57 protein-coding genes and 1 riboswitch (2 of these 58 only partly in view) are annotated in these 57,130 nt (G+C 34.3%); of the genes, 25 read left to right on the top strand and 32 right to left on the bottom strand.

What is annotated here, in order from left to right; genetic code table 11:
- From ABJ955_RS10755 to ABJ955_RS10775, 5 genes are all read right to left on the bottom strand, one after another.
- Positions 1–187: the 5' portion of a YqgE/AlgH family protein gene (locus ABJ955_RS10755; protein ID WP_347374626.1), read on the bottom strand. The gene continues 374 nt to the left of window position 1, outside the view; only the first 187 of its 561 coding nucleotides appear in the window; the start codon lies at positions 185–187; its stop codon lies off the left edge, out of view.
- Positions 188–390: 203 nt separating this feature from the next.
- Positions 391–663 (bottom strand): HU family DNA-binding protein, encoded by a 273-nt coding sequence (locus ABJ955_RS10760; RefSeq protein ID WP_347374627.1) that lies wholly within the window; start codon positions 661–663, stop codon positions 391–393.
- A gap of 180 nt (positions 664–843) precedes the next feature.
- The gene (fmt, locus tag ABJ955_RS10765; protein WP_347374628.1) at positions 844–1,791 is read right to left on the bottom strand and encodes a methionyl-tRNA formyltransferase; all 948 of its coding nucleotides are present in this window, start codon (positions 1,789–1,791) and stop codon (positions 844–846) included.
- 6 nt (positions 1,792–1,797) lie between these two features.
- The gene (locus ABJ955_RS10770; protein ID WP_347374629.1) at positions 1,798–3,696 is read right to left on the bottom strand and encodes a RecQ family ATP-dependent DNA helicase; all 1,899 of its coding nucleotides are present in this window, start codon (positions 3,694–3,696) and stop codon (positions 1,798–1,800) included.
- Position 3,697: 1 nt separating this feature from the next.
- A complete protein-coding gene (locus ABJ955_RS10775) occupies positions 3,698–4,237 on the bottom strand; it encodes an ATP-binding protein (RefSeq protein ID WP_347374630.1) in 540 nt (179 codons plus the stop codon).
- 81 nt (positions 4,238–4,318) lie between these two features.
- On the opposite strand from ABJ955_RS10775, the gene ABJ955_RS10780 reads away from it, so the two are divergent.
- The 3 genes from ABJ955_RS10780 to murA all read left to right on the top strand — a co-directional run bounded on the left by ABJ955_RS10780 (position 4,319) and on the right by murA (position 6,677).
- Positions 4,319–4,609, top strand: a complete 291-nt coding sequence (locus tag ABJ955_RS10780) for a DUF493 family protein (protein WP_347374631.1) — start codon at positions 4,319–4,321, stop codon at positions 4,607–4,609.
- A gap of 73 nt (positions 4,610–4,682) precedes the next feature.
- Positions 4,683–5,342 carry a DUF4290 domain-containing protein gene (locus ABJ955_RS10785; RefSeq protein WP_347374632.1) on the top strand — a complete coding sequence of 220 codons (660 nt, stop codon included), beginning with the start codon at positions 4,683–4,685 and terminating at the stop codon, positions 5,340–5,342.
- Positions 5,343–5,363: 21 nt separating this feature from the next.
- A complete protein-coding gene (murA, locus tag ABJ955_RS10790; RefSeq protein ID WP_347374633.1) occupies positions 5,364–6,677 on the top strand; it encodes a UDP-N-acetylglucosamine 1-carboxyvinyltransferase in 1,314 nt (437 codons plus the stop codon).
- A 5-nt stretch (positions 6,678–6,682) separates the two neighbouring features.
- Here murA and ABJ955_RS10795 read toward each other — a convergent pair whose 3' ends face one another.
- Positions 6,683–7,270: a tRNA (guanine-N1)-methyltransferase gene (locus tag ABJ955_RS10795; RefSeq protein ID WP_347374634.1), complete on the bottom strand. Its 588-nt coding sequence runs from the start codon at positions 7,268–7,270 to the stop codon at positions 6,683–6,685.
- 122 nt (positions 7,271–7,392) lie between these two features.
- A complete protein-coding gene (locus ABJ955_RS10800; RefSeq protein ID WP_347374635.1) occupies positions 7,393–8,697 on the bottom strand; it encodes a deoxyribodipyrimidine photo-lyase in 1,305 nt (434 codons plus the stop codon).
- Between the two features lie 336 nt (positions 8,698–9,033).
- On the opposite strand from ABJ955_RS10800, the gene ABJ955_RS10805 reads away from it, so the two are divergent.
- Entirely contained in the window at positions 9,034–9,879 is an 846-nt protein-coding gene (locus ABJ955_RS10805) for a DUF2911 domain-containing protein (RefSeq protein WP_347374636.1), read from the top strand.
- 46 nt (positions 9,880–9,925) lie between these two features.
- Here ABJ955_RS10805 and ABJ955_RS10810 read toward each other — a convergent pair whose 3' ends face one another.
- The 7 genes from ABJ955_RS10810 to ABJ955_RS10840 form a co-directional block, all read right to left on the bottom strand.
- Complete coding sequence (locus ABJ955_RS10810) at positions 9,926–10,369, bottom strand: sensor of ECF-type sigma factor (protein ID WP_347374637.1); 444 nt, start codon at positions 10,367–10,369, stop codon at positions 9,926–9,928.
- Positions 10,369–10,869, bottom strand: coding sequence for a hypothetical protein (locus ABJ955_RS10815; protein ID WP_347374638.1), 501 nt, complete (start codon positions 10,867–10,869; stop codon positions 10,369–10,371). Before ABJ955_RS10815 ends, ABJ955_RS10810 begins: the two co-directional genes overlap by 1 nt.
- Before the next feature lie 24 nt (positions 10,870–10,893).
- Positions 10,894–11,448 (bottom strand): sigma-70 family RNA polymerase sigma factor, encoded by a 555-nt coding sequence (locus tag ABJ955_RS10820; protein WP_347374639.1) that lies wholly within the window; start codon positions 11,446–11,448, stop codon positions 10,894–10,896.
- Positions 11,449–11,513: 65 nt separating this feature from the next.
- Positions 11,514–13,340: an ABC transporter ATP-binding protein gene (locus ABJ955_RS10825; protein ID WP_347374640.1), complete on the bottom strand. Its 1,827-nt coding sequence runs from the start codon at positions 13,338–13,340 to the stop codon at positions 11,514–11,516.
- Positions 13,340–15,055 (bottom strand): phospho-sugar mutase, encoded by a 1,716-nt coding sequence (locus ABJ955_RS10830; protein ID WP_347374641.1) that lies wholly within the window; start codon positions 15,053–15,055, stop codon positions 13,340–13,342. The genes ABJ955_RS10825 and ABJ955_RS10830 overlap by 1 nt, the downstream gene beginning before the upstream one ends.
- A 135-nt stretch (positions 15,056–15,190) precedes the next feature.
- Entirely contained in the window at positions 15,191–16,132 is a 942-nt protein-coding gene (locus ABJ955_RS10835) for a glycosyltransferase family 2 protein (RefSeq protein ID WP_347374642.1), read from the bottom strand.
- A 6-nt stretch (positions 16,133–16,138) separates the two neighbouring features.
- Positions 16,139–16,669 (bottom strand): DUF4199 domain-containing protein, encoded by a 531-nt coding sequence (locus ABJ955_RS10840; protein WP_347374643.1) that lies wholly within the window; start codon positions 16,667–16,669, stop codon positions 16,139–16,141.
- Positions 16,670–16,863: 194 nt separating this feature from the next.
- Between ABJ955_RS10840 and ABJ955_RS10845 the strand changes: the two genes are divergently transcribed.
- Both ABJ955_RS10845 and ABJ955_RS10850 read left to right on the top strand, forming a co-directional pair.
- A complete protein-coding gene (locus ABJ955_RS10845; protein ID WP_272855576.1) occupies positions 16,864–17,145 on the top strand; it encodes a type B 50S ribosomal protein L31 in 282 nt (93 codons plus the stop codon).
- Between the two features lie 181 nt (positions 17,146–17,326).
- On the top strand, positions 17,327–18,502 hold the full coding sequence (locus tag ABJ955_RS10850; RefSeq protein WP_347374644.1) for a GlmU family protein: 1,176 nt from the start codon (positions 17,327–17,329) through the stop codon (positions 18,500–18,502).
- Here ABJ955_RS10850 and ABJ955_RS10855 read toward each other — a convergent pair.
- Both ABJ955_RS10855 and ABJ955_RS10860 read right to left on the bottom strand, forming a co-directional pair.
- Positions 18,499–18,774 carry a hypothetical protein gene (locus ABJ955_RS10855; RefSeq protein WP_347374645.1) on the bottom strand — a complete coding sequence of 92 codons (276 nt, stop codon included), beginning with the start codon at positions 18,772–18,774 and terminating at the stop codon, positions 18,499–18,501. The genes ABJ955_RS10850 and ABJ955_RS10855 overlap by 4 nt on opposite strands.
- 40 nt (positions 18,775–18,814) lie before the next feature.
- Complete coding sequence (locus tag ABJ955_RS10860; protein ID WP_347374646.1) at positions 18,815–20,413, bottom strand: ABC transporter substrate-binding protein; 1,599 nt, start codon at positions 20,411–20,413, stop codon at positions 18,815–18,817.
- Between the two features lie 143 nt (positions 20,414–20,556).
- Here ABJ955_RS10860 and mtaB point away from each other — a divergent pair, with 143 nt between their 5' ends.
- The gene (mtaB, locus tag ABJ955_RS10865; RefSeq protein ID WP_347374647.1) at positions 20,557–21,903 is read left to right on the top strand and encodes a tRNA (N(6)-L-threonylcarbamoyladenosine(37)-C(2))-methylthiotransferase MtaB; all 1,347 of its coding nucleotides are present in this window, start codon (positions 20,557–20,559) and stop codon (positions 21,901–21,903) included.
- Here mtaB and ABJ955_RS10870 read toward each other — a convergent pair.
- Positions 21,900–22,199 carry an N-acetyltransferase gene (locus ABJ955_RS10870; RefSeq protein ID WP_347374648.1) on the bottom strand — a complete coding sequence of 100 codons (300 nt, stop codon included), beginning with the start codon at positions 22,197–22,199 and terminating at the stop codon, positions 21,900–21,902. The two genes, mtaB and ABJ955_RS10870, sit on opposite strands and share 4 nt — an antisense overlap.
- Positions 22,200–22,454: 255 nt before the next feature.
- Between ABJ955_RS10870 and ABJ955_RS10875 the strand changes: the two genes are divergently transcribed.
- Both ABJ955_RS10875 and ABJ955_RS10880 read left to right on the top strand, forming a co-directional pair.
- The gene (locus ABJ955_RS10875; RefSeq protein ID WP_347374649.1) at positions 22,455–23,114 is read left to right on the top strand and encodes an alpha/beta hydrolase; all 660 of its coding nucleotides are present in this window, start codon (positions 22,455–22,457) and stop codon (positions 23,112–23,114) included.
- Positions 23,115–23,171: 57 nt separating this feature from the next.
- On the top strand, positions 23,172–24,092 hold the full coding sequence (locus ABJ955_RS10880; RefSeq protein WP_347374650.1) for a lytic transglycosylase domain-containing protein: 921 nt from the start codon (positions 23,172–23,174) through the stop codon (positions 24,090–24,092).
- A gap of 50 nt (positions 24,093–24,142) precedes the next feature.
- Here the strand turns inward: ABJ955_RS10880 and ABJ955_RS10885 are convergent, their stop codons facing one another.
- Positions 24,143–24,844 (bottom strand): TlpA disulfide reductase family protein, encoded by a 702-nt coding sequence (locus ABJ955_RS10885; protein WP_347374651.1) that lies wholly within the window; start codon positions 24,842–24,844, stop codon positions 24,143–24,145.
- A 107-nt stretch (positions 24,845–24,951) separates the two neighbouring features.
- Entirely contained in the window at positions 24,952–25,524 is a 573-nt protein-coding gene (locus ABJ955_RS10890) for a DUF2892 domain-containing protein (protein ID WP_347374652.1), read from the bottom strand.
- Between the two features lie 267 nt (positions 25,525–25,791).
- On the opposite strand from ABJ955_RS10890, the gene rpmH reads away from it, so the two are divergent.
- From rpmH to ABJ955_RS10905, 3 genes are all read left to right on the top strand, one after another.
- The gene (rpmH, locus tag ABJ955_RS10895) at positions 25,792–25,953 is read left to right on the top strand and encodes a 50S ribosomal protein L34 (RefSeq protein WP_347374653.1); all 162 of its coding nucleotides are present in this window, start codon (positions 25,792–25,794) and stop codon (positions 25,951–25,953) included.
- Positions 25,954–26,053: 100 nt separating this feature from the next.
- A complete protein-coding gene (carB, locus tag ABJ955_RS10900) occupies positions 26,054–28,906 on the top strand; it encodes a carbamoyl-phosphate synthase large subunit (protein WP_347374654.1) in 2,853 nt (950 codons plus the stop codon).
- An 81-nt stretch (positions 28,907–28,987) separates the two neighbouring features.
- Positions 28,988–29,563 (top strand): T9SS type A sorting domain-containing protein, encoded by a 576-nt coding sequence (locus ABJ955_RS10905; RefSeq protein WP_347374655.1) that lies wholly within the window; start codon positions 28,988–28,990, stop codon positions 29,561–29,563.
- Between the two features lie 5 nt (positions 29,564–29,568).
- Here the strand turns inward: ABJ955_RS10905 and ABJ955_RS10910 are convergent, their stop codons facing one another.
- From ABJ955_RS10910 to ABJ955_RS10935, 6 genes are read right to left on the bottom strand one after another with little or no spacing between them, the layout of a single operon-like run.
- Complete coding sequence (locus ABJ955_RS10910) at positions 29,569–30,120, bottom strand: acyl-CoA thioesterase (protein ID WP_347374656.1); 552 nt, start codon at positions 30,118–30,120, stop codon at positions 29,569–29,571.
- Positions 30,121–30,489, bottom strand: coding sequence for a 6-phosphogluconate dehydrogenase (locus ABJ955_RS10915; protein WP_347374657.1), 369 nt, complete (start codon positions 30,487–30,489; stop codon positions 30,121–30,123).
- A gap of 17 nt (positions 30,490–30,506) precedes the next feature.
- Entirely contained in the window at positions 30,507–31,832 is a 1,326-nt protein-coding gene (rmuC, locus tag ABJ955_RS10920) for a DNA recombination protein RmuC (protein ID WP_347374658.1), read from the bottom strand.
- A gap of 25 nt (positions 31,833–31,857) precedes the next feature.
- A complete protein-coding gene (locus ABJ955_RS10925) occupies positions 31,858–32,652 on the bottom strand; it encodes an ABC transporter ATP-binding protein (RefSeq protein WP_347374659.1) in 795 nt (264 codons plus the stop codon).
- The gene (locus ABJ955_RS10930; protein WP_347374660.1) at positions 32,652–33,683 is read right to left on the bottom strand and encodes an iron ABC transporter permease; all 1,032 of its coding nucleotides are present in this window, start codon (positions 33,681–33,683) and stop codon (positions 32,652–32,654) included. Before ABJ955_RS10930 ends, ABJ955_RS10925 begins: the two co-directional genes overlap by 1 nt.
- Entirely contained in the window at positions 33,683–34,828 is a 1,146-nt protein-coding gene (locus ABJ955_RS10935) for an ABC transporter substrate-binding protein (RefSeq protein WP_347374661.1), read from the bottom strand. The genes ABJ955_RS10930 and ABJ955_RS10935 overlap by 1 nt, the downstream gene beginning before the upstream one ends.
- Positions 34,829–34,874: 46 nt before the next feature.
- Positions 34,875–35,149: riboswitch (cobalamin riboswitch) on the top strand.
- Positions 35,150–35,178: 29 nt separating this feature from the next.
- Between ABJ955_RS10935 and ABJ955_RS10940 the strand changes: the two genes are divergently transcribed.
- From ABJ955_RS10940 to ABJ955_RS10960, 5 genes are all read left to right on the top strand, one after another.
- The gene (locus tag ABJ955_RS10940) at positions 35,179–37,011 is read left to right on the top strand and encodes a TonB-dependent receptor (protein ID WP_347374662.1); all 1,833 of its coding nucleotides are present in this window, start codon (positions 35,179–35,181) and stop codon (positions 37,009–37,011) included.
- 16 nt (positions 37,012–37,027) lie between these two features.
- Positions 37,028–38,074 (top strand): DUF5074 domain-containing protein, encoded by a 1,047-nt coding sequence (locus ABJ955_RS10945; protein ID WP_347374663.1) that lies wholly within the window; start codon positions 37,028–37,030, stop codon positions 38,072–38,074.
- A gap of 103 nt (positions 38,075–38,177) precedes the next feature.
- Positions 38,178–39,470: a DUF5074 domain-containing protein gene (locus ABJ955_RS10950; RefSeq protein WP_347374664.1), complete on the top strand. Its 1,293-nt coding sequence runs from the start codon at positions 38,178–38,180 to the stop codon at positions 39,468–39,470.
- On the top strand, positions 39,467–40,441 hold the full coding sequence (locus ABJ955_RS10955; protein WP_347374665.1) for a T9SS type A sorting domain-containing protein: 975 nt from the start codon (positions 39,467–39,469) through the stop codon (positions 40,439–40,441). Before ABJ955_RS10950 ends, ABJ955_RS10955 begins: the two co-directional genes overlap by 4 nt.
- 24 nt (positions 40,442–40,465) lie before the next feature.
- Positions 40,466–40,852: an acyl-CoA thioesterase gene (locus tag ABJ955_RS10960; RefSeq protein WP_347374666.1), complete on the top strand. Its 387-nt coding sequence runs from the start codon at positions 40,466–40,468 to the stop codon at positions 40,850–40,852.
- A gap of 42 nt (positions 40,853–40,894) precedes the next feature.
- Here ABJ955_RS10960 and ABJ955_RS10965 read toward each other — a convergent pair whose 3' ends face one another.
- Positions 40,895–42,289 (bottom strand): S41 family peptidase, encoded by a 1,395-nt coding sequence (locus tag ABJ955_RS10965; RefSeq protein ID WP_347374667.1) that lies wholly within the window; start codon positions 42,287–42,289, stop codon positions 40,895–40,897.
- A 209-nt stretch (positions 42,290–42,498) separates the two neighbouring features.
- On the opposite strand from ABJ955_RS10965, the gene ABJ955_RS10970 reads away from it, so the two are divergent.
- The 4 genes from ABJ955_RS10970 to ABJ955_RS10985 are packed head-to-tail and all read left to right on the top strand — an operon-like array spanning position 42,499 to position 44,553.
- Complete coding sequence (locus tag ABJ955_RS10970; RefSeq protein ID WP_347374668.1) at positions 42,499–43,005, top strand: RNA polymerase sigma factor; 507 nt, start codon at positions 42,499–42,501, stop codon at positions 43,003–43,005.
- Entirely contained in the window at positions 42,992–43,429 is a 438-nt protein-coding gene (locus ABJ955_RS10975; RefSeq protein ID WP_347374669.1) for a hypothetical protein, read from the top strand. Before ABJ955_RS10970 ends, ABJ955_RS10975 begins: the two co-directional genes overlap by 14 nt.
- Positions 43,430–43,475: 46 nt before the next feature.
- Positions 43,476–44,015 (top strand): DUF4252 domain-containing protein, encoded by a 540-nt coding sequence (locus tag ABJ955_RS10980; protein WP_347374670.1) that lies wholly within the window; start codon positions 43,476–43,478, stop codon positions 44,013–44,015.
- Between the two features lies 1 nt (position 44,016).
- Positions 44,017–44,553, top strand: coding sequence for a DUF4252 domain-containing protein (locus tag ABJ955_RS10985; protein WP_347374671.1), 537 nt, complete (start codon positions 44,017–44,019; stop codon positions 44,551–44,553).
- A gap of 87 nt (positions 44,554–44,640) precedes the next feature.
- On the opposite strand, the gene purB is transcribed toward ABJ955_RS10985, so the two are convergent.
- Together purB and acs are read right to left on the bottom strand one after the other, a co-directional pair.
- A complete protein-coding gene (purB, locus tag ABJ955_RS10990; RefSeq protein ID WP_347374672.1) occupies positions 44,641–45,984 on the bottom strand; it encodes an adenylosuccinate lyase in 1,344 nt (447 codons plus the stop codon).
- Positions 45,985–46,090: 106 nt separating this feature from the next.
- Entirely contained in the window at positions 46,091–47,998 is a 1,908-nt protein-coding gene (gene acs, locus ABJ955_RS10995) for an acetate--CoA ligase (RefSeq protein ID WP_347374673.1), read from the bottom strand.
- A gap of 498 nt (positions 47,999–48,496) precedes the next feature.
- Between acs and ABJ955_RS11000 the strand changes: the two genes are divergently transcribed.
- Positions 48,497–49,357: a YitT family protein gene (locus ABJ955_RS11000; RefSeq protein ID WP_347374674.1), complete on the top strand. Its 861-nt coding sequence runs from the start codon at positions 48,497–48,499 to the stop codon at positions 49,355–49,357.
- A 76-nt stretch (positions 49,358–49,433) separates the two neighbouring features.
- Here the strand turns inward: ABJ955_RS11000 and ABJ955_RS11005 are convergent, their stop codons facing one another.
- The gene (locus tag ABJ955_RS11005) at positions 49,434–49,868 is read right to left on the bottom strand and encodes a hypothetical protein (RefSeq protein WP_347374675.1); all 435 of its coding nucleotides are present in this window, start codon (positions 49,866–49,868) and stop codon (positions 49,434–49,436) included.
- A gap of 74 nt (positions 49,869–49,942) precedes the next feature.
- Here ABJ955_RS11005 and ABJ955_RS11010 point away from each other — a divergent pair, with 74 nt between their 5' ends.
- On the top strand, positions 49,943–50,629 hold the full coding sequence (locus ABJ955_RS11010) for a DUF2461 domain-containing protein (protein ID WP_347374676.1): 687 nt from the start codon (positions 49,943–49,945) through the stop codon (positions 50,627–50,629).
- A 53-nt stretch (positions 50,630–50,682) separates the two neighbouring features.
- On the opposite strand, the gene ABJ955_RS11015 is transcribed toward ABJ955_RS11010, so the two are convergent.
- Positions 50,683–51,972, bottom strand: a complete 1,290-nt coding sequence (locus ABJ955_RS11015) for an OmpA family protein (RefSeq protein WP_347374677.1) — start codon at positions 51,970–51,972, stop codon at positions 50,683–50,685.
- Positions 51,973–52,087: 115 nt separating this feature from the next.
- Positions 52,088–52,504, bottom strand: coding sequence for a glyoxalase (locus tag ABJ955_RS11020; protein ID WP_347374678.1), 417 nt, complete (start codon positions 52,502–52,504; stop codon positions 52,088–52,090).
- A gap of 170 nt (positions 52,505–52,674) precedes the next feature.
- Between ABJ955_RS11020 and ABJ955_RS11025 the strand changes: the two genes are divergently transcribed.
- A complete protein-coding gene (locus ABJ955_RS11025) occupies positions 52,675–54,222 on the top strand; it encodes an NAD(P)H-hydrate dehydratase (RefSeq protein ID WP_347374679.1) in 1,548 nt (515 codons plus the stop codon).
- A 54-nt stretch (positions 54,223–54,276) separates the two neighbouring features.
- On the opposite strand, the gene ABJ955_RS11030 is transcribed toward ABJ955_RS11025, so the two are convergent.
- Positions 54,277–55,644: a TlpA disulfide reductase family protein gene (locus ABJ955_RS11030; protein WP_347374680.1), complete on the bottom strand. Its 1,368-nt coding sequence runs from the start codon at positions 55,642–55,644 to the stop codon at positions 54,277–54,279.
- 181 nt (positions 55,645–55,825) lie between these two features.
- Here ABJ955_RS11030 and hutH point away from each other — a divergent pair, with 181 nt between their 5' ends.
- Positions 55,826–57,130: the 5' portion of a histidine ammonia-lyase gene (gene hutH, locus ABJ955_RS11035; RefSeq protein WP_347374681.1), read on the top strand. 207 nt of this gene lie beyond the right edge of the window; only the first 1,305 of its 1,512 coding nucleotides appear in the window; its start codon is at positions 55,826–55,828; the stop codon falls past the right edge of the window.

A 57,130-nucleotide genomic window follows, 5' to 3' on the forward strand; every position in this document is an offset into this window, starting at 1 on the left:
GTTTTGAATTTACTTCTGGCACAAAATCCCGAAGTCTATATTCTAGGGGTTTGTTGAGGATAAAGCCAACGAAACCGTTTGTGTTATACTCTGCTAAAAGTACAACGGATCTATTAAAAGAAATATCTCCAATAATGGAAGGTTCCGCGACTAATAATAGGCCTTTGGCTGGTTTTAAGGTAGTCATAGAGGTTCTTTAGGTATAGAGGATTTTTAAATATATACAATATTCTTAAAAATACCAAAAAATAGCGAAATACCTATTGAAATTGAATTAAATGCAGCTAAAAAGCTAAAATATTATATATTTTGAAGTTTTAGGGAATAAAAAATCCTTCTTTCCAAATAAATGATAAGAAGGACTTTAATGTTGTAAAATATTGTTTACAATTAGTTTACGCTGTTTTGTAAATCTGAACCTGCTTTGAACTTTACTACATTTTTAGCAGCAATTTTAATAGTTTTCCCAGTTTGTGGGTTTCTACCTTCTCTTGCAGCTCTTTTAGATACTGACCAAGATCCGAAACCTACTAGAGATACTCTGTTGCCTTTTTTAAGGGATTTTTCAACGTTGCCTAAGAATGACTCTAAAGATTTCTTAGCAGCAGCTTTTGTAATTCCGGCATCAGCTGCCATTGCATCGATTAAATCTGATTTGTTCATAATTTTTTAAATTAAATTGTTGGTTAAACTTCGATTAATTGCTCTACAAATTTAACAGGAATATCCGTTCAGGCAAGTAACCACGCAGTAAATCACTGATTTTGTTAATAACTTAGACTGTTTGTTAATAAACTGGAGCGAAATTAATGGAATTTTAGCGAAATCAATGCTGACAGGGGTTTACGATAGTTTAGAATCTTCACTAAATGTATAACCGTTTAAAAGTGAAGCAACCTCCATTTTTCTTTTCCCAGGAAGTTGAATTTCTTCAAGTAGTATATAACCATCTAAACAAGCGACTTTTAGTTCTTTTTTTGAAGTTTGAATCGTTCCAGGTTTAAAATCATGCTCCATTTTTTCAAAAGTAGCTGTATAAACCTTAGTTTTTAATTCTTCATTAGCATTGTAGAGCATAGACCATGCAGCAGGGTAAGGAGAGAGGCCGCGAATAAAAGCATCAATAGTTTCTCCACTTTTTTTCCAATCGATACGTGTGTTTTCAGGAGTTAATTTTGGGGCTTCCTTTAAGGTATTGTTTATTGGCTGTGGTTTTGGAGTAACATTTCCTGTTTCAATTAATTTCAATGTATCTACTACAAGCTGGCTTCCAGTATCCATTAACGTATCGTGAAGCGTTGCAGCAGTTTCTCGACTTGCAATTAAAACTTCTTTACTACTAATTATTGAACCAGTATCAATTTTTTCATCAATAAAAAAAGTAGTGACCCCCGTTTTTACTTCATTATTTATTATCGCCCAGTTAATTGGAGCGGCTCCACGATAGTGTGGAAGTAATGAGGCATGGAGGTTGAATGTACCGTATTCGGGCATTTGCCAAACTACCTTTGGAAGCATTCTAAAAGCAACAACAACTTGAAGATTAGCATTTAATTTCTTTAACTCTTCTAAAAAAGCTTCGTTTTTTAAATTTGTAGGTTGTAGGATTTTCAAATTTTGAGAAAGGGCGTATTCTTTTACTGCTGAAGCCATTAATTTTCTGCCACGGCCTGCGGGTTTATCGGGTGCCGTAATTACCCCAACAATATTTTTTCCGGCTTCCACCATTTTCTTTAAAACTCCGACTGCAAAGCCAGGGGTTCCCATAAACACTATATTTAGATCTTTCAATTTTTTTTAATTTAAATAATATTGATTTTTTGGATTGCTTTGTATCTTTTCGGCCTCCATTAATAGCCGAATTACCGGCAAAATATTTTCTTCAGCAAAAGTAAGTTTTTCTGAAATTTCTCGTGAGTTTAAATCTTCTCCTTCCAGTAATGCCAGTATTTTCTTTGCAAGTTCTCGAGTTTCTGCTTTTGTAAGTCTAGCAATTTGTGGCTTGCAAACGGAACAAATACCACACTTTGTTGCAGTAGTTTCATCAAAATAAGTAACCAATTGGATGCTTCGGCAAGTCTTGGAATTTTCTATATACTTGAGAACCGAATTAACCTGAACTAATTTTTTTCGGTTTAAAGCTTCCACTTCACGGGAGATTATATTTATCGTTTTATCATCTTCTCTTGGCACAAGAAACGTAAGTGTGGCGTCGGTTGTTTGCAAATTCATTTCAACAACTTGGTCTCGTTCCATTTTTTTTAAAACGTTTATTATGGTTTCGATGGATTGTCCAGTTTTTGCTGCAATTAAATCAAGGTTTATAGAAGTGGGCATTTCAAAAATACCACCATAAATTCTTAAAATGGTTTTTCCAATAACAGAAGTGGCAATATCATTGCCAAAATATGCAAGTATTTTTTCTGATGAAATTAAAAATTGAAGCATGGATTTTCTACCAAATTCCTGCGATAGTTGAATAACACCCAAACGGTCTAAGCTATTGAGAGCATTGTAGGTGAGCATTGCATTGAGCGCATATACTTTGCAAAATTCTGAAAAGCCAAAGTTATGCTTGGTAAATTCGCCTTCCCCATATGAAATTTGAAAATAATTGTTTAGCGTTCTATAAATCTTTTTTAAATCGGAGGTTTTTGGGATTGAATCCACAAATTGTTGTTTTACATATATTTTGTCGTACTCATTATATAAAAGTATAGCAACGGCAGATTCGTCATCACGTCCTGCGCGTCCTGCCTCTTGAAAATAACCTTCAAGACTTTCAGGTATTTGTAGGTGAATTACAAAACGCACATTAGGGTGATCAATGCCCATTCCAAAAGCGTTTGTTGCAACCATGGTAGAAGTTGTGCCGCTTCTCCAAGAGTGTAATTTTTGTGCTTTTTCCTTGGCTGAAATTCCACCGTGATAAAAAGTTGCAGAAATACCTAAGCTATTAAGTTGGTTGCTAATTTCGATTGTACTTTTTCTACTTCTTACATATACAATGGCAGAGCCTGAATTGTTTTTAAGTAATTGTTCGGTTTTATATAGTTTATCATCAACTTTAAAAACCTGATACGATAGGTTTTCACGGACAAAAGAATTTTTAAAAACAGCAGGAAGTTCCATCCGTAATTCAGAAATGGTATCGTCTAATACTTCTGAAGTTGCCGTAGCAGTAAGTGCAATTATTGGAACTAGGGGGTGGATTTCCCGAAGTACTGTAATATTTCTATAAGTAGGACGAAAATCATTTCCCCATTGCGAGATACAGTGTGCTTCATCAACCGCAATCAAATTAACGTTCATCTGTCGAATATAATTTTGAACTATTTCTTGTTGTAACCTTTCGGGAGAGAGGTAGAGAAATTTGTAATTTCCGTAAAGGGCGTTGTCTAAAAGTGTGTTTAATTCATCAAAGCCAATGCCGCCGGTTAATTTTAATGCTTTAATTCCTTTTTCTTTTAAGGCATTTACTTGATCGTCCATCAACGCAACTAATGGGGAAACAACGATGCAAATTCCTTCCATTGTCATAGCGGGAACCTGAAAACACAACGATTTCCCTCCTCCAGTAGGTAAAAGTGCTACGGTATCTTTACCATTTAATACCGATGCGATAATAGCTTCCTGCATTGGTTTGTAGGAAGTATAACCCCAGTATTTGGTTAAGATTTCGTTTGCATTTTTCAAATTATAGCTTGAGTTTGTTTAATATGAAAGCTACACGTTCTGGAATCGATCCAAGTGGTACTTCGTTAATTGTATATCCGAATTTTTCATAGCCGTTTTTTAAGAATTGAAAAATTTCTTTTGCCTGATCAAAGGATTCATAACGTTCATTATCTTGATGGTATATGTCTTCCCACGGAGGAAGCACGAAGATTGCATCGTATTTATTTTCAAAGCAGGTTTTAGAAAAAATATCTGAATACTCCGTTTTTACAAAATCCATATAAGCCGTGACATCTGGCATGCCACGGTCATAAAAAAGAATGGGTTTTTTACAGCTTTCTCCGTCCTGAAATTGTTTTAACCTACCATTTAATAATTTCTCACTAAAAAGGATGGGGTTTTCTAAAAATAATTGTTCAATACCTTCTTTTTGAGCTTCAAGAATCACATCTCTTGATATTTCATGCATCACTTGATAGCCTTTTTTTTCCAGAAAATTTATCAATGCTGTTTTTCCTGAACCTGGCCCGCCGGTGATTACAATTCTTTTTGTGTCCAAAATTATACTTTTGTACAAAGTAAGTAAATAAATATTTGTGGTGAAAGTGTATATTTGTTGCTTAGATGCTAATATTTATTGATGAAGCAAGATAAAAACACCACCGAATTTTACGAACGTTTAAAAAATCAACTAGCAGAGGACACTACATGGCCTTCGCCATACCTGTTTAAGTTTATAGTCCCCGCCAGTCTTGAGAAAATTGCCGAAATAGCTGCTATTTTCGATAAGACTGATGCTGAAATTAACACCCGAGATTCGGCAAAAGGCACTTACACAAGTGTTTCAATAAAAGTTACTATGGAATCTCCAGATGCTGTTGTAAAAAAATATCTTGAAGTTTCCAACATTGAAGGTGTAATTTCACTATAATTTTTAGTATTTTGCGTGTGAAATGATTTTCAATCTTTCCGAATAAAATAAATCTTCCCTTAACAACAACAATTTGATACAAGAAGTAGCCCAGATAGAGTACAATACAGAACGCTCAAAATTAATTATTCCTGAATATGGACGCCATATTCAAAAAATGGTAGATCACGCCATTGCCACTGAAGACAAGCAAGAACGCAACAAAATTGCCAAAGGCATTATAGCTGTTATGGGGAATCTAAATCCCCATCTTCGTGATGTGCCAGATTTTCAACCAATGCTTTGGGATCAACTTTTTATTATTTCAGATTTTAAATTGGACGTAGATTCTCCTTTCCCCATACCTTCCAGAGAAGAGCTTATGGAGCGTCCTGAACCCTTAGAATATCCTCAGAATCATCCAAAATATCGTTTTTACGGAAATAATATTAAAAGAATGATTGATGTTGCCAATAATTGGGAAGAAGGTGATAAAAAAGAGGGGCTTGTCCTTACGATTGCTAACCACATGAAAAAATGCTTCCTTAACTGGAATAAAGATACCGTAGAAGATGATGTGATTTTTGCACATCTTTTTGAGCTTTCAGATGGAAAAATCAATCTTAAAAACAGCGATGAAGATTTAAGTGATGCGTCCAACTTGTTAAAAAGCAAAAAACGTTTTAACACCAATAATTCTTCGAAAAAAAATTACAAATCAAACAACAACCGCAACAACAACCGTAAGCGTTAATAAACTTTTCAACCGTTATTTATGGGAACTTTTCAAATTGAAGGCGGGCATAGACTTAAAGGTGAAATTACACCACAAGGTGCCAAAAACGAAGCCTTGCAAATTCTTTGCGCTGTATTATTGACACCGGAAAAAGTAGTTATAGAAAACATTCCGGATATTCTTGACGTCAATAAATTGATAAAAATATTAGAAAATCTTGGCGTAAAGATTCAAAAATTAGGAAAAGGAAAATTCGCCTTTACAGCGGATGAAATTAACCTAGAATACCTAGAATCAGAACTTTTTAAGCAGGAGGGAAGCTCCCTTCGTGGTTCAATAATGATTGTGGGGCCCTTATTGGCAAGGTTTGGCAAAGGGTATATCCCTAGACCTGGGGGTGATAAAATTGGGAGAAGAAGATTAGATACCCATTTTGAAGGGTTTATAAATCTTGGCGCAAAATTTCGCTACAATAAAGAAGAACGTTTTTATGGAGTGGAAGCACCCAATGGTTTAAAGGGTGCCTATATGCTTTTAGACCAAGCTTCGGTAACTGGAACTGCCAACATCGTAATGGCGGCAGTTTTAGCGAAAGGAACGACTACAATTTATAACGCAGCATGTGAGCCCTATATTCAGCAACTTTGTAAAATGCTAAATGCTATGGGGGCCAATATTAACGGGGTTGGTTCAAATTTATTGGTTATTGAAGGGGTTGCAGATTTAAAAGGATGCACACACCGCATTTTGCCTGATATGATTGAAATTGGTAGCTGGATTGGACTTGCAGCTATGACTAAAAGTGAAATAACAATTAAAAATGTTAGTTGGGAAAACCTTGGTATTATTCCAGATACTTTTAGAAAACTTGGTATTACGCTCAATAAAAAAGGAGACGATATTCATATTCCGTTACAAAAAGAATACGAAATACAAGGCTATATAGACGGATCGATACTTACAGTTGCAGATGCACCTTGGCCTGGTTTTACACCAGACCTTTTAAGTATTGTACTTGTGGTTTGTACTCAAGCAAAAGGAAGTGTACTTATTCATCAAAAAATGTTTGAAAGCCGTTTGTTCTTTGTAGATAAGTTAATTGATATGGGAGCGAAGATTATTCTTTGCGATCCACATAGAGCTACTGTAATTGGGCATAATTTTCAATCAAATTTAAAGGCTACAACGATGGTTTCTCCAGATATTCGCGCAGGAATTTCACTGTTGATTGCAGCACTTTCCGCCCAAGGCGTTAGTACCATTCATAATATAGAACAGATTGATCGTGGTTATGAGAATATAGACGAAAGACTTCGAGCAATAGGCGCAAAAATTACAAGAACAGAACCGTAAGTACTTTACCCTTTTCGGTTTTTATTTATTTCATCTTGAAGTTTTCTACGTAACTTTTGTTCACGCTCCAGGCTATTTCGACGGTAATCTTCTAATTCTATCTCCATCTCAGCCATTTTTAACTGTGCTGCGTTTGTAATTTTATGGCTATTTAAAAAACGGTAGAATAAAAATCCACTAATGGCTAATAAGACAATAATAATACCCCACATTATCGTATTGTAGGTAACCTTTGACACTAAGGTTCCGAAGAAGAGAATACCGTCTTCTTTTTCTTTTGATATAGCAAGATTTTGCTTTGTATCATTTAAGTTTTTTCGAAGTGAATCAATTTCCTTATTTCTTATTCCTAATGCTTCTTCTTGAGAATTAATGTTTTTTTCTAAAGCCGCAACTGTATCTAAAATATTTCTTTTTAAAGTGGCTAATTTTACTTTTTTAATAACCTTATATTCCTGATAACTATTGCTTTTCTCAAAGGTTTCAGTCAGTTGGTCGTTAAGTGAGTTTTTTATAACTTGAATTGAGTCTTGTGCTGTTGCGTTCAACGAAAATAGAAATAGCGGAAAGATCAGTATTAAAATTTTCTTCATAGTGTTGGTTTTATTAGAGTGTGTTCTTTTAACTGTGCAAGAGTAGCAAAATTGTATAGAACAAAATAAAATTACACTTTATTTACATTTTATTTAACAAGGCTATAAAGATCTTTTGATATTTAGGACAAAGCAGCTTTGTAAATATTTAGGCAGCGTTCACGCGCTTCTTTATGAGCTACCATTTTATTTGGATAGGTACTGCTTCCATATTCAGGCACCCATTTTTTTATGTATGTATATTCTTTATCAAACTTTTCAATTTGAATAGTTGGGTTAAAAATACGAAAATAAGGTGCGGCATCAACACCACATCCTGCTGCCCATTGCCAGTTACCAACATTACTAGCCATTTCATAATCGCTTAATTTTTCAGCAAAATAAGCCTCACCCCAACGCCAATCAATCAAAAGGTGCTTACATAAAAAACTTGCCACTAGCATTCGTACTCTATTATGCATAAATCCAGTTTCGTTTAGCTGTCGCATGCCAGCATCAACAAGGGGGTAACCTGTTTTTCCTTCTTTCCAAATTTGAAATTCTTCCTCGTTGTTACGCCATTTTATACGGTCGTACTTTTTTTTAAATGCATTTTTCACTGTCTCGGGGAAATGCCAAAGAATTTGCATAAAAAATTCCCTCCAAATTAATTCTTGCCAAAATAGCTCATTTGTCTCAGAAGTCGCTTTTTTTATCATCTGTCGAATACTCACTGTCCCAAAACGAAGGTGAGTTCCTAGATGTGTTGTAGCATCTTCCGCTGGAAAATTTCTTTTAGCTTCGTAATTTTTAATTGTAGTTAAAGAAACATCAAAACTAGGAACTCTAATTTTTGATTTTTTAAAACCAATATCACTTAAAGAAAGATTAGGAAGTTTTAAATTTTTATAAAGTTTATCAAAATGCGATTTAGTGTTGAATTTTTCTTCTTGATATTCTGAAATAAATTTTTTCTTCCATACTTTCATATAGGGAGTGTAAACAAGGTAAGGGGCACCATTGTCTTTTACAACTTCATTTTTTTCAAAAATCACCTGATCTTTATAGGTTGTGAAACCGATATTTTTTCGTGAAAGAAGCTTTTCAATATTCTTATCCCGTGCTTTTGCATAGGGTTCGTAATCGTGATTTGTTAATACATTTTGAACATTAAATTCAGCTAAAACGTTTTCAAATACTTGTTCAACTTTGCCTTGATACACTGCAATACTACTTCCATACTTCTTTAATTCAGCGCGCATTTTTTGAAGCGTTTCAAAAATGAAAGTAATGCGTAAATCGTCTTTTGGAAGTTCATTTACTATTTCTGTATCGAAAATGAATATAGGAAGCACAGGATGTTTTCCATGAAGCGCATTAAAAAACCCGACATTGTCAGTTAACCTTAAATCTCTTCGAAACCAAAAAATAGTAATTTTTTCTGCCAAATTACTTGCTATTTGCTTTGCTTAATTGAAAGTTTCTTATTCATACGTAAAAGCCTGTAGGTTTTAGCTTCAACAGACTTATTTTCAAGTCTTAACCGGAGTATTTTTCTTAATAAACTTAACATAATGTATCTTTTTTCTTTAAAATTAGTTTGTTTTAGTAAATCAAAAAAAGATTAAACAAAAAATTAACAATTATCGATTGTAATACGTATAGCTTTAGTTTGCAGTACTAGTAAAGGTTAATATAGTTAACATATTTAAGCTTTTCTTAACTATTAAAAATATCGCTTATTGTATTTTCGTAGGATATATACACACCTTAAAACCATTACAATGAAAAAGATTATTTTACTTTTTTCTGCCTTGATGCTAACAGTTAGTATTCAGGCTCAAGTACAAACTCCTCAAGCAAGCCCTTTTCAAAAAATAGAGCAAAAAGTAGGTTTAACAGATGTTACTCTTGAATATTCACGTCCTTCTATGAAGGGTAGAGCTATTTTTGGAGCTTTAGTGCCTTATGATAAAATGTGGCGTACTGGCGCGAATGCAAGTACAAAAATTACATTTAGTGATGGGGTTGAAATTGGGGGTAAGACCCTAAAAGCAGGTACTTATGCGGTTTATACAACACCAAGTGCTTCTAGCTGGGATGTATATTTTTATAGTGATGCATCAAGCTGGGGAACTCCAGAAAATTGGGATGAATCGAAAGTTGCAGCAAAAGTGACTGTTGCTGCATATCCATTACCGATTGATATTGAAACTTTTACAATGTCTCTTGATGATTTAACAAATGATTCTGTTGTATTAGGTATGATGTGGGAGAAATCTTATGTAGGCGTGCCAATTAAGTTTTTTACAGATAAAGCAGTTACAGCTGGAATTGAAAAAACGATGAATGGTCCTAGCGCAGCTGATTACTATGCCTCGGCTGTTTACTATTTAGAGTCTGGCAAAGACATTAATCAGGCTAAAACATGGATTGATAAAGCGATTGATATGAACAAAGAGCCTGCTTTCTGGCAACTACGTCAAAAATCTTTGATTTATGCTAAAGCGGGTGATAAAAAAGGAGCTATTGAGGCTGCGAAAAAATCATTAGAATTAGCTAAAACAGCTGGGAATACAGATTATGTAGCTTTAAATGAGAAGTCGTTAAAAGAATGGGGTGCTAAATAATAGGCATTCTCATATAGATAAAAAAAGCCCCAATTTGGGGCTTTTTTTATCTATTTCCTTTTTCATTTTTGTTTTGCCGATACCGTGCTAAAAGCTCTCTTTTAAAATCATCTTCCGTTTTTTTTAGGATAATTATTTTTTTGGGAGATATAACCTTTCTTAGGGCTTTAATCATTTGCTTACGTAATTCTAATTCTTCTGTTTGTATAGAAAAACTTTTATCAATAAGTGTATTTGCTTCCGCTTCACTTAGATTATCTAGGCCTGCACGTAGTTTAGAAAAAATTTCATTTTTTTCTTTTTTTCGTAACTCATGAAATTTATCGTCAAATTCATTATAAATAGGCCAAAACCTTTCAGCTTCTGAAGATGTTAATGCTAACTTCTCAGTAATATAAGCTGTTTTGAGTGCCTTAATCTTTTCATGCTTTCCATCCTGTGCTTGGGCCGCAACGGTACATACTAAAAGTAAAAAAAGTAATTTTTTCATTATTCGGTTATTAAAGTTTCTTCATCAACATTTTCTAGGAGATAGTCTTTCAATGTAACCTCTGAAAATTGTTGGTTTTTTAAATTTAAATCTGTAATATCTTCATCATCTATATAAGAAGTAAGTTCATAGAGGTCAATATTTAAATTACCTTCTTCAATATAGGTGTCAATAGCTGCCAATTGTAGGGTGTCAAGGTTAGAGTTGGTAGTATTCGTAGCGTTAAAGGTTACAAAGCCAATAACCAAACTAGCTGCAATTGCGGCGGCATAGCCAAAATACTTTTTTGGAAATAATGAAATAACCTTCGTAGGTTTTTCTTCTTCTTTTAAGGTTTTTAAAATATTTTCTTCTAAACCTTCAAAATAATTTTCAGGCGTTTTAAAACCAGTAACTTTAGGAAGATTATTTGCTTTGATTTTTCCTAAAAGTTGTGCGTCAAAATTCTCGAAATAATTTTCGGGAGTAATAAAACCTGTATTTTTTTTCTGTTTTTTCATTTCCAAACTATGACTCTAAATTCCTTAAAGAGTTTCATCTTGTGTTTTTATATATTCTGTAATTTTCTTTACTGCAATGTGATAGCTGCTCTTTAAACCGCCTACAGAAGTTTCCAATATAGCAGACAGCTCTTCGAAAGTATGATCTTCAAAATATTTCATTGTAAAAATTAACCGCTGTCTTTCGGGTAGTGTTGCAATTGCTTTTTGAAATTGAAGCTGAATAGTATTCCCTTCAAAATAAACATCACTCTCTAATTTGCGTACCGCATTATCTTTTACATTGTCTATTGAAATATTGTTGCGTTTTGCTTTTTTGTTGAGAAAAGTAATGGATTCATTTGCTGCAATTCGGTACATCCACGTATGCAGCTTACTTTCACTTTTAAAGGAATTGATGTTTCTAAATATTTTTATAAAGGTATTCTGAAGCACATCATCAGCATCAGCATGATCCAAAACCATATTTCGAATTTGCCAATAAAGGCGTTCCTTGTATTGAGAAACAAGTTCTCTGAAAGCGGATTCCTTTTCCGTTTCAGTCTGTAATGCCGCTACCAATTCTTTTTCTTCAACCATTTTTAAGTGCGCAACTTAATAATAGGACTGCGATATAAGAGAATGGTTTAATGCAACACGTAGCTTTATGCAAGCGATTGCATTTCTACCAAACTGTAATAAACACCTTTTTTCTCTAAAAGTTCTTGGTGTTTGCCTTGTTCCACGATTTTTCCTTTGGAGAGTACCACAATATTGTCTGCATTTTGAATGGTAGAAAGTCTATGTGCAATAACGATGGAAGTTCTGTTTTTCATCATTTTTTCTAAGGCATCTTGCACCAAACGCTCACTTTCAGTATCTAAAGCAGATGTCGCTTCATCCAAAATCATTATTGGAGGGTTTTTAAGTACGGCACGCGCTATACTTAAACGTTGTTTCTGGCCACCACTAAGTTTGTTTCCGCTGTCACCAATATTGGTTTCAAAACCATCAGGCAACTCTTTAATAAACTCGTATGAATTACTTATCTCGGCAGCTTCCAGCAATTCAGAATCTGAAGCTAATGGTTTTCCGAGTTTTAAATTGTTTGCTACGGAATCATTAAAAAGAATAGAATCTTGTGAAACGATGCCCATTAAACCGCGCAATGACCTCTTTGAAATATCTTTTATATCAACACCATCAATTTCAATGCTTCCTTTATTTACATCGTAAAAACGCGTTAATAGGTTTGCAATCGTGCTTTTTCCACTACCGGACTGGCCAACCAATGCTACGGTTTTTCCTTTGGGGATTTCAAGCGAAAAATCTTTCAATACATATTGATCATCGTATTTAAACGAAATATTCTTGATTGAAATAGTGCCGTCAAAACCTTCTTTCTGCACTGGGTTTTCAATATCAGTAATTGTATTTTTTGCTTCCAACAATTCCAAAATTCGATGTGCAGAACCATCTGCGCGTTTCACGGAATAACTAGCTTTCGCAATGGCTTTAGCAGGAGTTAAAATGTTGTATGCTAGCATAATGTAGCCAATAAAGAAGCTGGCTTCCAGGGTTCTGTCAACAAAAACTAAGTACCCACCATACACCAATAGAATCCCAATTGTAATAATTCCTAAAAGCTCACTAACCGGAGATGCTAAGTTTTGTCTGTTTAGTACAGCATTAGAATATTTATAAAACCGCTGGTTGCTATCTTCAAATTTCTTTTGGAAAAGACTTTCAGCATGAAAAGCTTTTATAATCCGTAATCCACCCATAGTTTCTTCGAGAATGGAAAGAAACGTTCCTTGTTCTTGTTGTACTTTTAAAGACCCTTTTTTAAGAGATTTACCTATTTTTGATATTAAAAACCCCGAAATAGGAAGAAATAAAAATACAAAAAGTGTAAGTTTTGGACTTATAAAGAGCATCGTAGCCAAGGAAAAAATGATCGTTAAAGGCTCACGAACAATCATTTCTAATACAGAAAGCACGGAGTTTTTTACTTCATCCACATCACCACTTAATCGTGAAATAGTATCTCCTTTTCTTTTTTCAGAATAGAACGCTAAAGGAAATTGGATTACTTTGCTATAAAGGTCATTTCGTAAATCTTTTAGTACTCCATTTCGCAGAAACGTAGAGTAAAACATAGCTAAATAATTACTCAAATTTTTCAATAAAAAAAGTGAAATTATAATGCCAACCATATACATAAGCACCTTAAATTCACCGTGTTTATTGATGTTGTCAATAATAAAGTAATTAAGGTATTCTTGAGAAAAATCTTTTATTGTAGAAATCCCTTCATAAATAGGTTTAGTTTCAAGGGTACGATTATCACTAAAAATAATTTCTAAAACAGGAATCAATGCTACAAATGAAAGGGTGCCAAATAATGCGTAAAGCACATTAAAAAAGATATTTAAAAAAGCATATCTCTTGTATGGATAGGCGTAACGCAGTATTTTTTTGAAATAATTCATTAACTAATATTTAGTTGTGCGGCAATAGTATCGATTTTCTTCTGAAGTATTTTTTCAAAATTCTCTTTTTCAAAAGTATTTACGCTAATGTAGAACTTTATTTTTGGTTCTGTGCCGCTTGGTCGTGCAGCAATTTTGCTGCCATCTTCGGTATAATAAATTAATACATTGGATTTTGGCAGGTTTAATGACAATTTTTCCTGTTTTACAAAATCTGTTGTTTCATTTTTTGAAACATCGTCCATTCGCACCACTTTGCTTCCAGCAATTTCTTTAAAAGGATTTTCACGAAGGGTTTTCATAATAGATGAAATCTCTTCAGCACCTTGTTTTCCTTTTTTAGTAATTGAAATTAGATGCTCGCGATAGTTCCCAAATTGATTGTAAAGTGTATTCAAGTATTGAAACATACTGCTGTTTTCACTTTTCTTTTGTGCTGCAATTTCACAAGCGAGTAGAGCAGCGGTAACGGCATCTTTATCACGTACAAAATCGCCTACTAAATATCCAAAACTTTCTTCCCCACCACCAATAAAGTCAAGTGCTGGGAAATCATTGATCATTTTGGCAATCCACTTGAAACCTGTGAGTCCTTCAATGTATTTCACATTAAAATGAGTAGCTATTTTTTCAACCATGGGTGTAGAAACAATTGTAGAAGCCACAAATTGGTGTCCGTTAATTTTTCCAGCGTTTTGCCATTGTTCTAGAAGGAAGTGCGTCATCAAAACCATGGTTTGGTTTCCATTTAGCAAAACCATCTTATTGTCCTCATTTCTAACAGCAATCCCTAATCTGTCGCAATCTGGATCGGTACCAATTACTATATCTGCGTTTTCTTTTTCGGCGAGCTCTAAAGCCATTTTTAAGGCAGCAGGTTCTTCCGGATTGGGAGATTTTACTGTTGGAAAATCACCGTTTGGCTCCGCTTGTTCTTTAACGATAGCAACATTTTTATACCCAGCCAGCTCTAAAACTGTAGGTATCATTGTAATTGAAGTTCCGTGAAGTGACGTAAATGCAATCTTTATAGTATCTTTTGCTGTTTGCGAAGTATTAAAGCTTCCGTTTTCAACGGAAGCTTTTGCGAAGGCTTCATCCACTTCTGTAGCTATAATTTGAATCAAATTTTCGTTTGCTTCAAATTTTATATCTTCATATTTAAGTGAATTTATTTCAGCAATTATTTCCCCATCTTGTGGTGGAACTAACTGCCCGCCATCTTCCCAGTATACTTTATAACCGTTGTATTCTGGTGGGTTGTGAGAAGCTGTTAAAACGATTCCGGCTTGACAATTTAAATATTTTACAGCAAAAGAAAGTTCGGGTGTAGGGCGTAATTCAGAAAAAAGAAAAACTTTTATTCCATTTGCAGAAAAAACGTCTGCCACTATTTTTGCAAACTCCTTACTATTATGCCTACAATCGAACGCAATTGCAACCTTAATTTCTTGATTTGGAAATTGTTTAATTAGGTAATTTGAAAGTCCTTGCGTATTTTTTCCTAAGGTATATTTATTAATGCGGTTATCGCCAAGGCCCATTATACCACGCATTCCACCGGTACCAAACTCCAAGTTTTTATAAAAGCTATCTTCCAATCCTTCAGGATCGTTAGCAATCATTTCTTTTATGTTTTGTTGGGTTTTAGTATCGAAAAAGGGGGTGAGCCATTGGTTGACGCGAGCTAAAATTTTTGGATCTACGTAAATCATTCACTTTATTTAAAGGTGCAAAAATAGGAATTTATAAAGTGCTATTGAGCAAAATCCAGTTTATAAATTTGAGAACCCTTATATACTTTATGTATTTAAAGGGAATTTAAGCAAGAACTATAGCAGTCTTAAAGCTTAAAACTGCTCTTTAATTATGTAGTTCCGCGAATCTTTTTTACTTCTGAGAATTAATTCCCCTAAAAACCCTGCAAGGAATAGCTGGGTTCCTAAAACCATAGCCGTAAGTGCGATAAAAAACTCTGTTCGCTCAGCAATAAGTCTTCCAGTTGGATTTATAAAAAGCTTGTCGATACCCAGAAAAAGTGCAAAGCAAAAGCCAATAAAAAGCATTAATGCGCCCCATGCACCAAATAAGTGCATAGGTCGTTTTCCAAATCGAGATAAAAACCAAATGGTTATCAAGTCCAAAAATCCACGTATAAAACGTTCTGCGCCAAATTTTGTGGTGCCATATTTTCTGGCTTGATGCAAAACAGCTTTTTCAGCTATGTTGCTAAAACCTGCATTTTTTGCCAATACAGGAATGTAACGGTGCATTTCACCTGTAACCTCAATACTTTTTACAACGTCTTTTTTATATGCTTTGATCCCGCAATTAAAGTCGTGTAGCTTAACGCCAGAAGTTTTTCGTGCGGCGTAATTAAATAATTTGGAAGGCATATTTTTGCTAAGTACTGAATCGTATCGTTTCTTTTTCCAGCCAGAAACCAGATCGAAACCTTCTTCGGTAATCATTTTATACAATTCAGGTATTTCTTCTGGATTGTCTTGTAAATCGGCATCCATGGTGATTATTACCTCTCCTTTTGCCATGGCGAAACCAGCATGTAGCGCTTGCGATTTTCCGTAGTTTTTCTGAAAACGAATTCCTTTTACGGCTGGATTTTTTTTAGATAGCGATTCAATAATCTTCCAAGAATTATCGTTGCTTCCATCGTCAATAAATATCAGCTCGTATAAAAAACCGTTGGATTGCATCACGGACGCAATCCAACGGTAAAGTTCATTAAGTGATTCTTCTTCGTTTAGAAGAGGTATGACTATGGATAAATTCATTAATAATTAAATTTGTTGTGGTGGATTTTTCTTCATAATTAATCCTGCAAACAAAGAAATAATAAATCCAAAGAATAAAGTTGCTATCAATGCAAATGCTGACATAATTAAAGGAGACATAAACTTAGCAGACATATCCATTGCAACCTTTATTTGTTCTTCAGTCATGTTTGGATTTTGCTCAATCATTTGTTCTCTTGAAAAATCTAATGTATTTTGAACGAAATTTGGATCTATATAATTCATAAATATATAGTTGAAAATAACAGCAATAATTCCTGCAACAATACTGATAGCTAAACCAGTTTTTAATGCCTGACCTAACGTTAAATACCCTGCGTTTGAAGCTTTATAGGCTTTTATTCCATACGAAATTACGCCCACAGAAATTACTAATTGAAGCACAGTTAACCACCATGGGCGATCTATATGTGCGTCCAATACATATGAAATTACTTGCAATACGATAGATAATAATGCCAAAAGCACCCCGTAATTAAGCGCTATTTTTTTAACTGAAGTTGGTTGAGTTTCCATTTTTTTAAATAGTTTTTTTGGTTCAGGTTGTTAGTAAACAAAGATAGCAAAACGTTACATTTGTGAGCAATTTTGCAATGAATTAAAAAAGTGAATAATTTTGTTGCTAATTTCCAATAAATACTTAAATTTGCAAACTCAATTCCGAAAGGTCGGAAATGTGCATTTTTAAAATATAATAATTAGTTAGAGAGATGAAAAAAGGTATCCACCCAGAAAATTATAGATTAGTTGCTTTTAAGGACATGAGTAACGAAGATGTTTTCCTTACAAAGTCAACTGCAGATACAAAAGAAACTATCGAAGTTGATGGTGTTGAGTATCCTTTGGTAAAGATGGAGATTTCACGTTCTTCACATCCTTTTTACACTGGAAAAGCAAAACTTATCGATACTGCAGGACGTATTGACAAATTTAAAAACAAATACGACAAGTTTAAAAAACCTGCTGCTAAAGAAGCTAAAACTGAAGAGTAATCTTCAATTGCAACACTTCGAACTACCCTTAGTGTTTATAACAAAATTAAAGCCTTCGAGAAATCGAAGGCTTTTTGTTTTTAATTTGTCGATTGCTGAATTTTGATTAATATTGAATTTAATTTACAAGCTATAGTTTCGGTTTTTTTTAACAACCGTATATCCTAAATCTAAAATCTAAATGAACTATATCCTTTTTGACGGTACCGTCCGTAACCAACTTTTGCCATTTACATTTACCCGTCCAGTTGCAGATATTCGCGTGGGAATTTTAACCATTCGCGAAAAATGGGAGCATTTTTTAGGCTATACTACCACTACAGTAACCGAAGATTACCTTTCAGATAAATTCCCTTTTTTAGAGCTTGAGAAAAATATTTTGATTAATGCTTCTTTTCTACCTTCAGAAAATTTAGTGAATCTTATTAAAGGTTTAAATGAAAATCAAGCTATATTTTTAGAAGACGAAGCAATTGCCTTTTTTTCCTTAGAAGGGCAGGAGCCTGATTTTGATGCTTTTGATATTATTCAATACGAAGGTGATGATGTTTTTCGAATTAAAAATACTTGGGATATTTTTTCTAAAAATGCTGAAGCAATAAAACGCGATTTTGAAATGCTAACTACAGGAAGAGATTCGCAACCTATTCCTGAAGGAGTTTGGACAAAAAACCCAGAAAATATTTTTATAGAAGAGGGAGCAAACCTTGAGTTTTGTACTCTAAATGCTTCCGAAGGCCCCATTTATATTGGTAAAGATGCTGAAATCATGGAAGGTGCTTTGGTGCGTGGACCCTTTGCGCTATGCGAGCATTCCACCTTAAAGATGGGAGCTAAAATATATAGTGGTACTACCATTGGCCCACACAGTAAGGTGGGAGGAGAAGTGAATAATTCAGTGATTTTCGGATATTCTAATAAAGGGCATGATGGCTTTTTAGGAAATTCAGTTTTGGGTGAGTGGTGTAATTTAGGCGCAGATACAAACAATTCAAACCTTAAAAACAATTATGCTGAAGTACGCCTTTGGGATTATGAAAGGGAAGGTTTTGCCCGAACAGGATTGCAGTTTTGCGGACTAATGATGGGCGATCACAGCAAATGTGGCATCAATACAATGTTCAATACAGGAACCGTAGTTGGTGTAAGTGCTAATATTTTTGGGAGTGGTTTTCCACGAAATTTTGTTCCGAGTTTTAGTTGGGGTGGAAGCGGTGGATTTACACCCTATAAAACAGATAAGGCTTTTGAAGTAGCAAAAGTAGTGATGAGCCGTAGAAATATTGAGTTCTCAGAACAAGAAGCTAAAATTTTAGAACACGTTTTTGAAGAAACATCAAAGTGGCGAAAAGCTTAATGGAAAAATAAAAAATAGATTAATACACCAATAATTAGCAACATTACACTCCCAAATACAATTGCTAATCGTTTTTGTCGGCGCAATTCATTTTCTTTTAACTTTTGTTTAAAAGCGGCAAACTGCGCTGGAGAAAACTTTTTATAGTCTATAATTTTTCCATAACCTCCATTATACTTATTTACATTTTTCTCGAAAAGAGACTTTCTATTTCGTTTGTTATTTTTCAATGAAGCAATCATAGCAAAAACATGCCCAGCACCGTAGCTCATAGGAAAAAGAATAAAGTTGGTTAGTAAAACAATTTACAGATTATTTTGATTTCTTTACATGCTTCAACACTAAAAAGTTCTGAGGATTAATTCCCAACCCTGAAATTTTTTTATTTACAAAACGCACTGCCATATCATAAAACAAAGGAACTATTGGGGCATCTGCTACAATAATAGAATCCATTTTTGTGTAAAGTAATTTACGCGCTTCAATATTTGAAATAGAAAGTGATTTTACATAAAGGCTGTCAAAAACTGCATCTTTAAAATGCATATAATTAGGTCCGTTTGGAGCGAAATTTGGGCTGTAAAATAGCGATAAATAGTTCTCAGCATCTGGGTAATCAGCAATCCAACTAGCACGAAAAATATCCAGTTCGCCACTGCTTTTCATTTGCCGAAGCGTGGAAGGCGGCATGACATCGATAGTTACGCTTATTCCAAGTTTTTCAAGCTCACGCTGAATGTATTCACATAAATCTAAATACTGGCTATTAGTCCCTATAATTATCTCTGGATTTGTATCACCAGTTTCTGCTTTGTATTGTTCAATTAATTGTTTTGCTTTTTCAGGCTGATACGTATAACCATCAATTTCTGCATACCCAGGCAATCCTTTTGGAATAAACCCATGAATGGCTGGAATTCCCATTCCATTACGTAAATATGTGACCATTTTTTGGCGATCAAAACCATAATTTACTGCTTGGCGCAGTATTTTGCTCTTTATTTCTGGAGTATTTGCATTAAGAAAAAAACCTAGGTATTCTGTATTTAGATAAGGCCCAGTAATCATATATGCTAAATCCTCATACTTTGGTTGAAGTTTTCCGTGTGTAGTTAATAATTCGTCTTTATAACTACCATCTAATCCTGAAATGAAATCTAGTTTTCCTTGTGCAAACTGTAAAAATTCACTTTGTTTATCGGGTAAAAAAGTAATTGCAATAGCTTCTAAATAGGGGAGTTGCGTTCCATATTTATCTTTTTCGAAGTAAAGCGGGTTTTTTCTAAAAACCAATTTTACATTTTCTTCCCACATTTTAAATTGAAAAGGCCCTGTTCCCACAGGGTTTCTTCGGAATTCATTTCCGTAAAACGCTACAGCTTCTTTTGGCACAACGGAACAGTAACGCATTGAAAGTAGTCCTAAAAATGCTGGAAAGGGTTGCTTTAATTTTATAACGAAGGTTGTGTCGTTTTCGGCTTTGTAACTTTCTACGTAATTCATCACCCAACTTCCAGAAGACGCTATTTTTTCATCTGTTAAACGATTGAAACTATATACAAAATCAGTAGCGTTTACAGTTCGTGTTGAATCCTTTCCAAAAACTTTATTCTTATGAAAAAACACATCGTTTCTCAAAAAAAAAGTATAGGTGTATGTAGAATCGTTTATAATCCAACTTTTTGCAATGTCGGGTTCAATGTTTAAAGAATCATCAAGCTGTACTAAACCATTATACAATTGATTGTCTGGCCAAATTGCTTGCGGGTTTCTAGCAAAAGCAGGGTCTAGTGTTGGTATGTTTCCGTGTTCGTTATAACGAAAAACAAGGTGGTCTTTATCTGTTTCTGCGTTGTTTTGGCAGGAAAATAAAAAGAAAGTTGCACTTAAAAGTATAAGAAATCTGTACATTTTGAAGGATTACCGCGAAGACACGAATATATGAGTTTATTGTTTCATTTATGTCTATAAGCTAAAAATTTCAATATAAAAAAATCGTGTATTGGTGTGTAATAGTTTGTATTTTTGCAATCTTAATTACCAAAAATACAATAATGCTGCCTTCAAAAAAAGTTGCTTTTTACACACTAGGGTGTAAACTTAATTTCAGCGAAACTTCTACAATAGCCAGAAGTTTTGAAGGTGAAGGTTTTGATCGTGTAGAATTTTCAGAAAAAGCTGATATTTATGTCATTAACACCTGTAGCGTTACTGAAAATGCAGATAAGCGTTTCAAAACGATAGTAAAGCAAGCCCAAAAGGTAAATGAGGATGCTTTTGTTGCTGCAGTAGGTTGTTATGCGCAGTTAAAACCTGAAGAACTTGCTGCTGTTGATGGTGTAGATTTGGTTTTGGGCGCTACAGAAAAATTTAAACTTACTTCATATATAAACGATTTATTAGCACGACCAGAGCGTAGTCGTGGAGCTGGAGAAATACATTCCTGCGACATTGAAGATGCAGATTTTTATGTAGGTTCGTACTCCATTGGCGATAGAACCCGAGCTTTTTTAAAAGTGCAAGATGGGTGTGATTATAAGTGTACCTATTGCACAATTCCGTTGGCACGAGGTATTTCTAGGAGCGATACATTAGAAAATGTTTTAAAAAATGCTTTTGAAATTTCGCAGCAAGGAATAAAAGAAATTGTTCTTACAGGCGTTAACATTGGTGATTATGGAAAGGGTGAGTTTGGCAATAAAAAACACGAACATACTTTTTTAGAATTGGTTAAAGCTTTAGATGAAGTGGAAGGTATTGAGCGCCTTCGTATTTCTTCAATAGAACCAAATTTGCTTAAAAATGAAACTATAGATTTTGTTTCAAAATCGCGCACTTTTGTGCCGCATTTCCATATTCCCTTGCAAAGTGGAAGCAACGCTATTTTGAAGTTAATGCGCCGTCGGTATATGCGGGAGCTCTATTTGGAACGCATTGCAAAAACCCGTGAAGTCATGCCACACGCATGTATTGGCGTAGATGTAATTGTTGGTTTTCCAGGTGAAACAGAAGAATATTTTTTAGAGACGTATCACTTTTTAAATGATTTAGATATTTCATATTTACATGTTTTTACATATTCTGAACGCGATAATACGCCAGCTGCCGAAATGGAAGGTGTGGTTCCGATGAAGGTGAGGAATAAGCGTAGTAAAATGCTTCGTGGTCTTTCAGCAAAAAAACGCAGAGCTTTTTATGAAAGTCAGCTAGGAACTGAAAGAACCGTTCTTTTTGAGAGTGAAAATAAGGAAGGTTATATTCACGGCTTTACAGAAAACTACGTAAAAGTTAAAGCACCCTGGAATCCAGAATTGGTAAATACCTTACATAGAATACAATTAACTGAAATTGATGAAGATGGTTTGGTTCGGTTTAAAATTTTAGAAAAAACGTTGGTTTAAATATTAATTCCAACAGGTAATAAATTTTTATATTTTCTACGGTTTTTTCGCATAAAACCAGCTATTTCAGGACTTGTAGGGACTAAACTTATACCTCTATTTTTCACTTCTTCAAACACGGCTTTAATAAATATATCACGAAACCCTTGTTCTTCTAAGGCTTCAGACATTTCATATTTGGTTAGAAAAATTTTTCGATCCTGAAGTGCATATTCTATACGAGCCATGTTTTCACCAATTTCGAGCTCAAATTGTCTTAAAAATTCATTGTCGGTAATTTCAACATCTTCAATCATTGTGGGTTTACTTAAATTGTTTAAACTATTGTAAAATTAGTAAGCGTATGATTTTTATTTGAGGCGCTCAACCTAGAACATGAGGTTTGTATACAAAACATTGTTTTATATACAGTGTATAGGATGGTTGGTTTGATTTCAAAGTAATTATTAAAGAAATACTTAGTTTTAAGAAAACTATGGTATAATTTTATCTTTGTACCCGTAAATTTACGAATAATCTTCGTGTAATACCATTTTCTTTATAAAAGAATTATGAATTCTATAACAACACATGTATATTTTGTTCCAGGTCTAGCAGCTGGAAGTGAAATTTTTAGAAATATCAAACTTTCAGAAAACTATGAAATTCATATTTTAGAATGGTTAATTCCAGAAAAAAATGAAAATCTTTCAGATTATGCAAAACGCATGGCTGCTAGGGTGGAAGAACAAAATGCTATTTTAATAGGAGTGTCTTTTGGAGGGGTTATGGTACAAGAAATGAGTTGTTTTTTAAACCTCAAAAAGCTTATAATAATTTCGAGTGTAAAGACCCAAAGTGAACTTCCACGTAGAATTAAAGTTGCAAATTTTACGAATGCATATAAACTTATTCCAACCAGTTTGGTTTTAAGCACAGATGATTTAACTAAATATTCAATCGGACCGAAATCTAAAAAGCGATTAAAATTATACCAACAATACCTTCATGTGAGAGACAAGCAATACTTGGACTGGGCACTCGAAAAAATGATTACTTGGAGTAGAAAAGAAAAGATTCAAGGTGTTATTCATATTCATGGAAACAAAGACATTGTTTTTCCTAAAAAATATATTGATAATTGCATGGTTATTGATGGTGGAACACATATTATGATATTGAATAAAGGAAGGGAAATTTCAAAAAAATTATTAGAAATATTTGAAACATAAAGTTTGTTTTTATATCAAAAATTAGCTTTATTGGGTATCTTTAAATAAAAAAATAGTATGAAAACGATAAGTAAAATTGGTTTGGGAGTCGCAGTATTGGCTGCTTGTGCGGTTAGCATTAATGCGGTACAAAAAACACCAACAAATGAAAATTTTAAGGAAAAAATAGTAAATGATTATAATGTTTATGCATTGCCATTACCTGATACAATGGATTTCGCTGGAGAAGCTGTGCCTCTTAATAACCCAGATATTCGTGAGCGAATGGACAGAGAATTACTTGTAAATACCTACTGGCAGTCTAATGGCTTGCTTCTTTTTAAACGGGCCAACAAATATTTTCCGTTACTCGAGCCTTTGTTGAAAAAGTATGGATTACCAGATGATTTTAAATATTTAGCAGTAGCTGAAAGTGGATTAGAATATACAAGCTCGCCGGTTGGAGCTTCTGGTATTTGGCATTTTATGAAAGGTACTGGTCTCGAATATGGCCTTGAGATAAACGATTATGTCGATGAGCGCTATAATCTAGAAAAGGCTACAATGGTAGCTGCAGAATATCTTAAAAAATCTAAAGAGAAGTTTGGGAGTTGGACAATGGCTGCAGCATCATATAATGCAGGTGTTGGAGGTATGAACAAACAAATAAATAGACAAAAAGAAACAAGCTATTACGATTTGTTATTGAATGACGAAACAAGTCGTTATGTGTTTAGAATCATGGCATTAAAAGAAATAATGACACATCCAAAAAAATATGGATTCAATTTTACTGAAAACGATTTGTATGTAAATGTTCCCACTTTTAAGGTCAAAGTAAATACAGCTGTTGAAGATTGGGCAGAGTGGGTAAAACAGTATGGAATAAATTATAAAATTTTAAAATTACACAACCCTTGGCTTAGAGATACGTATTTAAAAAATGCTTCAGGGAAGGAATATTTTATTGAAATTCCTGAAAAGGGGTATTATAAATAGAGCTTGGTTTTCAATTTAAAACTTTAGAAACCTCATATTGCTTTTTGTATTTATGGGGTTTCTTTTGTTACATAATGATGATTTTCTTCTTCACTAAGATTTTTAAGAAGTGATATTCCGTTTAAGAAAGAGTTATAATTTAACTCAAATGAGATTTCATATTTTTCGTTGTAGGGGTGTAATACGCCACGTCTTACATCCACAATTTGTTTGTTTTCATTTATAAAAAAGGAAGTTGGAAAACCTAAGCTGTGCTTCATAATAGCAACCACATGGTCGCTTTTATTTTCCATCTCATCAACATATACAATGTTTATTTTGCTTGAATATGCTTGAGTAGATTTTCGTACATTTTGTTTTGAATCCCAAAAAAGGACTACAAAATCAATATCTTTATAGTTTTTTTCAGCAACTTCGTTTAAAGCGGGAATTTCTCCTACCCCCGGAGTACACCAAGATGCATAAGTCATCAAAAAGATAGGTTTTTCAAATTTGTAGAGATCTATTTTTCTACCTGAAAGCTTTCGAACCTTAAAGTTATCCAGATAGCTTCCGTTTACAACATTGTTAATAAGCGAATCAAATAGAAATTCTGCACGCTCAAAATCTTTGTTTAAATAAGCCTCTTGTGAGTTTGTTCTATATTTCTTAATGTTTTTCCCAATAGATTCGGAAAATAAAGGCTCTTGCTCAATTTGGGAGTGAGCTGAAAAGGTTAACACTAAGAAAAGATAAAGTAGTTTTCTACCCATAAGCGTAAACTTTCTACAAAGATAAGGTAGTTTTTAAAAACAACCGTTAATAAGTGTGTAAATAGTTATCTAAAAACTATTTAGTTGTAGAAAGCAAGTAGTTAATTTTAGAATTTTCTACCGCCACCACCGCGACCACTGCGACCAAACTGTTGGCGTGGTTGCCCCATTTTTTTCATCTGCTGCTTCATCATTTTTATTTGGTCGTCTAGCATATTGTGCTTGTCAAGGCTTTTTGCTTCAAGAAGCAATTGGTCAGCTTCGCGCTTACGGTTTTTTGTCATTGCAATCCCTGCAAGGTTTAATTTAGTCATCGCCATATCTGCAGACATGTTCAATCCTAGTTTTTCTGCTTTCTTGAAATATTTTTCAGCTTCAACCATATTGGTTTGCGACACCATTAAACCGTTTAAGTAATTGTAGTATCCCTCTTGCTTTGGAACCAATGCTGCACTTGGGTTTTTAATTTTGTCTAACCATTTTTTAGCTCCCGGGAAATCCTGTTTCCTAAGGCGTAAAAAGGCAAGTAGGATTATTTCGTTCTTAAAGTATAAGAAAACAAACATCAAAGAAAGCAAAATAAGCATAATACCGTTACCGATATTTGTTTCTGTGAATTGCCAAACTGCCGCACCAATCACTAATGCAGCCAAAATAAACTTTATATTTTTATTAAACATATTTTAGCTTTAAAATAGGCTGCAAAGGTATAAAAACTAAATGCTTTTTGATAGGTTTTCTGTTTTTGAGCGTAATTATTTCATCTAAAATCACTACTTACCTAATAATTAGATAATTTTATATTTGCTTGGTTTATGTGAAGTAAAAAAGTTTGTAGATATTTTTTCAAAAAAGGTTTGTCTAAGTGAAAACTTGTTGTATTTTTGCACCCGACTTTGAAGAAAGGTCATTGAACAAAGAATTTACGGAAGTTAAAGAATACTATAATGAGCAAAAGAACATTTCAGCCATCAAAGAGAAAAAGAAGAAACAAACACGGTTTTAGAGAGCGTATGGCTTCTGTAAACGGAAGAAAGGTTTTAGCTGCCCGCAGAGCGAAAGGCAGAAAGAGAGTTTCTGTATCTTCTGAAGCTCGTCACAAAAAATAATGTTGATAAATTATATATAAAAGGTGTTGTTTAACTAAGCAACACCTTTTTTTTATACTCTAATGCGTCGTATTTTTGCGTCACCGAAAAAGTAAAAAAAATGCCTAAAAACCCCTCTATTAAATCCGTTCTAATTATTGGCTCTGGCCCTATTGTAATTGGCCAGGCGTGTGAATTTGACTATTCTGGATCACAATCACTTCGGTCTTTGCGAGAAGATGGAATTGAAACTATATTGATAAATAGTAATCCAGCAACCATTATGACCGACCCTTCTATGGCCGATCATATTTATCTTTTGCCGCTTACTACAAAATCTTTAGTGAAAATTTTAAAGGAACACCCACAAATTGATGCCGTTTTGCCAACTATGGGTGGACAAACCGCACTTAATTTATGTATTGAAGCAGATGAAAAAGGCATCTGGAAAGATTTTGACGTTAAATTGATAGGTGTAGATATTGAGGCAATTAACATTACGGAAGATAGGGAGAAGTTTAGAGCTTTAATGGAAAAGATTGGAGTTGGAATGGCCCCACAAGCCACCGCAAACTCGTATCTTCAAGGAAAAGAAATTGCTCAAGAATATGGCTTTCCATTGGTTATTCGTGCTTCCTATACTTTGGGCGGTGCGGGGGCATCCATAGTGTATAAAGAAGAAGATTTTGACGAATTATTATCACATGGTTTAGAGATTTCTCCTATCCACGAAGTGATGATTGATAAAGCGATGATGGGGTGGAAGGAGTACGAACTTGAACTTCTTCGTGATAATAATGATAATGTAGTTATTATTTGTACAATCGAAAATATGGATCCTATGGGAATCCACACCGGAGACTCCATAACAGTTGCGCCAGCAATGACGCTTAACGATCGGACTTTTCAGAAAATGCGTGATATGGCAATTCATATGATGCGTAGTATTGGTGATTTTGCAGGAGGTTGTAACGTGCAGTTTGCTGTGAGCCCCGATGAAGCGGAAGAGATTATTGCTATTGAGATTAACCCTCGTGTATCTCGCTCTTCAGCATTAGCTTCAAAAGCAACAGGATATCCCATTGCAAAAATTGCAACCAAACTAGCTATTGGGTATACATTAGATGAATTAAAAAACCAGATTACAAAGTCAACTTCAGCTTTGTTTGAACCTACTTTAGATTATGTAATTGTAAAAATTCCACGTTGGAATTTCGATAAATTTGAAGGTTCAGACCGTACTTTAGGCTTACAAATGAAGTCTGTAGGAGAAGTAATGGGGATTGGTCGTTCTTTTCAAGAAGCGCTTCACAAAGCAACGCAGTCTTTAGAAATTAAACGTAACGGTATTGGTGCAGATGGGAAAAGCTATACTAATTACGAACAGATTCTCGATAAATTAAAAAATGCAAGTTGGGATCGTGTTTTTGTAATTTATGACGCCATACAAATTGGAATTCCATTGAGCAGAATACATGAAATCACAAAGATAGACATGTGGTTTCTTCGCCAATATGAAGAATTATTCTTACTAGAAAAAGAGATTTCAAAGTATACCTTAGATACACTTCCAAGAGAGTTATTGCTTGAAGCTAAACAAAAAGGGTATGGCGACAGGCAGATAGCGCATATGTTGAAATGTTTGGAAAGTCAAGTTTACAGTAAACGTGAGGAAATGAATATTCAGCGTGTGTATAAATTGGTTGATACCTGTGCCGCAGAATTTAAAGCAGAAACACCATATTATTACTCTACATTCGAGAATGAAATTCAGCTTGCAGGCCAAAAGCCATATTCAGAGAATGATAGTATTGTAACTGAAAAGAAAAAAATTGTAGTATTAGGCTCTGGGCCCAATAGAATAGGACAGGGTATTGAGTTTGATTATTGCTGTGTTCACGGTGTTCTGGCGGCTGCAGAATGCGGTTATGAAACTATAATGATAAACTGCAACCCAGAAACTGTTTCCACAGATTTTGATGTTGCAGACAAATTGTATTTTGAACCTGTATTCTGGGAACATATTTACGATATTATTCGTCATGAAAAACCTGAAGGTGTTATTGTTCAATTAGGAGGGCAAACCGCGTTAAAGCTAGCTGAAAAGCTTGATCGTTACGGAATAAATATTATTGGCACCACATACCAGTCATTAGATTTAGCAGAAGATAGAGGAAGTTTTTCTTCACTTTTGAAGGAAAATAACATTCCCTACCCAGAATTTGGAGTAGCCGAAACTACGGAAGAAGCCTTAGCACTTGCGGATCAATTAGACTTTCCACTGTTAATCCGTCCTTCATACGTATTGGGCGGACAAGGGATGAAAATTGTAATCAATAAAAAAGAACTGGAAGAACACGTAGTAGATTTACTTCGTAAAATTCCAAACAACAAATTATTGCTAGATCATTACTTAGACGGTGCAATTGAAGCGGAAGCAGATGCAATTTGCGATGGTGAAAACGTTTATATCATTGGCATCATGGAGCATATTGAGCCTTGTGGAATCCATTCAGGAGATTCGAATGCGACATTACCTCCATTTAATATAGGTGAATTTGTAATGCAACAAATTAAAGACCATACTGTTAAAATTGCGAAAGCATTAAAAACGGTAGGCTTGATAAACATTCAATTTGCCATAAAAGATGATATGGTGTACATAATTGAAGCAAATCCACGCGCTTCACGAACAGTTCCATTTATTGCAAAAGCGTACGGAGAGCCTTATGTAAATTACGCTACTAAAGTTATGTTAGGTCACAATAAAGTTACTGACTTTAATTTCAACCCTAAGCTGGAAGGTTTTGCTATTAAACAACCTGTTTTTAGTTTTAATAAATTTCCAAACGTAAACAAACAATTAGGTCCTGAAATGAAAAGTACCGGCGAAAGCATTTTATTTATAGAAAGCCTAAAAGATGATGCTTTTTATGATTTATATGCTAGAAGAAAAATGTACTTAAGCAAATAACCATTATTTTAACATATCATGGAGTTTTGCACTAATTTTTTGTAATTTTAGACTGCTAAAACACTTAAAAACGTATTATACATGAAAAAAACTACCTTGTTCCTTTTTTTTATTACAATGAACATTCTCTCTGCGCAGAATGTTTTTGAAATTGCTTGGGAACAAGGTGTTAATGTTTCTGTGGCTAGCCCTACAATAGAGGTTGGTGATACCGTACATTGGGTATGGGTCGATGATTCTCAAAAAAGTATCACTAGTTTTCCTACTGGGAGTGAAAATTTTGATAGCGGGGTACTTAAAGGTTTAAACAGTGAATTTTCACATGTTTTTTCAAAACCTGGAGTTACTGAATATCAAAATGATTTGGATCCTGCTATGCATGGAAAAATAACGGTAGTTGGTAAACTTTCAACTGAAGATAAGTTTATTAAGAACTTAAATTTTTATCCAAATCCTGTTAAAAACGATTTAACGATTTCTTCTATATTTAAAATTGATAATTATCAAATTTATAATGTTTTAGGAACACTTGTTTCAGAAGGAAAAGGGGCTGGGAATTTTACACCAGTAGATATGAGTAGGCTAAATAGCGGTCTTTACTTTGTAAAAGTTACTTCAAACAACCTACAGGCAACTTTAAAAATCGCAAAAAAATAAAGTTTTTAATTGTTGTTTTTATAGGCAACAATAACTTTGTGATCTTTTAATTCATGGATGTGTTTTTCGACTTCAAAGTTTGATTCTTGATGTTTCTGTTTTTTTTTAGTTGCCAAACGATGCACACTTTTTAAAAATCTCCTAATTTCAATTTTTGAATCTAAAATTAAACCAGGTACCTCCATGCCTAAACCTTCATCATCTTTCGCTACCATCGTAAAATAAGAGGAGTTACAATGTTTTTTAGCGCCAGTGTGAATGTTTTCGGCATCTACACGAATTCCAATTACCATAGATGTTTTTCCTACGTAATTTACGGAAGCTTTTAAAGTAACCAATTCACCTACTTCAATAGGGTTCAAAAAATTTACCGTATCTACAGAAGCTGTTACGCAATAATACTTACTGTGTTTTGACGCACAAGCAAATGCAATTTGATCCATCAGTGATAAAATATAGCCTCCGTGTATTTTACCTCCAAAATTCGCATGAGAAGGTAACATGAGTTCAGAAATGGTTACCTGTGATGCTTCGATGTGTTTGTGGGTACGTTGCATCTATTCTCTATTAAAATGTGGGGAGTTTTCTTTTTCAACAGCGGTGATAAAGTAGTTTGTTTCACCCCAAATTGCAAAAGATGCAAAGCGTTCTATATAGGTCACTTTTACATAGCTTCCCTGATATTCTTTTAGTTTTTCAATAACCGCTGCATCTTTATCTAATACTGAAAATGAAAATATTTGTGCCCCACTTATACCTTGGCTTATTTCACCTTCCCAAGTTTTAATAACCACCCCGCGATGGCTAAATTTTATTAGTTCACCAGCACGAGTACCTTCGCTATAGGGCACAAAATAAACAAAGGCAAAGTACATTAAATACAAGGCCAATAGGCTTCCTAGGATAATGAATAAGATTTTTTTCATCTTTAATTTTTTAAAAATTAATCGTCTAGATTGTCATCTGCCTTCTTTAGCAGTTTTTCATTTAAGTGCTTAGTTGCCTTGGAGCCTAGCTTTTTTAAACGCTCTATCTTGGTGATTAGATTGCCTCTTCCCGTTAATTTTACCATGGTACTATCATAACTGCCTTTTACAGTATTTAACTGATTTCCAACCTTTATAAGGTCTTCGGTTAAGTTAACAAATTGATCGTAAAGCCTTCCTGCTTGAGTAGCAATTTCAATGGCGTTTTGCTGTTGTTTTTCGTTGGTCCACATACTGTCAACGGTACGTAAAGTGGCTAGTAATGTAGCGGGGGTTACAATAACGATATTCTTTTCAAAAGCCCAATTATAGATATTGTTATCATGGTTTATTGCAATTGCAAATGCGGGTTCTATAGGAACAAAAAGCAAGACAAAATCTGGGCTTTCTATTTGGTAAAGCGTATGATAGTTTTTGGCGCTCAATTGTTCGATGTGTTTTTTAAGTGAAGCAACGTGTTCCTTTAAAAAACGAGGGCGTAGCTCTTCATCTTCTTCATTTACAAAACGCTCATAAGCAACAAGGGAAACCTTAGAATCAATAATCATTTTTTTATTGTCGGGCAGATGAAGCACCACATCGGGAAGTAATCTGCGGCCGTCTTCCGTAGTAAAACTGTTTTGAACAAAATACTCCCGGTCTTTTTCAAGTCCGCTTTTTTCTAAGACGCGCTCCAGTACTAATTCGCCCCAATTTCCTTGAATTTTACTATCTCCTTTTAAAGCTTTTGTGAGGTTGGTGGCCTCTTTACTCATTTGTTCGTTGAGTTCTTTTAAGCCAATAATTTGTTGACGTAGTGTTGCGTGACGGTCGATACTCTCTTTGTGAGTGTCTTCTACACGTTTTTCAAAGCTTTTAATTTTTTCTTGTAACGGATTTAAAATAACCTCAATACTCTCTTTGTTTTGTTTGCTAAATTTTGAAGAGTTTTCATCTAGAATTTTATTGGCGAGGTTTTCAAAATCTTTGGTAAATTTTTCCTGTAGTTTTTCTACTTCTGCCTTTTGTTCGCGATTGCGCAGTTCTAGATTGTCAAATTCTGAATTGCGTCGGGTAAGCTCAATAATGAGTTGCTCTTTTTCTGTGCGTTGTTCATCGCGCTCGCGTAAGGCTGTTTCAAAACGTTCGTGTAGTTTTTCCTCTTGTTGTAACGCATGTTCGAGGCGTGCTTCAAGTTTGCTAGTTTCGGTTTTATTTTTTAAACGCGCAAAAAGATTGCCAATATATGCCCCAAGTAAGAGGCAGATAGCAGCCAATAGAAGAAAAAGAAATGTTTCGTTCATTATACTTTATTTTAAGTAAATATACTTATTTCCGAATGGTAAACCTTCCAGTTTTTCCATCAAAATCTATGGTTTCTTTGGGGAAAAGCGCGTCAAATCTACCTGCTTCAATAAGCTTACAGGGCTTGTCAAAAAAAGTTTCTTGCGGGGTCATTACAAGCATTTTATCAGTAAGCTGAATGGCTAAATCAATTTCATGCGTTGAAAAAAGAATGGTTTTATCCATTTCTAAAGCTAATTTCCTTAACAATTTTAAAATGTATGCACGGTGATAAATATCTAAATGTGTTGTTGGTTCATCTAGAATAATAATAGGCGTATCCTGTGCTAATGCACGTGCAATAGCTACACGCTGCATTTGACCATCACTGAGTTCAAAACATTTTCTTTGCGCGAGCACAGTGATTTCTGTGGCTTCTAAAGCAAAACGTACAACTTTCTTGTCATTTTCTGAAAGTGAACCTATCCAATTGGTATAAGGTTGCCTGCCCAACGAAACGAGTTCTAAAACGGTTAAGTTTTTCGAAGCAGGAGCTTCTGTTAAAACGATACTTAGTTGGGTTGCAAGTTGAAAAGGTGCATATTGCTTTAAATCCTTTCCATGGAGTAAAATGTTTCCTTTTATTAACTTTTGCATACCCGCTAAAGTTCTTAAAAGCGTGGATTTCCCGATGCCGTTTGCACCTACAAGTCCTATCAATTCACCGCTTGTAAAAGAAAAATGAACTCCTTCTGAAATTGTTTCACTCTCTTTTTTGTTCGAATATCCTACCGCAAGATTCCGAGCCTCAAAAATTGTATGTTTTCTTTCTGATTCCATTAAAAGAAAAGTTTTCGTTTCCGAACCAGTAACCAAATCACTACGGGCGCGCCAATTAAGGATGTTATTGCATTTATGGGAAGTGTAAATTCACTAAAGGGCAATTGTGCAACGGTATCACAGACTAGCATTAATAGGCTTCCACAGACTAATACAGCGGGTAATAGCACTAAATGATTTGATGTTTTAAAAAACTGACGCACCAAATGTGGTACCGCCAATCCAACAAATGCTATCGGTCCAACGAAGGCTGTAATGCTTCCCGCTAAAATACTTGTTGCTAAAATTATAATGAACGTATTCCGCTTTATATGCAACCCCATACTTTTTGCATAATTCTCTCCTAAAAGTAAGGCATTTAGCGATTTACTGCTGTAAAGACTGATAATTAACCCAGTAAAAAAACAAATTGCTAGAATAAATACCCCTTGCCACGATTGATTTCCTAAGCTTCCGAAAGACCAAAAAATATATTGCTTTAATTGCTCAGCTTCACTAAAATAAGAAAGCACGGAAACTACAGCAGTAGTGACACTGCCAAACATCAATCCAATTATTAAAATCGCCATGGTGTCTTTTATTTTAAAAGTAACTGCTAGCACTGATAAGAGAACCAAAAAACTTCCCAATCCAGAAGCGATTACCAAACTCCATTGGCTTAATAATAGAGTGCCAAAAAGACCTCCAAATGCACTTGCGCCCATAATTAAAATAGCAACACCCAAGCTAGCACCACTGCTCAATCCCAACACAAAAGGACCTGCAAGTGGGTTTCTAAATAGGGTTTGCATCAACAAACCTGATACCGCTAAGCCTCCACCAGCAAGCATTGCGGTTAGTGCTTTTGGCAATCTATACTCTAATACTATATATTGCCATGTTTCTTTAGATGCATCATTTCCTATGAAGACAGCTATAATCTCGTCTAACGGTATAGCAACTGACCCTACACTTAAATTTAATATAAAAGCAAGGAGTAATGCTAAAAATAGGATGCTAAAAAGTCCTCGATATGATGGTGTAACTTGCATTACTGAAGCTTGTCGAAAAAGTAAAGTTCGTACTCTGTAAATAATTCAGGATGAAGTATTTTAATTAAATCTTTTAAAACCAAATCGGGTCTATTTGGCGCTAATTCAAAATAAATAACACCGCCTGTTTCACCTTTTTTAAGACTATACGTAAACACATTCCCATTCTTAAAAGCCTTAAATTGTGCGTAGGCTTTGCTGGCGTTTTTCATTTCATCGAAGTTTGTAAATTGCCCTGGACCTATCCAGAACTCTGCCTCGTAGCCTTTTTCAAGTACAGATTCTAAATTTAGCGATAAAGAGCCAGTTCCTTTAGTGTCTTGCCATAGATAATCCCCATTGGCATCTGCAATAAACTGTGCTCCCCAGCTATCGCCTTGCGGTATATACCATACATCTTTATACATAGCACCACTAATTACTGTAGGTTTTGTCTTAGCTTGGGATGCTATTTTTTTGGCAGTAATATATGCTGTTTCAATAGTTTTAAAAATGCTATCCGCTTTTTTTTCTTTATTGAAAAGTACTCCAAAAAATTTGATCCACTCTGCTTTTCCCAAAGGGGAGGTTTCTGTCCAATCTGAATTATAAAGCACTGGAACTCCCAGTTTTTCAATAGTGTTGAATGTAGAGTTATTTCCATCTATTGCAAAACCAATCACTGCATCTGGCTTTAAGTCGATTAAGATTTCAGTATTTATAGCTTCATTTCTACCAAGTTCAGTAATTTTTCCTTTACCTATATTTTTACGTGTTTTTTCTGAAGAAATATAATCAAGGTTAGGAAAACCCACCAGACTATTGGTTTCATCAAGCATTTCTAGTGAAGGGATGTGCGTGGTAGAGGTAACCACGATTCGTTTTATTGGCATTTCAACAATGGCATCAAAATTTTCTGCATTTGGAGGAGTAGTTCCTTTTTCAACCAATGCATAGGTAAAGGTCTTATCGGTTCCAGGCCAAGGATTTTTTAAAGAAATGGTTTTATAATTCCCGAAAGATCTTATTTCAAAGCCATTTGCATATTTAATTTCTGTGATTTTTTCTCCTGAAGAAACAACGGACTCCACGCTATCGTTGGAATTAGTATTCTTACAAGCGGCTAAAACAATTATGGTAGTAAGTAGGAAAACAATTTTTTGCATCCTCAAAAATAATGGTTTTGTTTGGGCGAACCAGTATTTAAAACCTATTTTTGCACTGAATTTTGGTGAGTAGTTTTCAAATACAGAAAATACTCTTAAAAGGGAAATAGGTGAAAGATTTTAAAAATGTTTGTCGAAAATAAAAAAATTGGCAATCTTAAATGTAAAATAAACAATCCTATGCTGTTCCCGCAACTGTAAGTCGTCCCAAATAAATTTTTGGGCGTGCATGCTTCAAATACCACTGTCTTGATTGCTATCGGGATGGGAAGGTGGCACCAAAGACAAGCCAGGAGACCTGCCAAATTCATAACATAAAATCATCAAACTTTCGGGATAAAGGTTGAATTATGAAACAACATTGGCTCCATATTGTCTTGGGTATTTTTCTGTGCACGACTTCTGTTCATGCGCAGTTAGACAGCATTCAGCAATTGCCTGAAATACTGCTTATTGATGCAAAACTTATCCCGTTTTCAAAAGGGTATAAAATTGAAAAGTTAAGTGATTCTCTTGTTGAAAGAAATGCAACATCCCTAACAGAAACACTTCGTTATAATACATCAATTTATTTTAAAGAAAATGGCTTCGGCATGGTTTCTTCGCCATCATTTAGAGGTACAAATGCTGCGCAAACAGCAGTTGTTTGGAACGGAATAAATATTAATTCAGTTTTTACGGGACAAACCGATTTTAATACCATTTCACCCTTAAATTATAATGAAATTTCTATACGTAGTGGAGGCGGAGGCGTACAATACGGCAGTGGTGCTATAGGTGGAAGTATTCATTTAAACAACACTTTTTCTTTTAAAAAAGTGGATACTACTGAAATTGGATTGCAGTACGGAAGTTTTTCAACTCTTGGTGGAAGCGCAAGTACAACACACGCTAAGCATGATTACTATGTAAATGTAGGGGTAGATTTTATTAATTCAGAAAACAATTACGATTATATAGGAAAGCATAAAACCAACACACACGGTGAATTTTTGAGATTTGCATCAAAACTAAACGCCGCAAAAAACCTTAAAAATGGCCTAGCAACTTGGAATTCAGAATACATTTTTAATGACCGCAATTTTCCAGGGAGTTTGACCACCATTGGAAAAGATGCTTATAAAGATATTGCCACCCGAAATCTTTTTCAATTGCAACAAAACATAGGGGCTTTTACAACAAAAGCAAGTATCGCCCATCTTTTTGAAGAGTATAAATATTTTCCAGATAGTGAAAAACCATTGTATGATGGAGGAAAAGCAAGTACTTTTATTGGAGCACTTCAGTCGGATGCTGTGTTGTTAAAAAACCTTCGGCTAAACACAAAAGTAACGTATCATTATATCGATGCTAGAGGGGAAAATATTGGGGAAAACACTCGTAAAACCCTTGCTGTCGTTGTGTTGTTAAACCATAACGTCTCTAAGAAATTTACATATGGGCTTAATTTTCGGAAAGAGTTTTTAAATGGATTCGATAATCCGTTGCTTTTTTCCGCAGATGCGAAGTGGACCATTTCAAACGATTATGCAATTCGAATAAATGGCTCAAAAAATTATCGTGTTCCTACATTTAATGATTTGTATTGGTATGCTGGCGGTAATAATACTTTGCAGCCTGAAACTTCTTATCAAATTGAATTAGGGCAAGGGCTAATTTTTAAAGATTTTAAATTTGATCTGGCTGGGTTTTATATTTCTTCCGAAGATTTAATAAAATGGGTTCCCGGGAATGGTGGACTTTGGCAGCCTGTAAATATTAGTAAAACTAGAAATTACGGTTTAGAGTTTATAATTGATTATACCCTAAAAATTAGCCCAAAACACTTTTTGAGTTTAGCGGCAAATTATTCGTATACCAAGGCAGAAGATTTAGAAAAGGAAACACAACTTATGTATGTACCGTTTAATAAAGCTGGGGGTGCTTTAAGTTATAATTACAAACAGTTTTTATTTTACATTCAAGGTTTGTATAATGGCAAAGCGTATACAACAACAGATAACAGTGATAGTGTAGTAGCTTTTACGGTGTTTAACCTTGGGGGCGAATTTATCTTACCCTTTAAATCAAATATAACAATAGGAGGTAGGCTTAAAAATGTTTTCAATAGGTATTATGAGAGCGTTGCATATAGACCGATGCCTTCACGGAATTATCAATTATTTTTAAATTTTAAATTTTAACATTCAAACAAAACTTATGAAAAAGATTCTTTTAACATGCTTATCCCTTGCATTTTTTACGGCTTGTAGTGATGATGATAGTCCGCAACAGGAATTTGTTCCTTCAGATTACCAAACGGGAATATTTATTACAAATGAAGGTCCTTTTAATAACGGAAGCGGAACAATTACGTTCGTTTCTGAAGATTATAGCACTGTTGAGCAAAATATTTACCAAAAAGTAAATGGAAATTCTTTAGGGAACATTGTTCAATCTATGGGCTTTCAGGACGAAAATGCTTATATCGTAGTTAACAATTCATCAAAAATTATGGTGGCGAATCGGTATACATTTCAAAGTGTAGATTCAATTACTTCTGGTTTGGTAAATCCACGTTATTTTATTAGTTCTTCAGCAAGTAAAGGTTATGTGACAGATTGGGGGGATCCAAATAATAGCTCAGATGATTATGTTGCGGTATTAGACTTAAGAACCAATACCGTTTCTGCTACAATTCCTGTTGCTTTAGGACCTGAGAAATTAGTTTCTTATGACAATAAAATTTATGTTGCACACCAAGGTGCTTATGGGCAAAATAATTTGATATCAGTAATTTCTGGCACTAACGTTTCAGCTACTATTACTGTGGGTGACGTTCCAAATTCAATGGTTGTTTCTGGGGATTCTCTTTACGTACTTTGCGGAGGGAAACCAAGTTATACGGGTACAGAAACTCCAGGATCTTTAGTGAAAATAGATCTTGCTACAGGACAGGTTTCTGAAACATACACTTTTGGTACAACTGAACATCCAGGAAGTTTAACAATAGATGGTGCCAATTTGCTATACAGCCTTAATGGAAAAGTTTATAAAATAGATACTACAGCTATTACATTGCCAGGAACGGGGATTATTGATGGGTTCTTTTATGCACTACAGGCAAAAGACGGGAAACTATACGCTACCGATGCGGGAGATTTTGCCAGCCAAGGTTCAATGTTTGTGTATGATTTGACTACGAATCAACAAATTCAAGATTTTCCAACAGGAATCACTCCAGGTGGCATCTATTTTAACGAATAGTTTTAAAAAACACTTATCTTTTGAAAGAACCCCTTTTCTACAATGGGTTCTTTCAAGTATGTAAAAAACACACCTTATTTTAATTTAAAAAATTATAGTAGTTATGAAAAACTATTCCCTAAAATCTGTATTCTTATTATCCATGCTTCTTGTCAATGCACTTGGTTTTACACAAGATTATACTGATGGAGTACTTGTTTTAAACGAAGGTTTAATCGGCACTGAAAATTCTTCTATTTCATATATAAAATCAGACGGAACTCTAGAGAATAATATATTCTCCTCACAAAATGGAGGAATGCCTCTTGGTGATACAGGACAAGGGATGGCGTTTGCTGCAACCTATGCGTATGTTGTATTAAATTATAGCAATGAAGTAAAAGTGATAAACAAAACTACTTTTGAATTAGTAACCACAATTACCGACCAAATGGTATATCCACGCTATATAGCTATTAATGACCAAAAAGCTTACGTTACAAATTGGGGTGACCCGGGGGATGTACATGATGACTATATAGCAGTTATAGATTTAATAACCCATAGCGTAATAGAAACTATTTCAGTAGTAGAAGGTCCTGAAGAAATAATATACCAAGACGGAAAATTATTTGTAGCCCATCAAGGGGGCTATGGCTTTGGCAATACTATTTCAATAATTGATACAGCTTCCTACGCTGTTACACCTATTACTGTAGGCGATATTCCTTCCTCTTTAAAAATAGATGCCAATTATCTTTATGTTTTGTGTAGTGGAAATCCAGATTATTCTCCAAATGAAACTAGTGGGAAACTTGTTAAAATTGATTTAACAAATTATCAAAATAGTATCACTTACACTTTTCCAGGAGTAGAGCATCCGGCTTTTTTAGGCTTGGATGATATGAATATTTATTATGTTCTCGATGCAAATATCTATAAAATGGCGTTGAGCGCTACTGCATTACCTACAACTCCATTTATTAATACAAGCTCAAATAACGTTCAATTACCGTATGGATTTGATAAAATTGACAATACATTTTATTTGGCAGATGGTATCGATTATGTGAGTAATGGCAAGGTGTTTATGTTTGATGAAAGTGGAAATTTTACTTCTGAATATACTGTAGGTCCATTGCCTAATGGTTTTTATAAAAACCAGGAACTTACTGCAGGTACCACAGATTTGACTGCTGCCAAAATAGTTGTTTATCCCAATCCAACTTCTGGAAACTTTAAACTGAATAGTTCTAAAAATGCTGAAATTATAATTTATGACGTATCAGGAAGATTAATAAAAAAAGCACAGTATGTTAATATACCAATTTCATTAAGAGGTTTTAAACCAGGAGTTTATTTGGTTCAAATTGAAATGGAGGGTAAAGTAACTACGCAAAAGCTACTTGTGCAATGAAGAATATAGCCTTGTTTGTTTTTTTAGCAACCATTACGATTCACGCCCAAGATTATCCACCAGCAGCGGGGCAACAAGGCTCTACCGCTATTCCTGCTGCTAGTGTATCGTTTCGTTCGTGGGCAACTAATATAGAAATTACTCGCGGTTATGTAGATATTTCGCAGCCAGATTTTGAAGCCAACGGTAGTAACTTTGCAACGTATGGTGAGCCAGAAAATGCTTTAGGACCAGCTAACAATACAGCCATAAGTCTTGGTGACGCCGGCGAAGTAATTCTAACCTTTGAAACCCCTATTGCAAATGGTCCTGGTTATGATTTTGCGGTTTTCGAAAATAGTTTTAGTGATACCTATTTGGAGCTGGCTTTTGTTGAAGTAAGTTCTAATGGAATTGATTTTTTTAGGTTTCCAGCTCACAGTCAAACGCAAACAGCTACTCAAGTAGGTGGTTTTGGAGAATTAGACCCTACATATTTGAATAATTTTGCTGGAAAATATAGGGCTTTGTTTGGAACTCCTTTTGATATTTCTGAAGTAGAAAATGATCCCTTTCTTAATAAAAACAGGATTACCCATGTTAAAATTATAGATGTAGTAGGTAGTTTAGATGCTAGATTTTCCCGCTTTGATAGTTTTGGGAATCCTATAAACGACCCTTTTACAACCCCTTTTAATTCCAGTGGCTTTGATTTGGATGCAGTTGGTGTAATAAACGAACAACTTTTAGGGCTTGATGAAAAAGAAAATTTTAATATTTCAATTTATCCAAACCCTGTTTCAAATAAACTTTTTATTGAAATTGAAGAAAGCAGCTCTGTTTCTGTTTATGATATGCGTGGAAGCTTGGTTATTTCTGAAGTCGTAAACGATAAAGGCAGTATTGATGTGTCCGTATTAGCTAATGGAATTTATTTATTACGTATTAATATCAATGAAGAAATATTTCAGCGTAAATTCCTAAAAAATTAGTTTAAAGTACTTACTAAGCTTAATATGACTATAGAAGAAAGAATATCAGGTTCTGAAACTAGAATATTTAAGGCCGTTTTTCCAAATACGACCAACCATTATGACACACTTTTTGGAGGTACTGCTATGCAACTAATGGACGAAGTTGCCTTTATTGCAGCTACCCGCTTTAGTCGGCAGCGAATGGTAACGGTATCATCTGATCGGATTGATTTCACTAAACCAATTCCCGCAGGAACTATTGTAGAGCTAATTGGAAAAGTTACATATATTGGCACAACCAGCCTAAAAGTAAAAGTTGAAATATATATTGAAGAAATGTATTCGTATCATAGAGAAAAAGCAGTGAGTGGCGAGTTTACATTTGTTGCAATCGATGAAAACAAAAGCCCTGTAAAAATTTTAAAATAAGTTTTACAGGACTATTTAACTAATTTATTTTGTTAGGATATATTAATTACCAATCATTTTCTCATTAATTGGAGAATCCACATTACTATCAGAAACTTCTTTTAAAACTTTAAAATTTGTATGTAGCGGCATTGGTTTTCCAGCAATTTCAAAAAGTGCAGCAGCAAGAAGTGGTTCATTTTCATCGCCAAGTTGCCCAAGGTTAAAATAATCTTCTTTTAAGTTAATTTGTGGAAATAAACCATCTACAAAATCAGTGTTTCCAGCCACGTTGGCAGTTTTAAACACTAAAGGTAGCATTGCATAATAGTGAGTTGGATTCGCTTCCTGTCTGCTAAAAACAGGGGCTGGAGCATCATAAAGTAAAAACGATGCCTGAAACTTTCCAGTAGTTGTATCACCAACTTGTATGGTATTTATATATGGATTAAGTCCGTTTATAATTAATTCACTTGCAGAAGCAGTTCTTTTTGTGGTAAGCACATAAACATTACTTAAATTTAAGCTGTTTATTGGCGCACCAGAACTAATTGAAGCATCAAATAATCCATCACGTGCATTTTCTGCTTGCCGGTCTTCATTCCAATATTGTTTATAGAAAACTTTTCCATTGAATTGACCAGTAATCATACTTGCTAAATCTGTTGCAGTTTCCACAGCACCACCACCGTTATAACGAAGGTCTAAAACTAAATTGGTTGCACCTTCGGCTTTTAATTGTGCAAAAGCATCATTTAGCGCTTCGTCATAATCTTTAATAAAGGCATTATACATCAAGTAGCCTATTTTTTCACCATTTATATCAAAAGTTTTTACTTTATAAACAGGGTTTTCAGTATACTGAATTTTATTTAAAAGTGCTGTTTCTCCTGTAGGGGTAAAGTTAACGCCATCATAAGTAGCGAAACCAATGGTATAGCTATTTGCTGCTAATAGGTCGCTATAATTTGCGCGTGTCATTTGTTGGCCATCAATTGTGGTAAAGATATCACCGCGTTTTAAACCTTGAGTTGCAGCATCGGTATTGGGTAGCACATAACGTACATAACCAAAAATATTATCACTTTTATCTGGATAGTAAACGAGTCCAAACGCCATTCCATTACTTAGGCTAATACCGCTTAAAGCATCTTCAATGACTCTAAAATCACTGTAAAGATTACTAAAGCGATCCTGAGGCGACTTTAAATAATCAAATAAAGATTCGGGAGAATCATATTTTTTTAGAAACCCATCTAGTTCATCTTGACTTGAAAAGGCGTCGTTAGCAAGTTCAGGAGTATCAGCTTTGTATAAGTAGTAATAGTTTAAGCCACGGTAGATAAAGTTTTGAATATCAATGTTCGATGCTTGCTGAATGTTGTCGTCTAGATCTTCAAAACACGACCCAAAAAGCATTGAAATGGCTAAAAAAGGAATGAAAATTTTTCTTTTCATAAAAGTGATATATTACGTATACTATTAGAACAGGTAAATTAGGAATTATATTGCAGTTGTAAAAATATGTTTTTCAGCCGGATTTTAAAGAGTCTTACTATAAGCATAGTTATTTCTACTAAAAATTTATTCTCTTAAAATTATAATTGTAACAAAAAACGACATCATTCGTCATTTAAATAAGACGGCAACCAAGGAAGTTAACCAATATGGACAGAACCGAATTTATAGCGATAGTAATGCCTTTTAAGGACAAACTGTACCGTTTGGCTAAAAGAATACTAACGTCTACAGATGAAGCCGAAGACGCCGTACAGGAAGTTTTTTTGAAGTTATGGAAAGGGAAAAAAAATATTGAAAACTATAAAAATCCAGAAGCGTTTGCAATTACAATGACAAAAAATTATTGTCTAGATCGCTTAAAGTCGAAACAGGCTTCTAATTTAAAAATAGTTCATAGTAATTATCAGACTTCTGAGAATATTGAAAAAAATATTGAAGCTAATGACGGGGTAGCAATAGTTTTTAAAATAATGGAAACCTTACCGGAGCAACAAAAAATAGTACTACAATTAAGAGACGTAGAGCAGTTTGAGTTTTCAGAAATAGCAAAAATGCTCGATAGTAATGAAACAGCAATAAGAGTGGCACTTTCCCGTGCCCGAAAAACAGTACGGGATGAAATGATAAAAAAATACAATTATGGAATCAGTTAAAATAGAAAAATTATTGGAAGCCTATTTTGAAGGCACCACAAGTCTTGCTGAAGAAAAAATATTACAGAATTACTTTACCCATGAAAGTGTTGCGGATCATTTAACTCAGTATAGCATACTATTCGTGGGTTTTCAAAAGGCCAAAGAAGAACGCTTAAATAAACAAATAGAATTGCCTGAAAGTAAACCTGAGTTCCCTACAAAATGGTGGTATTCCGTAGCGGCATTACTGGTGGTGGCCTTAGGTCTGGGGAGTTTTTATTTTTCACAACCTAAGTATTCTCAAGAAGAAAAAGATGCTTTGGCAGCCTTTGAGGAAAGTAAAAATGCAATGATGTTGCTTTCCGCAAATTTAAATAAAGGTGCAGAACAACTTACTCTTATGGATCAATTTGAAATAACAAAAGATAAAATATTCGAATAATTTTTAAACAAACTCTAATTAATAACAGTAAAATAACAATCAAACAATGAAAAAAATAGCAATTTTAATAGCACTGGCAGTAGCGCCGATAGTTTCATGGTCTCAAAACGCTTTTGACTCTTTTGAAAACGAAAAAGATGTAACTTCAGTAGTAGTTACAAAGAATATGTTTAAGCTTTTAAGCAAAATGGATTTAAACTCTTCTGATCCTGAAGCACAGGCATATCTTAAAATGGTAAACGAACTAGATAACATCAAAATTTTCACAACAGATAACCCTGGAGTTTCAAAAAAAATGGAGGAAGCTGTGGCAAAATATGTTTCTGGGTCTAAAAACTTAGGAGAATTGATGCGTGTGAAAGAAGATGGTAAAAACATAAAATTTTATAGCAAGGAAGGAAAAAGTGAAAATTTTGTGAGTGAACTTTTAATGCACCTTGAAGGTGTGGTTGAAGGTAAGCAAACCACCGTTATTATGAGTGTTACTGGTAATATAGATTTAAAACAGATTTCAAAACTTACGGCAGACTTAAAAGTTCCTGGTAGCGAAGAATTGAAGAATATTGATAAAAAGAAAAATAAATAATATGGTATTGGTAAAATATATTTTAGCATTAACACTTGGAGTGGTTGCCTTGAGCTCTTGCAGTGATAAGTCTTTACAAAAGTATTTAGTTGAAAAACAAGATGACGATAAGTTTGTGAAAATGGATATTGCAACAAGTTTATTGCAAGGTGCAAATAGTGATTTTTCGGAAGAAGAAAAGGAAATTTTAAAAACCATCAAGAAGGTAAACGTAGTTGCATATCCCTTAAAAGGGGATGTCGCAGATTATGAGAAAGAAAGACAGAATTTAAAGACAATTTTAGACCAAGAACAGTACAAAGAATTAACACGAACAAAAAGCAACGATTGGAATGCCACTTTAAAATACACTGGCGATGAAGATGCAATTAATGAGATAATTGTGTTTGCAAGTAGCGATACATATGGGTTTGCAGTATTTAGGTTGTTGGGTGAAAACATGCAGCTTGACCAAATGCTTAAACTCATGAATTCTGCCGAACGCGGTGATTTAGATTTCTCCCAATTAGAAGGTTTGGGTGAAATATTTAAGATTTAAACGCCGCCGTTTTTTTTAGTTAAAAAAAAGGCTTCATTCTAATACTAGATGAAGCCTTTTTGTTTTAACTGAAATACAATTAAGTATTTAAATTCCAGTATAATTTCCAGGAGTTATATTTCGCATTTCTTGTTTTACGTTTTCAGGTATTTCTAAAGTTTCAATAAAATTAGCGATTGAAGTTTTATTTATCTTTTCGTTGGTACGCGTTAAACCTTTTAATGCTTCATAAGGATTTGGATAGCCTTCCCGACGCAGAATGGTCTGAATTGCTTCCGCCACAACAGCCCAATTATTCTCAAGGTCTTCAGCAAATTTAGATTCATTTAGCAATAGCTTATTCAAACCTTTTAAGGTTGAGTGAAAAGCGATAAGTGTATGGCCAATAGGCACGCCAATGTTTCGTAACACCGTGCTATCAGTTAAATCGCGTTGCAGTCTACTAATAGGAAGTTTTGCTGAAAGGTGTTCAAAAATAGCATTTGCAATACCTAAATTTCCTTCACTATTTTCGAAATCTATTGGATTTACCTTGTGCGGCATTGCGCTAGAGCCAACTTCGCCAGCTTTTATTTTTTGTTTGAAATAATCCATTGAAACATAGGTCCAAATATCTCTATCCAAATCAATCACAATTGTATTGATTCTTTTTAAACAATCAAAAAGTGCAGCCATATGGTCGTAATGCTCAATTTGTGTCGTTGGGAAGGAGTGGTGTAACCCCAAAGTGTTTTGAACAAATTGTTTTCCAAATGCTCGCCAATCTACAGTTGGATATGCAACCTTATGCGCGTTAAAATTTCCTGTTGCACCACCAAATTTCGCAGCACTTTTTATATCGTTCATCAAATCGAATTGCTCTTCAATACGAACTACAAAAACCTCGATTTCTTTTCCCAATCGTGTTGGTGAAGCAGGTTGGCCGTGAGTGCGAGCAAGCATAGAAACAGCTGCCCAATCTTCAGAAAGTGCTTTTAATTTGTTTTTTACTTCCAGTAAGAGTGGTACATACACATTGTTGATAGCGTCTTTTAATGAAAGTGGAATTGCGGTGTTATTTATGTCTTGTGAAGTTAAACCAAAGTGAATAAACTCTTTGTACTTCTGAAGATTTAAATCATCAAAACGTTCTTTAATAAAATACTCAACCGCTTTTACATCGTGGTTGGTAATTTTTTCAGTTTCTTTTATTTTATATGCATCTTCTACAGAAAAATCAAGATAGATAGCGCGTAATTTTGAAAAAATAGTTCGGTCGAAATCACTTAACTGTGGAAGATCTAGTGTTACCAAAGCAATAAAATATTCAATTTCTACCTGCACGCGATAACGAATCAGTGCTTCTTCAGAAAAATACGGAATAAGACTTGCAGTTTTTCCTGCATAACGGCCATCAATAGGCGAAATTGCTTGTAAAGCGTTGGTGTTCATAGGGTCAAAATTTAAAAGTGCAAAGATACATAACTCTGTCGAGTTATACCGAAATAGGGTGGGTTATAAATAACAAAACCTTCTTTCGTATGAAAACAAAATATTTTTAAAGCGCTTTGTCAATAATAGTTTGAACAACTTCTGGGTTTAAAAGTGTAGAGATATCACCAAGATTATTGGTGTCTTTTTCTGCAATTTTTCTGAGGATACGACGCATAATTTTTCCACTACGTGTTTTAGGGAGCCCTTCGGTAAATTGAATTTTATCAAGTTTTGCTATGGGGCCAATATGCTCAGTAATTATCTGATTTATTTCTTTGCGGAGGTTATCATGCAGGCGGCTTTCACCAGTCTCTTTAAGAATTACAAAGCCATACAGTGCATTTCCTTTTACATCATGTGGAAAGCCCACAATCGCGCTTTCAGCTACTGCAGGGTGTTCGTTTATAGCATCTTCAATTGGAGCCGTTCCCAAATTATGCCCAGAAACAATAATAACGTCGTCCACACGCCCCGTAATTCGATAATACCCTGTGCTATCGCGTAGCGCGCCATCACCAGAAAAGTATTTATTTTCGAAAGCTGAAAAATACGTTTCCTTATACCGTTGGTGGTTCCCCCAGATAGTACGTGCCATTCCTGGCCATGGAAATTTTATACACAAACGTCCGCTTACTAAGTTTCCTATTAATTCTTCGCCGTTTTCGTCCATGAGTGCAGGTTGTATACCCGGTAATGGGAGTGTTGCATAGGTAGGTATTGTGGGGGTAGCGTAGGGTATTGGTGAAATCATAATGCCTCCGGTTTCAGTTTGCCACCATGTATCTACAATTGGGCAGTTTTTCTTCCCAATATTTTCGTCATACCAATGCCAAGCTTCTTCATTTATGGGCTCGCCTACGGTTCCTAAAATTTTTAATGAAGAAAGATCATAGTTTTCAGAAAAATCCAAACGCTCTTTCGCCAAAGCACGAATTGCAGTTGGAGCAGTATAGAATTGGGTTATTTTATGTTTTTCTACAACCTCCCAAAAACGCCCAAAATCTGGATACGATGGCACACCTTCAAAGAGCACTGTTGTAGCTCCATTTGCTAAGGGGCCGTATACAATATAGCTGTGGCCGGTAATCCAGCCAATATCTGCCGTACACCAATACACATCGTTTTCGCGGTATTGAAACACATTTTTAAATGTATAGGAAGTATATACCATATAGCCAGCCGTTGTATGTACCATCCCTTTTGGCTTTCCGGTAGAGCCTGAAGTGTATAATATAAATAGTGGGGCTTCAGCATCCATAATTTCTGGGGCGCAATCGGTACTAGCTGCGTCTAGTAAGGGTTGAAGCCATTTATCTCGATTTTGCTTCATTGGAATTTCGGTATGGATGCGTTTTGCGACTAACACTGTTTCTATATTCGGACAAGATTCTAAGGCTTCATCAACAATAGCTTTTAAATTTATTGTTTTATTTCCGCGGAAAGAACCATCACTGGTAATTACCATTTTGCAGTCTGAATCGATAATTCTAGTAGAAAGTGCGGTAGCTGAAAACCCTGCAAACACAACAGAATGGATTGCTCCAATACGTGCGCAAGCTAATAACGAAACGGCCAATTCTGGGATCATGGGTAAGTATATACAAACCCGATCTCCTTTTTTTATACCGTTTTCTAAAAGCACGTTAGCAAATTTACATACGCGTTCATGAAGTTGCTTATAGGTTATATGTTCAGCTTTTTCTGAAGGGTCATTTGGTTCAAAAATAATTGCAGTTTTATTGCCACGTGCATATAAATGTCGGTCTAAACAGTTTTCGGTAATATTAAGTTTTGCGCCCTTAAACCAAGAGATTTCTGGTTTAGATAAATCGTATTCTAAAACCTTATCCCATTGTTTTTGCCACATAAAATTTTCTTCCGCAATTTCTCCCCAAAAGGTTTCAGGATCACGGACTGATTTTCTATACACTTGAAAATATTCTTCTAAATTTTTAATGTGGTAATTACTCATTTTTTGGATTTTTTAAAGGCTATGTTTAATAAAATTTATTTCAACCAGAAATATATTTAATTATGAGGACTATTGAAACAAAATGAAGAATATTTTGATGAAAACTTTAGCGGGTTTAACCTTTAAATTAAATATCTCAAAGTTTTCACAAAACATAATTCATTCACAAAAAAAATATCATAGCTTTGCACCATCATTATGAAAAAATTTCGCTCACATACCATTTGTAAGATGCACAGAGAAAGCTCTGGGGTGTAAGGCGATTATATATAAAATAATAAAAGCGTTTCTCCCCAAAGAGGAACGCTTTTTTTGTATAATAAAGTTAACTGATATAAAAAAAATGGGACCTATAATTATTATTAAACATTCAATGCGTAAGTGTTCGAGTACGTATATACCTATACATCAAAGTGAATAAAAAAACAAAATAACAGTTTTAAAGTCCCTTTGATAATTCTAAAAATCAAAGGGACTTTTTTTTTAAATGAAATTAAGATGAAAAATGTTTTCGTAATTAAATTGGAAAAGCAATTAGTGCTTAATGAACTAAAGAGCTATACTCATGTTTTTTTGGGTTCTCTTTTGCTTTCTATAGCATATTCCTTATTAATAATTCCTCATAATATTGTTCCTGGGGGAATTTTAGGGCTAAGTATTGTTATTAAAGAGCTTACAGGGTTTTCTGTAGGTTGGATTGCGTTGTTTGTCAATATTCCATTATTGCTTTGGGGCACTAAAGTTTTAGGCCCTAAAACAGGCGTTAAAACCTTGTTTTCAATGATTTTAGTTTCTTTTTATATAGACCTTATTTCTTCAATTACGGGGGGTAAAATATTTATTGACGATGTTTTAATGTCTTCCGTATTTGGAGGTGTAATTATAGGTGTTGCGGTTGTATTTGTTATGAATGCAGGGGCAACAACAGGTGGGAATGATATACTGGTGCGAATTCTTTCTACAAAATTAAAATTGCCATACAATCAATTAATTTTAATTGTAGATGGTATCGTAATTTTATTAGGAACAATCGTCTTTGCAGATTTTACGATGGCTGCATATAGTATTGTTGCAATTGTGGCAATTAGTAAAACAATTGAATATTTTATGAAAAAATCTATCCAAAATAAAACGATTTTAGTGTTTTCAGATAAAAATATTTTAATACAGGAAGAAATTCTTTTGAATAAAAAAAGTACTGAAGGAATATTAAAGTTAATCCACCACGATAGTAATGAAAAAATGATTTTAGTAACCAGAAACACTAAAAAGTTGGATGTGGTAAAAGATATTATTTATAAAATAGACCCGGGGGCAACTATTACTGTTTTGGAATCTAATAATTATGCAACCTTATAATAAATATAAAAGCCGCTTGCAGGTTGAATAGCAAGCGGCTTTTATTTTTTAATTGAAAATTTTGAGCTACTAGTACTTATGAAAGCCAATCATTTCTTGCAGCTCCTTTACTATAAAAGTATTCAAAAATTGCAATAGCAATTACTATAAGGGGCATAATAAGAGCTGTTGGTCCTATAACACCTATTAAATCCATAGCAAACACCCAATATAGTTGTAAAATTAGAATGGCAACGAGTGAGAGTGCAAAAATGGCAATTGAAAATTTTTTGCGCATCAGTAACAGTAAGGATGCTACCAGCCCACTAATTGTAGCTATACCATAGACAATCATATTCCATGAAGGGGAATTATTCATTAATTCCACCTGTTCTGGTGGTAAGCTAGCTTTTAGTTCCTCAGTCATTAAAAAGCTTTCAGAAATCCATAAAAATACTCCGATTAAATTCCATAAAACAGCGAGCACGGCAATTATCCAAAAAGCTGTGTTTGGTTTGGTTGCGTTTGTCATAATAATTTAGTTTTTGGTTAATTAGAACTATAAAGATAAGTTTTTTAAATAAGCTATATATTTACTTTAAAAAAATGACCCCAAGTATTCCAAAAGTACTCTTCAATTTTCTTTTAGCGCTAAAAGCGAATAACACGCGTGAATGGATGTTGGAAAACAAAAAAGAGTATCTCGCCAATGAAAAAACACTCAAAATATGCTATGCTGCTATAGAAAATGGTTTAAACACATCTGATAAAATAAGTAAAACAAAAATTTTTAGAATAAACCGAGACATTCGTTTTAGTAAAAATAAAACTCCTTATAACGTACATCGAAGCGTTAGTTTTAGTAGGGCAGGAGCACAAAGACGCGGTGGGTATTACCTTCGGTTAGAGCCTGGGAATAGCTATATGGCTGGAGGTTTTTTTGATCCAAATTCAGCTGATTTATTCCGTATTAGGAAAGAATTTGAGCGGGATGCTTCAGAAATTAGAGAAATTTTAAATCAAAAAGAATTTAAAAACGTATTTGGAGGTTTTAATCAAGAAAACGCTGTAAAAACTGCCCCAAAAGGTTTTAGTAAAGAAGCTGAAAACATAGATTTAATAAGACTTAAAAGTTATTTTGTAATGCATCGGTTTACTGATGAAGAAGTTTTTGCGTCAGATTTTATTGAAAAACTTCTTTCCTATTATCAATTACTTCGTCCGTTTTTTGATTCTATGAGTGATGTATTAACAACAGATTTAAATGGGGTTTCCTTAATCGAGCACGCTTAATAGCACAAAAAAAGCCTCCATAGTGGAGGCTTTTTTATAGTATAAATTCTAGTTTATTTTAATCTAAATGTTACTCTTCTCACTAATTGTCTAGCAGGAGAAGAAGATTTTTCTACGCTAGCATCTTCACCCTTTCCTGTAAACGATAACCTGCTTTCAGCAATGCCTGAGGCGATTAAAATATCATATACTTTTTTTGCTCTTTTCTTAGAAAGCTCAACATTGAATTCCGCTTGACCAAGTTCATCGGCATACCCAATTAATTCAGCAGTAGCAGTTGTATTTTCTTGCATGTATTTTATCAAATAATTGATAGCACTCAATGAATATGCTTCAGGTTTATCACTATTAAATTGGAAATAAACATTTACATATCCTTTATTTATTAATTCTTCAATACTAATACCGCCATTAATAATGTAATCTTCTTCGTTTACAAAACGATTATCTAAAGAAGATTCAATTTCATCAGGAATATTGTTGTTGTTTCTGTCAACTGCAACCCCTTTACTATCTACGGTTACACCAGACATTGTGTTTTGTTCACGATCTAAATAATTAGGAACTCCATCTTGATCAGAATCTATTAAATCTGCTTCAAGTTTAGCTACTCTATCTTCGAGTCCTACTACTTTTTCTTTAAGCGAATTTTTTTCCGAATACCAATCTGCGTGTTTTTCGGCAGCCCCAAGGTAGAAGCTAAGTCCTAAAGAAAAGTTAACGGTAAATCCATCAAGACCTCTCGTATGTGATACTTCCGTGCCGTCCCAAGTAAGAGTTTGTCTTGTGTGCCCTATGGCAGAAACATCTCCAAAAAGTGCAACACCATTACCAAGTTTCACTTGAGGTGTTACCCCAACCATAAAGTTTAGCATTTGGTCATTTACATCTAACTCAACAGGTTCGTTATAATTAGCAAATGAATAACCTGCACCTCCATGGACAAGAAGTCCAAAAGTATTGGTCCAATCTTGAAAATTTAGCACATTTGTAAGGTTTATAACCCCTTCTAGCGTACTTCTGTAGTATGTAGATTTAAATGGAAGACTATTGTCATCGTTTTCTACACTTCCATAACCAAGGCCAAGACGAAGTCCAAACTTGTTATTAAACATATAACGAACACCTAAGCCTGCTTGGCCAAAACTAGGCGTACTAGTTGCGTATCCGTTAGCAAAAGGTCTTGAAGGCTTGTGCATTCCGCCAGAAATTTCAATAGACCATTTGTCATAATTATTTTCACTTCCTACTTCTATAGAAGTTTCTTCTTGAATAGAAATTTCCTCCTGAGCAGTAAGTAAATAGCTTGTTAAAACTAAAAAAGGTAGTACTAATTTTTTCATATCTGTTGGTGTTATTTTGCAAAAATACTTACAAATTGTAAAACCAACATAATTATACTGTTATTTAAATATTTTTTAACAAGAATATTTTAATCAATTCTAATCTAACTCATTGTTATTGTGCAATTAAAAAGCCTCTATGTTCAAAAAATAATAAATTATCTTTTAGGCGTTCCTTAACAATATCCATCATTCTTTTGTTTAAAGCAGATGAATTTTGAATATATAGCTCAAACTCATTAAGTGTAAACTGGCCAATAATAATTCCTTTTAGTGAATTTCTGAACTTCATGTCCTTATGAATAGCATTTTCTATATAATCTAACTTTTTTTCTACGTTAAGATCATAAAAAACGTTTTTATGTTTTGCGACATAGTTTTTAAAAGCAGCCAATACAATATCATGTTGAAGTTTTACAACAGGTCTTAATGTTTTATTTTGAAAACATTCCTCGGCAGACATATTTGCAGTGATTTTTGCCGTAGCAATTTTGGGGCGCATACTTAGTAATAGACTATCTCTTGTTTCCATAGTATGTTTTTTTATAAAATTAAAGATTAACAGCCCCATATTCATAAATACTTCGATTAGTTATAAACGTTGTTTTCAACAATAGAGAAGTATGTTATCTTTGACTTTTTTGAAACAATCAATATCCTTTTCCAATCTTTATAGGAATTAATCTTCAATTTTAATTTATAATGAAAATATTTTCTTCAGAACAGTTATACGAAGCCGATACAATTACTATCGAAAATCAAAATAGTACTTCCGAAGCTTTAGTAGAACGCGCTGGCACTCAAGTTTTTAATTGGTTACACCAACGTTTGCGAGGTGCTCAGGCGCCTATACGTGTTTTTTGTGGTATTGGTAATAACGGTGGCGATGGGTTGGTTGTAGGTAGGCTTCTGATTGCGCATGGTTATAATGTAACTATTTATATTGTAAACTGTAGCGATAAAAGATCGAAGAATTTTCTATTAAACTACGATAAGATTAAAAACATAACAAAAAACTGGCCTCATTTAATGAAAGGAGAAACAGACTTTCCTGCAATAAACCCAGATGATATTATAGTGGATGCCATTTTTGGAATTGGTCTTAATCGCTGCCCTGACGGTTGGGTTAAAAAACTAATCCAGCATATAAATGTGAGTAAAACTTTTAAACTTGCAATTGATATTCCGAGTGGATTATTCCCTAATTCTGCGGTGAAAGATAAAGAGGCTATTTTGAAAGCAAATTATACATTGACATTTCAAACTCCAAAACTAGCGTTCTTTTTACCCGAAACCGCTCCTTATATTTCAAACTTCGATATTTTAGACATTGGTTTGGATCGCACATTTTTAAATACAACTGAAGCCTTAGCACAGCTTATTTCAAAAATAGAAGCACAACGGTTTTACCAAGCACGTGAAAAGTTTGGGCATAAAGGGACTTATGGTCACACATTAATCGTAGCTGGTAGTTATGGAAAAATAGGCGCTGCGGTACTTTCAGCTACTGCAGCTTTTAGAATTGGCGCAGGAATGGTAACCTCATTTACTCCTAAATGCGGCTATACTATTTTACAAACAGCTATACCTGAAGCGATGGTAATTACGGATCCTCAGGAAGAATTTATAAGTGCTATTTCAATCGATTTTAAACCTTCAGCAATCGCTGTTGGGATGGGGATTGGAAAAAATCCAGCTACCGTCGAAGCCTTAAAAAATCTTTTTAAAACGCAGAATGTTCCTTTTGTAATTGATGCAGATGCGTTAAATAGTATTTCAGAAGATAAAGAAGTATTAACATTACTTCCAAAGCATTCAATTTTAACACCACATCCTGGTGAATTAAAACGATTAATTGGCGAATGGCAAGATGATTATGAAAAACTTGAGAAAACAAAAGAATTTTCAAAAAAACACGAAGTTGTAGTTGTAATTAAAGGCGCATACTCCATCATTGTTTATGGAGAAAAACTGTATATTAATACTTCAGGGAACCCAGGAATGGCAACTGCTGGAAGTGGTGATGCTTTAAGCGGTGTTATTGTAGGGTTGCTTTCTCAAGGGTACGACCCATTATTAGCGTCGGTTTTTGGGGTGTATATGCACGGCAGCGCGGGCGATATCGCATTAAGTAAGATGGGGTATGAAGCTATTATGGCTGGCGATATTATTGATAACCTAGCGGGGGCATATTTAGAATTATTTGCAAGCGAAGAAGAAGGCGTGGAAAATTCTTCAGAAAAAAAATAGCCACGAACACATCATTTTTATGCATTCGTGGCTTAAAATAGTTTAAGAAACTAATTACATCAATTTATCGAGTGTTTTTCTCAATTCAGGGTCGGAGGGTCTTGGTGCATCAGCTGAAAGGATGTTTCCTTGTGGGTCAATTAAAATAAACCTTGGAATTCCAAGGATAGCGTAATCTACCACGAACTTTGATTTCCAGTTGTTGTCAGACATCAATTGGATTCCGCCTAAATCTTTTTCAGAAACCATAGCTTTCCATTTGTCATAATCCTTGGGTTCGTCTATTGAAATACTTACAATCTGAATGTTTTTAGTTTCATAATCCTTTTCAATTTCCTTTAATGAAGGGATTTCACGAATGCAGGGCCCACACCAAGTTGCCCAAACGTCAACATACACATATTTTCCTCTTAAGTCTTCCAAAGCTGTAGTCCCTCCTTTGTGATTTTCATAATTAAAAGTAGGGGATGGGTTTCCAGCCGTAAGTGTACTTAACTTAGTGTAGCGTGCTGTTAATTTAGCAAGGTTTTCAGGGTTTGGATCACTGTTTTTATATATTGTATAGGCTTCCTCTAAACTCTCATCTGGTTTAAGGCCGAACTGTAAGAAGGAACTCATCAAATTGTCTTTTGCATAACCATTAGGTAATGCATTATCAACTTTCTTTAGAAAAAGAACAGTTTGGTTTTTTATGCCATTTTTAGTTATTTCTTCGCTTACCAGTCTGTTGTAATGTGTTTGAAGTAAATTTTGGTAGGAAGTAGAATTGCGATATGCAACAGTATCTTGATAATTTATGTCTTTTATTTGATCGTAAAAACCGTCAGATACATTGAAATTTTCCTTTCCAGAATAATAACTGTGAGCGTCTTTATAGTTTTCAATCATTATAGCGTGAGAGTACTTATCTTCTTTAGCTAACATGTTTTTAAAAGCTTTATTTTCTATTTTGTATGAATTATAAATACTGTCTATACTTTTTTTATTGTTGCGTACTGCGCTTAAAAACTCTTTTTCATCTAATAAAAATGTTTCTTTAAAATTCATGTTTTGTTCATTCCAAAGATATTTAGTAGCTAAAAAGTTATTTTCAGTTGCCAAATCGCCAGAATATTTCAACGATTCATCAAATTCATCTGCACTTACAGTAACCGATAGGTTTGTACCTTTCTCAAGATAAATTCCAGTGCGCTCTCGCCCCACAAAAAGATCATAAAATCCATCATTCTTTATTTGTAGTGTATCTGTAAACATGCCATTTTCATTTATGGCAATGCGTGCTTCAAAATTATTTCCGCGAATTACTGCAGTTTCGGCGGCATTATTTTCAATAGATCCATTAATAAGGGAATATTCTATTTTCATTTCTTGCTTGCACGAGATAATCAAAAGCATTAAAAAGACTATGCTTATTTTTTTCATTTATATAAATTTTAAGTTGGGGTAAATTTACATATTGCATTATCATTTTAGTTTATAAATAGGTATAATTTTATGTTATTCTTTTAAAAATAAATGTTGTGTTTAGTGTGTTTTTGAAAGAAATAAAGAGTGTGGGAGCAATTAAAAATCTGTATTTTTGTGAAAAGAATACCTACATCTAATGCAAGAAGTACATTATATAAGTTCAGAAATCCTTGATTTAGTATTAGTCAAGCAAATAATTGATAATCATAAAACCTTAGCGCTTTCTGAAGAAGCAGAATTAAATATAAAAAAATCCAGAGAATATCTTGTTGAAAAAATGAGAGACAATGAGACTCCAGTGTATGGTATAAATACTGGGTTTGGATCGTTGTGTAATGTAAAAATCACCTCAGAAAATCTTTCAAAACTTCAAGAAAACTTGGTCATGTCTCACGCGTGTGGAACAGGGGAGTTGGTTCCAAAACCAATAATAAAATTGATGCTTTTGTTGAAAATTCAATCCTTAAGCTATGGTTATAGCGGTGTACAGATTGAAACAGTACAACGACTGATAGACTTTTATAATAACGATATTTTACCGGTTATATACACACAAGGAAGCCTTGGGGCTTCAGGTGATTTGGCTCCTTTGGCGCATTTATCACTGCCTTTACTAGGAAAAGGAGAAGTTTATTATGATGGCAAACGAGTTTCTTCACAAAAAATAATGGAGAAATTTAATTGGACCCCTATTGTTTTACAAGCTAAAGAAGGGCTTGCCTTATTAAATGGAACTCAGTTTATGAGTGCTTATGGTGTTTATTGTCTTCTTAAAAGTTATAAGCTATCCTATATGGCAGATTTAATTGGCGCCGTTTCTGTTGATGCTTTTGATTGTAATATGAGTCCCTATAATGCGCTGGTGCATTTGGTAAGGCCCCATAGAGGTCAGGTTAAAACTGCCGAACGTATCTTAGAATTTTTAGATGCTAGTGAATTAGGACTTTCTGAAAAGAAAAATGTTCAAGATCCATATTCCTTCCGTTGTATTCCACAAGTTCATGGAGCTACAAAAGACACCTTGCAATTTGTACATAAAACGTTTAAGACCGAAATTAATTCAGTAACCGATAACCCAAATATATTTGTAAAAGAAGATTTAATTATTTCTGGAGGTAATTTCCACGGGCAACCCTTAGCCTTAGCCTTAGATTATCTTTCTATTGCAATGGCAGAGTTAGGGAATATTTCAGAAAGGAGAACGTACCAGCTTGTTTCAGGTCTCCGTGAATTACCAGCCTTTTTGGTAGATAATCCAGGTCTTAATAGCGGGTTTATGATTCCACAATACACTGCAGCGAGCATAGTAAGTCAAAATAAGCAATTGGCAACTCCAGCATCTGTAGATTCTATTGTTTCATCAAATGGGCAAGAAGATCATGTGAGTATGGGGGCCAACGGAGCCACAAAATGTTTGCGTGTTATCGAAAATATTGAAACG

It is taken from the genome of Aequorivita sp. Q41, assembly GCF_039831855.1.
Lineage (GTDB): Bacteria > Bacteroidota > Bacteroidia > Flavobacteriales > Flavobacteriaceae > Aequorivita.

Bases quoted from the DNA above. Each gene is read 5' to 3' on its own strand.
- ABJ955_RS10975 (WP_347374669.1), top strand. From the start codon at position 42,992: ATGGAATCAGTTAAAATAGAAAAATTATTGGAAGCCTATTTTGAAGGC.
- ABJ955_RS10925 (WP_347374659.1), bottom strand. From the start codon at position 32,652: ATGGAATCAGAAAGAAAACATACAATTTTTGAGGCTCGGAATCTTGCG.
- ABJ955_RS10905 (WP_347374655.1), top strand. From the start codon at position 28,988: ATGAAAAAAACTACCTTGTTCCTTTTTTTTATTACAATGAACATTCTC.
- acs (WP_347374673.1), bottom strand. From the start codon at position 47,998: ATGAGTAATTACCACATTAAAAATTTAGAAGAATATTTTCAAGTGTAT.
- ABJ955_RS10830 (WP_347374641.1), bottom strand. From the start codon at position 15,055: ATGATTTACGTAGATCCAAAAATTTTAGCTCGCGTCAACCAATGGCTC.
- ABJ955_RS10960 (WP_347374666.1), top strand. From the start codon at position 40,466: ATGACTATAGAAGAAAGAATATCAGGTTCTGAAACTAGAATATTTAAG.
- ABJ955_RS10955 (WP_347374665.1), top strand. From the start codon at position 39,467: ATGAAGAATATAGCCTTGTTTGTTTTTTTAGCAACCATTACGATTCAC.
- ABJ955_RS10940 (WP_347374662.1), top strand. From the start codon at position 35,179: ATGAAACAACATTGGCTCCATATTGTCTTGGGTATTTTTCTGTGCACG.
- ABJ955_RS10965 (WP_347374667.1), bottom strand. From the start codon at position 42,289: ATGAAAAGAAAAATTTTCATTCCTTTTTTAGCCATTTCAATGCTTTTT.
- ABJ955_RS10980 (WP_347374670.1), top strand. From the start codon at position 43,476: ATGAAAAAAATAGCAATTTTAATAGCACTGGCAGTAGCGCCGATAGTT.
- ABJ955_RS10815 (WP_347374638.1), bottom strand. From the start codon at position 10,869: ATGAAAAAACAGAAAAAAAATACAGGTTTTATTACTCCCGAAAATTAT.
- ABJ955_RS10945 (WP_347374663.1), top strand. From the start codon at position 37,028: ATGAAAAAGATTCTTTTAACATGCTTATCCCTTGCATTTTTTACGGCT.
- ABJ955_RS10950 (WP_347374664.1), top strand. From the start codon at position 38,178: ATGAAAAACTATTCCCTAAAATCTGTATTCTTATTATCCATGCTTCTT.
- ABJ955_RS10915 (WP_347374657.1), bottom strand. From the start codon at position 30,489: ATGAAAAAAATCTTATTCATTATCCTAGGAAGCCTATTGGCCTTGTAT.
- rpmH (WP_347374653.1), top strand. From the start codon at position 25,792: ATGAGCAAAAGAACATTTCAGCCATCAAAGAGAAAAAGAAGAAACAAA.
- ABJ955_RS10860 (WP_347374646.1), bottom strand. From the start codon at position 20,413: ATGTACAGATTTCTTATACTTTTAAGTGCAACTTTCTTTTTATTTTCC.
- ABJ955_RS10880 (WP_347374650.1), top strand. From the start codon at position 23,172: ATGAAAACGATAAGTAAAATTGGTTTGGGAGTCGCAGTATTGGCTGCT.
- ABJ955_RS10845 (WP_272855576.1), top strand. From the start codon at position 16,864: ATGAAAAAAGGTATCCACCCAGAAAATTATAGATTAGTTGCTTTTAAG.
- ABJ955_RS11010 (WP_347374676.1), top strand. From the start codon at position 49,943: ATGACCCCAAGTATTCCAAAAGTACTCTTCAATTTTCTTTTAGCGCTA.
- ABJ955_RS10875 (WP_347374649.1), top strand. From the start codon at position 22,455: ATGAATTCTATAACAACACATGTATATTTTGTTCCAGGTCTAGCAGCT.
- ABJ955_RS11030 (WP_347374680.1), bottom strand. From the start codon at position 55,644: ATGAAAAAAATAAGCATAGTCTTTTTAATGCTTTTGATTATCTCGTGC.
- ABJ955_RS11025 (WP_347374679.1), top strand. From the start codon at position 52,675: ATGAAAATATTTTCTTCAGAACAGTTATACGAAGCCGATACAATTACT.
- ABJ955_RS10825 (WP_347374640.1), bottom strand. From the start codon at position 13,340: ATGAATTATTTCAAAAAAATACTGCGTTACGCCTATCCATACAAGAGA.
- ABJ955_RS10840 (WP_347374643.1), bottom strand. From the start codon at position 16,669: ATGGAAACTCAACCAACTTCAGTTAAAAAAATAGCGCTTAATTACGGG.
- murA (WP_347374633.1), top strand. From the start codon at position 5,364: ATGGGAACTTTTCAAATTGAAGGCGGGCATAGACTTAAAGGTGAAATT.
- ABJ955_RS10885 (WP_347374651.1), bottom strand. From the start codon at position 24,844: ATGGGTAGAAAACTACTTTATCTTTTCTTAGTGTTAACCTTTTCAGCT.
- ABJ955_RS10805 (WP_347374636.1), top strand. From the start codon at position 9,034: ATGAAAAAGATTATTTTACTTTTTTCTGCCTTGATGCTAACAGTTAGT.
- carB (WP_347374654.1), top strand. From the start codon at position 26,054: ATGCCTAAAAACCCCTCTATTAAATCCGTTCTAATTATTGGCTCTGGC.
- ABJ955_RS10810 (WP_347374637.1), bottom strand. From the start codon at position 10,369: ATGAAAAAATTACTTTTTTTACTTTTAGTATGTACCGTTGCGGCCCAA.
- ABJ955_RS10795 (WP_347374634.1), bottom strand. From the start codon at position 7,270: ATGAAGAAAATTTTAATACTGATCTTTCCGCTATTTCTATTTTCGTTG.
- ABJ955_RS10890 (WP_347374652.1), bottom strand. From the start codon at position 25,524: ATGTTTAATAAAAATATAAAGTTTATTTTGGCTGCATTAGTGATTGGT.
- ABJ955_RS10910 (WP_347374656.1), bottom strand. From the start codon at position 30,120: ATGCAACGTACCCACAAACACATCGAAGCATCACAGGTAACCATTTCT.
- rmuC (WP_347374658.1), bottom strand. From the start codon at position 31,832: ATGAACGAAACATTTCTTTTTCTTCTATTGGCTGCTATCTGCCTCTTA.
- ABJ955_RS10820 (WP_347374639.1), bottom strand. From the start codon at position 11,448: ATGGTTGAAGAAAAAGAATTGGTAGCGGCATTACAGACTGAAACGGAA.
- ABJ955_RS10855 (WP_347374645.1), bottom strand. From the start codon at position 18,774: ATGAGCTACGGTGCTGGGCATGTTTTTGCTATGATTGCTTCATTGAAA.
- ABJ955_RS10985 (WP_347374671.1), top strand. From the start codon at position 44,017: ATGGTATTGGTAAAATATATTTTAGCATTAACACTTGGAGTGGTTGCC.
- ABJ955_RS10760 (WP_347374627.1), bottom strand. From the start codon at position 663: ATGAACAAATCAGATTTAATCGATGCAATGGCAGCTGATGCCGGAATT.
- ABJ955_RS11005 (WP_347374675.1), bottom strand. From the start codon at position 49,868: ATGACAAACGCAACCAAACCAAACACAGCTTTTTGGATAATTGCCGTG.
- purB (WP_347374672.1), bottom strand. From the start codon at position 45,984: ATGAACACCAACGCTTTACAAGCAATTTCGCCTATTGATGGCCGTTAT.
- ABJ955_RS10930 (WP_347374660.1), bottom strand. From the start codon at position 33,683: ATGCAAGTTACACCATCATATCGAGGACTTTTTAGCATCCTATTTTTA.
- ABJ955_RS10870 (WP_347374648.1), bottom strand. From the start codon at position 22,199: ATGATTGAAGATGTTGAAATTACCGACAATGAATTTTTAAGACAATTT.
- mtaB (WP_347374647.1), top strand. From the start codon at position 20,557: ATGCTGCCTTCAAAAAAAGTTGCTTTTTACACACTAGGGTGTAAACTT.
- ABJ955_RS10835 (WP_347374642.1), bottom strand. From the start codon at position 16,132: ATGAATTTATCCATAGTCATACCTCTTCTAAACGAAGAAGAATCACTT.
- ABJ955_RS10935 (WP_347374661.1), bottom strand. From the start codon at position 34,828: ATGCAAAAAATTGTTTTCCTACTTACTACCATAATTGTTTTAGCCGCT.
- ABJ955_RS10970 (WP_347374668.1), top strand. From the start codon at position 42,499: ATGGACAGAACCGAATTTATAGCGATAGTAATGCCTTTTAAGGACAAA.
- ABJ955_RS11020 (WP_347374678.1), bottom strand. From the start codon at position 52,504: ATGGAAACAAGAGATAGTCTATTACTAAGTATGCGCCCCAAAATTGCT.
- ABJ955_RS11015 (WP_347374677.1), bottom strand. From the start codon at position 51,972: ATGAAAAAATTAGTACTACCTTTTTTAGTTTTAACAAGCTATTTACTT.
- ABJ955_RS10780 (WP_347374631.1), top strand. From the start codon at position 4,319: ATGAAGCAAGATAAAAACACCACCGAATTTTACGAACGTTTAAAAAAT.
- ABJ955_RS11000 (WP_347374674.1), top strand. From the start codon at position 48,497: ATGAAAAATGTTTTCGTAATTAAATTGGAAAAGCAATTAGTGCTTAAT.
- ABJ955_RS10850 (WP_347374644.1), top strand. From the start codon at position 17,327: ATGAACTATATCCTTTTTGACGGTACCGTCCGTAACCAACTTTTGCCA.